Genomic DNA, 56,521 nt, shown 5'->3' on the forward strand with positions numbered 1-56,521 from the left:
CGAGAGATGACGACGGCCCCACCCGTCGGCGTGAGGGCAGGGCCGTCAGTTCAGGTGGTGCGGTGGATCAGGCGGAAAGGTCGAACCGCGCGGGGTCGATACCCGCCGCGTCCAGTTCCGCCGTGGTGAAGCGCAGCGGCTCCGCGTCCGGCCGCTTGCTGTCACCCAGGGCCCACGCGTCCGGGCCGATCTTGGCGAGGGTCACGCACGCCTCACCGTCCGGGTGGGTGTTGCCCCCGCACGCCTTCGAGAAGGCGGCCCCGTCGATGTCGAGCGTGTACAGGTCGGTCATCGTGGTCCTTCCTGATCTGCTGACGGCCCCGTAAGGCCGTCCCCCGCCCCTCAGCGGGCGGAAGTCTTCGTGAGCCTCAGGGCCTCGGCTACCTGCTCCACCACATCGGCCGGAAGCTTGCCGAAGTCCACGTAGGACCCGCCGGAGTTCGTCACGGTGGGCCGCAGGCAGCGCAACACGGACTCTGAAACACCGAGGGTGGCCAGGGCCGCACGTATGGACTCTGCGGCGTCATCGGCCCGTCCCCAGGCGTCTCGCCAGGTCTGCATCTCCATCAAGCGGCCACCGCCTGAGTATTGGGACACTCGTTGTGCCGGTAGACGACGGCTGGAGCACCCGAGGTGCGGTCCACGCTCCCCCTGAGGACGGGTTCCAAGGGCTCGACCTTGCGCTTGCAGGCTGAGCACCTGTGTCCGGGCGCAAACGTCAAGTACTCCCACACGTCCCGGTCAAGCTTTGGGGCCTCCGCCGTTTTCGTCTTTGCCATGTCGAGCCCCTCCCGATTGCCGTTGGGTACTCGACAATGTTCGGGCTCAACAGGCTTCTACTGAAGGTTTATTCGCGTTGTCGGGTAAAGACCCCAGACCACTCGTTCAGGCGTTCACGGGCTTGCTCACCAAACAGGGCATGCCGCTCGAAGGTCGCGAACTCGTCGAGATAGGCAGATACGTCCCGGCGATCTCGAAAGACCAGTGCACCAGTGGACGTTTCGACCGTCGCAATTCGGTCGTCATAGATGGTGAAGACATTAAGCAACCCCGGCATCACCGACGGCCCGATGGGGATTACTCCGATGCGCACGTTGGATAGGCGCGTCAACGATGCCAGTCTATCCATCTGCACAGCCAAGGCGTCCGGCGGAACGAGGGGCCATCTCACGGCCTGCTCGGTCAGGATGAAGGTGAACTTTTTCGAGTCGTCGTAGAGGACGGCCTGACGTTCAAGCTTCTTCGCCACGGTCTTGCTCTGGTCTCCAGGGACGTCCGCGATGCTGGCCCTCACATACTCCGGCGTGGCCAGGAGTCCTGTGATCATCGTGGGCAAGAAGTAGCGGAACTCCGTGGCCGCCTTCTCGAAGCCGGCCAGCTCGTTCTGCCGCTTGTCCAGACCTCTGCGGCGGGAAGACCACACATCTCTCCATTCAGTATTGGCCAGTCGCGCCAAAGCGACCACTTCGGCGACAACCGATACTGGCGCATCGAGCGCGCGGAGAATCAGCTCGACATCGGTCAGGACGGGGGTGAGCTTACCGCTCTCAATGTTGCTGACTTTAGTCTGTGACATATTGCAGCGCTGAGCGAGCCGGGTCTGAGTCCACCCGGCTCGCTTCCGCAGCATCCTCAGCGTTTGCGCTAGATCCGCTCGGGATTCCCCTATCTGCTGAAGGTCAAGCGTCAATGCCCTTCACGTACTCCTCGAAGGGCACCGACTCGGCGATGGCGGTGCGCTGATGCTCGATGAACGGGGCGGGATCACCTTCGTGGATCTCCCGGCTGATCTGACGCCCGTCCAAGTGGTAATTCATCAGGACCACTTCGGAGCGGTCGAACATCCAGAAATCCTGGACTCCCTCAAGCGGGTTCGCCCGGTCGGTCACGTCGAGGATGCGGATCTGTTCACCCGCCAGCGCATGCGGGGCGTAGTACTGGGAGAACTCGAAGCGCAGGTAGTCGGACAGGGGGCGGGTGAGGACGTGCACCCGGCCCTGCGGGCGCCCTTCCGCTGCCTGTCGCCGAATCCGGTCGGTGTACTGATTCGAGACCGTGTGAGGGTCGATGCGCGCACCGGCCCTGAAGGCCCGGAACTTCGCCTCCTCCTGCGGCATGCGGTACTGGGGCAACGTCTCCAGGCGCCACGCTTCGACGGTGAAGCGCTCGAACCTGGACCGCCAGGCGTCACCATCCAAGAGCACGGAACGCCTCCCTCAGTACAGCCCCGGGGATCTCGACGAGGCCCTCGCCAGCCGGAGGCTGGAAGGTTGTGCAGACCTCCCCCTGGACGATGATCGAGCCGGTCGGGGAAACGTACACATTGGGGCAGTCTTCCTCTCCGCAGGTGCCGTTCCCGTTGCCGGTGAGTCGGGTCAGTTCCTCACGAGCCATGGTGAAACCCCCTGGTCGGGCAGCCCGGTTGGGCCGGTGACCATGACGTTACGAGGGGGTACGGCCCGTCGTCCATGCGATCTCGCCCATATTCGCGTAGTCGCATAAAGCCAGGTCCCGGAGGGGCCGGGACAGCAGGAACCCCCGGCCGGTGAGGGGTGGCCGGGGGCGGTCCGCTGCTCGGCCGGGGCCGGGCGGGGTGGGTCAGTGGTTGCGGGGGAAGCCGAGGTCGACGCCGGAGGGGGCCTCGGAGGGGTCCGGCCAGCGGGTGGTGACGACCTTGCCGCGGGTGTAGAAGTGGATGCCGTCGTTGCCGTAGATGTGGTGGTCGCCGAAGAGCGAGTCCTTCCAGCCACCGAAGGAGTGGTAGCCGACCGGGACCGGGATCGGCACGTTCACGCCGACCATGCCCGCCTGGACCTCCAGCTGGAAGCGGCGGGCGGCGCCGCCGTCGCGGGTGAAGATCGCGGTGCCGTTGCCGAACGGCGAGGCGTTGATGAGGGCGAGGCCCTCCTCGTAGGTCTCCGTGCGCAGGACGCACAGCACCGGGCCGAAGATCTCGTCGCGGTAGGCGTCGGAGTCGGTGGAGACGTGGTCGAGGAGCGAGAGGCCGATCCAGTGGCCGTTCTCGTTGCCCTCGACCGTGTAGCCGGTGCCGTCGAGGACGACGTCCGCGCCCTGGGCGGCCGCGCCGGTGACGTAGGAGGCGACCTTGTCGCGGTGGGCCGCGGTGATCAGCGGGCCCATCTCGGAGGTGGGGTCGTTGCCGGGGCCGATCTTGATCTTCTCGGCGCGCTCGCGGATCTTCTCGACCAGCTCGTCGGCGATGGCGCCGACCGTGACGACCGCGGAGATCGCCATGCAGCGCTCGCCCGCCGAGCCGTACGCCGCCGAGACCGCCGCGTCGGCGGCCGCGTCGAGGTCGGCGTCCGGGAGGACGAGCATGTGGTTCTTGGCGCCGCCCAGGGCCTGCACGCGCTTGCCGTTGGCGGAGGCGGTGGTGTGGATGTGGCGGGCGATCGGCGTGGAGCCGACGAAGGAGATGGCGGCGATGTCGGGGTGCGCGAGGAGCGCGTCGACGGCGACCTTGTCACCGTGGACCACGTTCAGCACGCCCGCCGGCAGCCCGGCCTCGGTGGCCAGCTCGGCCAGCTTGACGGCGGCCGAGGGGTCCTTCTCGCTCGGCTTGAGGATGAAGGCGTTTCCGCAGGCCACGGCCAGCGGGAACATCCACATCGGCACCATCGCCGGGAAGTTGAAGGGGGTGATGCCCGCGACGACGCCGATCGGCTGACGGATCGAGGAGACGTCCACCCGGTTGGAGACGGAGGTGGACAGCTCGCCCTTGAGCTGGGTGGTGATGCCGCAGGCCAGCTCGACGATCTCCAGGCCGCGGGCGACCTCGCCCAGCGCGTCCGAGTGCACCTTGCCGTGCTCGGCGACGATCAGCTCGGCGATCGCGTCGCGGTTGGCGTCGAGCAGCGCGCGGTAGGCGAACAGCACCTTGGTACGGGCGGCCAGCGAGGACTGGCCCCAGGAGAGGAACGCCTCCTTGGCGACCCGTACCGCCGCGTCGACCTCTTCGGCCGAGGCGAGCGCGACCTGGGTGGTGACCTCGCCGGTGGCCGGGTCGGTGACCGGGCCGTAGTTGCCCGACGCGCCCTCGACGGTCTTGCCACCGATCCAGTGGTTGACGGTCTTCATGCCTTGCTCCTTCACAGATGGCGACGTCGCTGCGCGGCTTGCCGGTCGTACTCTTCACGGGCTCCGGCCGCCGACGCACGGGTCGCGGTCTCGGCCACAGGAACATCCCACCACGCCGCCGCAGGGGGTGGGCCCGACACAGTGTCGGGCGTTCGGGTCTCCACGTAGACACATGTGGGACGGTCCGCGGCGCGGGCCGCGGTCAGGGCTTCCCGCAGGTCACCGACGGTGCGGGCGCGGAAGACGACCATCCCGAGGGAGGCCGCGTTGGCCGCGAGGTCCAGCGGGAGCGGCGCGCCGCCGTACGAACCGTCGGGCTCCCGGAAGCGGTAGGCGGTCCCGAACCCCTCGCCGCCGACGGCCCCCGAGAGCCCACCGATGGAGGCGTAGCCGTGGTTGTCGAGGATGACCAGGCGCAGCGGGACGCCCTCCTGCACGGCGGTGACGATCTCGGTCGGGTTCATCAGGTACGTCCCGTCGCCGACCAGGGCCCAGACCCGGTCCCCGGGCGCGGCGAGGGCGACCCCGAGCGCCGCCGGGATCTCGTAGCCCATGCAGGAGTACCCGTACTCCACGTGGTACTGGTGCGGCGAGCGCGCCCGCCACAGCTTGTGCAGGTCACCGGGGAGGGACCCGGCCGCGTTCACGATCACGTCGTCCGCGGTGACCAGGGAGTCGAGGACGCCGAGCACCTGCGCCTGGGTCGGCACGGCCGTCTCGTCCGGGGTGGCGTACGCGCGGTCCACGCGCGCCTCCCAGCGCTCTTTCGCGCGGGTGTAGTGCGCGGCGTACTCCGGCGCGACCCGGTGGCCCGCCAGTGCCCCGCGCAGCTCGTCCAGGCTCTCGCGGGCGTCGCCGACCAGGGGGCGGGCGGCGAGCTTGTGGGCGTCGTACGGGTCGAGGTTGAGCCCGACGAAGCGGACGTCGGGATGCTGGAAGAGGGTCGCGGAGGCGGTGGTGAAGTCGGTGAGCCGGGTGCCGGCCGCGATGACCAGATCGGCCTCCCGGGCCAGTTCGGCGGCGGTGTCGGTGCCGGTGTGGCCGACCCCGCCGACCTCGGCGGGATGGCCGTGGGGCAGGGCGCCCTTGCCCGCCTGGGTGGCCGCGACCGGGATGCCGGTGGCCCGCGCGAAGGCCGCGAGGGCGGCTTCGGCCCCGCTGTGGCGGATGCCGCCGCCCGCGATCAGCAGGGGGCGCGCGGCGGCCCGTACCGCCTCGGCGGCCCGCGCCAGCTCGGCGCGGTCGGGCCGTGGGCGGCGTACGGACCACACGCGCTCGGCGAAGAACTCCTCGGGCCACTCCCACGCCTGCGCCTGGACGTCCTGCGGCAGCGCGAGGGTGACGGCGCCCGTCGCCACGGGGTCCGTGAGCACGCGCATCGCCTGGAGCGCGGCCGGGACCAGCGCCTCGGGCCGGGTGATCCGGTCGAAGTACCGCGAGACGGGCCGCAGGGCGTCGTTGACGGACACGTCCCCGGCCCAGGGCACTTCGAGCTGTTGGAGCACCGGATCGGCGGGCCGGGTGGCGAAGGCGTCCCCGGGGAGCAGGAGCACCGGGATCCGGTTGATGGTGGCGAGGGCCGCGCCGGTGACGAGGTTGGTCGCGCCGGGGCCGATGGAGGTGGTGACGGCGTGCGCGGAGAGCCGGCCGCTGCGCCGCGCGTAGCCGACGGCGGCGTGCACCATCGCCTGTTCGTTGCGGCCCTGGAGGAAGGGCATCGCCTCCGGCCCGCTCTCCAGCAGCGCCTGCCCGATCCCGGCGACGTTGCCGTGCCCGAAGATCCCCCAGGTCGCGGAGATCAGGCGGGCGCGGCGGCCGTCGCGCTCGGTGAACTGGCGGGCGAGGAAGGCCACGAGGGCCTGCGCGACGGTGAGGTGACGGGTATCGCTCACCGGGCGTCCTCCGTTCGGTCGGCGGCAGATGCGGAGGGGGCCGTGGACGCGGTGGTCGGGAAGGGCAGTCGGGGGTCGACCGCCTGGTCGGGCCAGGTGTCCCGGATCCACCCGTGGTCGGGGTGGTCCCGGATGAGCCATTCCCGGGTCTGCCCCGGGCCCGCCATCACGTTCAGGTAGTACATGTCGTGCCCGGGCGCGGCGATGGACGGCCCGTGCCAGCCGTCGGGGATCAGCACGGCGTCACCGGTCCTCACCTCGGTGAGGATGTCGGTCTTCCCGGCCGGGGAGGGGCTGACACGCTGATAGCCGAGGCCCGGGGTGCCGTCGTGCGGGGCGATCTCGTAGTAGTAGATCTCCTCCAGCTCGGACTCGGCGCCGGGGTGGTGCTCGTCGTGCTTGTGCGGCGGGTACGAGGACCAGTTCCCACCGGGGGTCAGCACCTCGACGGCGATCAGCCGGTCGCAGGCGAAGACGTCCGCGGCCGCGAAGTTGTTGACCTGCCGCGAACAGTTGCCCGCACCGCGCAGCTCCACGGGCACCCCCTCGGCCGGTCCGTGACGCGCGGTCAGCCTCCGCGCGGCGCGGGCCCCGGCGAGCGCGAACCGCCCCCCGTCGACCGAGCGGACCTCGGCGCGCCCGTCACGCGGCAGGTAGACGAAGTCGCTCACCCCCGCGAACACGCCCGAGCGCCCCCGCAGTTCGAAGACCTGCGCCGTCCGCTCGTCGGCGGCGTGGCTGCTGACCGCGCACGCTCCCGCCAGCGGCAGGACGATCCACTCGTGGTCGCCGCAGTCCAGCCGGTACGTCTCCCCCGCTCGGAGGTCCAGTACGCGCAGCTGCGTGTGCGCCATCCCCCACGTCCCCGTCACCGCCACGACGCGAGCACCTCCTCGACCTCGTCGACCACCGGCATCGCCGTGGAGCACGCCAGCCGGGACGCCACGATGGCTCCCGCCGCGTTCGCGAAGCGGACCACCCGCTCCAGCTCCCATCCGCCGAGCAGCCCGTGGCACAGCGCGCCGCCGAACGCGTCCCCGGCGCCGAGGCCGTTGACCACCTCCACCTTCACCGGCGGAGCCTGCACCGCGCGGCCGTCGCGGTGGACGGCCAGGACCCCCTCCGGGCCCCGCTTGACCACCGCCAGCTCGACCCCGGCGGCCAGCAGCGCCCGGGCCGCCGCCCACGGCTCGCTCTCACCGGTGGCGATCGCGCACTCCTCGGTGTTCCCGACGGCGACCGTGGCAGCGGCCAGCGCCCGCTCGTACCAGGGCCGCGGCTCGGAGGACCACAGCGTCGGCCGCCAGTCGAGGTCGAAGACGGTGGTCCCGGACTTCGCCCGGGCCTCCAGCGCGGCCAGGGTCGCGGTCCGGCTGGGCTCGGCGCTCAGGCCGGTGCCGGTCATCCAGAACACCCGCGCGGCGCGCACCGCTTCGAGGTCGAGCTCGCCCGGGTGGATCTCCAGGTCGGGCGCCTTGGGCCGGCGGTAGAAGTAGAGGGGGAAGTGGTCGGGCGGGAAGATCTCGCAGAAGGTCACGGGGGTCGGGTAGGCGGCGACCTCGGTGACCCAGCGGTCGTCCACGCCGAATCCGCGCAGTTCCTCGCGCAGGTAGTCGCCGAAGGGGTCGGCCCCGGTCCGGGTGATCACGGCGGTGCGCCGCCCGAGCCGGGCGGCGGCGACCGCGACGTTGGTCGGCGAGCCGCCGAGGAACTTGCCGAAGGTGTCGGCCTCAGCCAGCCGCACGCCGGTCCGCAGGGGGTAGAGGTCCACCCCGATCCGGCCCATCGTGATCACGTCGAACGGATCCTGCCGCTCGCGCTGGTCGCTCTGATCGTGCTGGTCGTGCCGCTCGTGCTGGTCGTGCTGGTCGTGCTGGTCGTGCTGGTCGTCGGGGGTGGTGGTCACCCGCGGTCCTCCCTGCTCCTCGTCCGGCGCTTCGGCCGGGCTCCGCAACCGGGCCCGTCCACCCCGTTGTCCTCGTGTCCCGCGTCCTCTACCGGGCACACGTGCCCGTCCCCTTGAGCGTCGCACCCTAAGGTGTCGTCATGACGTCATCCCCACCCGCGTTGACCCGTATCCGCATCGGTTCGGCTCCGGACTCCTGGGGTGTGTGGTTTCCCGAGGATCCCCGGCAGACCGGCTGGTCACGCTTCCTCGACGAGGTCGCGGACTCCGGCTACGAGTGGATCGAGTTGGGCCCCTACGGCTACCTGCCCACCGATCCCGCGCGGCTCGCCGAGGAGACCGGCAGGCGCGGGCTCAAGGTCTCGGCCGGCACGGTCTTCACCGGACTCCATCACGGGCCGGCCGTCTGGGAGCAGACCTGGGAGCACGTGTCGCGGATCGCCGCCCTGACGCAGGCGATGGGCGCGGAGCACCTGGTGGTCATCCCCTCCTTCTGGCGGGACGACAAGACGGGGGCGGTCCTGGAGGACCGGAACCTGACCGCGCCGCAATGGCGCGAACTGGCCGGCCAGACCGAGCGGCTGGGCCGTGAGGTGCGCGAGCGGTACGGGCTGCGGATCGTGGTCCACCCGCACGCCGACACCCACGTCGACACCCCGGAGAACGTGGCCCGGTTCCTGGACGCGACCGATCCGGAAGCGGTCTCGCTGTGCCTGGACACCGGGCACTACGCCTACTGCGGCGGCGACAGCGTCGAGCTGATCGAGACCTTCGGCGAGCGCATCGGCTATCTCCACCTCAAGCAGGTGGATCCCCGGATCCTCGCCGAAGTCGTCGCGGAGCAGCTGCCCTTCGGTCCGGCCGTGGCCCGCGGGGTGATGTGCGAGCCGCCGGCCGGGGTGCCCGCGCTGGAGCCCGTACTGGCCGCGGCCCAGCGGCTCGGGGTGGACCTCTTCGCCATCGTCGAGCAGGACATGTACCCGTGCCCGCCGGAGCGGCCGTTGCCGATCGCCCGGCGCACCCGCGCCTTCCTGCGCTCCTGCGGGGCCCGTTGACCGCCCGCCGCACACCGCACGGCACGACCCCCGAACCCGATCCCGAACCCGAACCCGAACCCGATCCCGCCCCGGATCCCGCTGGACCCTGGAAGAGGTAGCGCATGAGCACGCTCGGCATCGCCGTCATCGGCACCGGGAAGATGGGCAGCGACCACGTCCGCCGGATCGGGCGGACCGTGGGCGGGGCGCGGGTGGTGGCCGTGGCCGACCCCGACGGCGACCGGGTCAAGGAGGTCGCGGCCGCGCTGGAGGGCGCGAGCGCCCACACCGACCCGGCGGCCGCCATAGCCGCACCCGGGGTGGACGCGGTCCTGATCGCCTCGCCCGGGCCCGCTCACGAGGAGTCCGTCCTCCAGGCCCTGGCGCTGGGCCTGCCGGTCTTGTGCGAGAAGCCGCTGACCCCGGACCCGGCGGGCGCGCTGCGCATCATGGAGGCCGAGCAACGGCTGGGGCACCGGCGCGTGCAGGTCGGTTTCATGCGCCGCTACGACGCCGAGTACGAGCGCCTCAAGGAGCTGCTGGACGCCGGGGACATCGGACGGCCGCTGTTCCTGCACTGCCGCCACCGCAACGCCTCCTCGCCGTCCTTCTTCACCAGCGACATGCTGATCACCGACTCGGTGGTGCACGAGGTGGACGCGGCCCGCTGGCTGCTGGGGCAGGAGATCACCGCCGTCACCGTGCTGTCCCCGGCGCCGTCGGGCGCGGCCCCCGAGGGACTGCGCGATCCCCGCCTGGTGCTACTGGAGACCTCGGGCGGCGCGATCGTGGACGTGGAGATCTTCGTCAACTGCGGGTTCGGCTACCAGGTGCAGTGCGAAGCGGTGGGCGAGGCGGGCAGCGCCCGGATCGGTGACGGCCGGGCGATGGTGGTGCAGGCCGGGGGACGCTGGGGCGGCGAGATCGCCCAGGACTTCACCGTGCGCTTCGCCGATGCCTACGACCGCCAGCTGCGCCGGTGGGTGGCCGCTGCCGCGGCGGGCCGGGTCGAGGGGCCCGGCACCTGGGACGGCTACGCGGCGGCGGCGGTCTCGGAGGCGGGCCTCACCGCCTCCCGGACGGGGACGCGGACGGTGGTCGAGCTGGTGGAGCGGCCGCCCCTGTACCGGTGACGGCCGCGCCCGTACCGGTGCGGTCCGCCCGCCACTGCCGGGGTGCGTAACCCGTTTGCCCCATCCGACCCCTGTGCCGCTTCTGTCACAGGGGTCGTGGTCCCGTCACACATGTCCGCATTACGCGGGTCTTCCGTCACAGGCGTACGACAGCCCCTCCCCTGGGCTCACTGAGCGTCGTTCTCCGGGCACAACCTTGAGTGATCGTCAGTGTCCACACTCAGGCTCCCCCGACGGCCTCCCGGCCGCCCCCGCGGTGTGGACAAGGAGGTGCCCCAGATGACCGACCGGAAGCTGTGGTCGTACAAGGAGATCGCCGCGCACATCCAGGTCCAGCCGGACACCGTGCGCTCCTATCGCAAGCACGGGCTGCTCCCCCCACCCGACCACGTCGAGGTCGGCAAGCCCTTCTGGTACGCCGACACGATCCGCGCCTGGGTGGCCCGACGCCCCGGCAACCGCGGCCGCCGCGAGGACTGATCCGCCGCCCCCCGGGCCGGGGTGCCCCCACCCCGACCCGGACCCTACGTCCCGACCGGCACCCGGTCGGTGGGCTCGACCTCCGGCTCCCGCGGGCCCTCCCGCTCCGCGCTCGGGTCCCCGCCCTCGCTCAGCCCGAACCGGTCGTGCAGCCTGCGCAGCGGCCCCGGGGCCCACCAAGTGGCCCGTCCGGTCAGCTTCATCACCGCCGGGACCAGCAGGCTGCGCACCACCATCGCGTCCATCAGCACGGCCAGCGCGATCCCGAGCCCCAGCATCTTGGTGTTGGTCACCCGCGAGGTGCCGATGGCCACCATCACCACGGCCAGGATCACGGCCGCCGCGGTGATCAGCCCGCCCGTGCGGGCCAGTCCGGTCCGCACCGCGCCCTCGTGGTCCCCGGTGCGGTCGTACTCCTCCTTGATCCGGGATATGAGGAACACCCCGTAGTCCATGGAGAGCCCGAAGGCGATCGAGAACATCAGCACCGGCAGGGTGGTCTCGATGTCCCCGGTGGAGGTGAAGGAGAGCAGCCCCGAGAGGTTGCCGTCTTGGAAGACCCACACCACCGCACCGAACATCGCGGTCAGGCTGAGCGCATTGAGCAGCACCGCCTGGAGCGGTATCAGCAGGCTCCCGGTGAGCAGGAAGACGAGCAGCAGCGTGGCCAGGACGACCAGGGCGAGCGCCCACGGCAGTTGCTTCCCTATCGCGTCCTGCGCGTCGACCAGGACGGCCGCCTGCCCGGTGACGGAGGTCTTGAAGCCCGCGTCCACCGCGCGGACCTCACCGACCAGGTCCTGGGCCTGCTGCCCCACCGCCTCGCCCTCGCCGACCACCGAGAAGTAGGCGTACTGCCCGGCGCTCCCACCAGGTCCCGAGCCCACCGGTCCGTCGACCCGGACCACCCCGGGCAGCGCGCTCAACCGGCTCCGGTAGGCGCCGTACGCGGAGGCGTCGGCCGGGCCCTCGGCGAACACGACGAGCTGCGCCGCGGGACCGCCCGGGAAGTCGTCCCGGATCTTCTGCTGGACCAGGTGCGAAGCGGCGGTGGCCGGCAGCTGCCGGTCGTCCACGGTGCCGAACTTCACCCCGAGGAACGGGAGGCCGAGCAGCAGCAGCCCGGCGGTGGTGATCACCGCGAAGACCGGCGCCCGCCGCATCACCAACGCGGCTCCGCGCGCCCAGCCCCGGCCCTCCGCGGCCGGCGTCCGGCGCCCGCGCCGCCACAGCGCCCGCAGGTCCAGGGAGTTGACCCGCTCGCCCAGCAGCACCAGCGCCGCGGGCAGCAGGATCAGCGCGGCGGCCGCCGCGAGCAGCACCACCGCGACCCCGGCGTAGGCGAAGGAGCGCAGGAAGTACATCGGGAAGAACATCATCGCCGAGAGCGACACCGCGACCGTCAGCGCCGAGAACAGCACCGTCCGCCCCGCGGTGCGCAGGGTGACCCCGACCGCTTCCTTCGGATCCCGACCGGCCGCGAGTTCCTCGCGGAAGCGCCGGACGATGAACAGGGCGTAGTCGATGGCGAGTCCGAGCCCCAGGGCCGTGGTGAGGTTCTGGGCGAAGACGGAGACATCGGTGATCTCGGTGAGCCCGCGCAGGACCGCATTGGTCCCGAGGATCGCGACGATGCCGATGCCGAGCGGCAGGACGGCGGCCACCGCGCTGCCGAAGACCAGTACCAGCAGGATCAGGGTGAGGGGCAGGGCGATCAGCTCGGCCCGGAGCAGGTCCTCCTGAATGGTGCTGGTGATCTCGCGCTGCACGGCCACGGGCCCGCCGAGGGAGACCTGGACCGGTCCGTGCGCCCCGCGCAGTCCCGGGGCGATCCGGTCGAGCACTTCGGCCGTGGTCTTCTCGTCCCCCTCCACGCGGGCGGCGATCAAGGCTTGGTGCCCGTCCTCGGAGCGCAGCGCGGGCAGGTGGCTCTGCCAGTAGGAGCCGACCCCGGCTATCCCCTGCTCCGCGGCGAGCCGCGCGGTCAGCCGGGCCGCCTCGGCGGCGACGGCCGGATCGTCCACCCCGGCGGCTCCGGCGTCCACGAGCAGCAGCAGGTTGGGCTGCGAGGCGGGGAACTCGCGCTCCAGCGCCTTGGTGGCGTAGGTGGACCGGGCGTCCGGGTCCTGCCAGCCTCCGCTGCCCATCCGGTCGGCGACCCCGCTGCCCGCGAGCACGGCGAGGGCCGTCAGGACGAGGGCGAACAGGAGCGAGAGCCTCGGCCGCGCGGTGACGAACCGCGTCCAGCCCCCGAGCTTCGGTCCAGGGGGGCCATCCGCCCCGGCCCCGACCCCCGCCCGCTGCCCTCGGCTTGATGGTTTCTTGACTTCGGACATGTCTCGGTGTCCCCTTCACCGTGATTGCCAGAAGTTAGACTGGCAAACACGAGCAGTCGCTCGCGTTCCCACAGAATGCGAGCGCCAGCTCGTGTTTGTCAATCACCCTCGGGAAGGAACGGGAGCGAAGTGCCCGACATGCCGGAAACATCCGCGCCCGGAGGCGCCGCACCGAAGGCCGCGGCCAGGGCCAAGAGCACAGCCACGGCCACGGCCACGAGCACCGCCAAGACCGCCACCAAGACCGCGAAGGCCGCGAAGGCCGCGCGCAAGGCGTCACCCGGGCCCGCCGCCGACCCCGCCGCCGAGCCCGCCCCGCGCCGCCGCCAGGCCCGCGGCGAGCGCCGGATCGCCCAGCTCCTGGCCGCCGCCGCGGGGGTGTTCTGCCGCACCGGCTACGCCGCGGCGAGCACCAACGCCATCGCGCGCGAGGCCGGGGTCTCGCCCGGCACGCTCTACCAGTTCTTCCCGAACAAGGAGGCCATCGCGGTCGAGCTGGGCGGCGAGCTCCTCAAGCGCGCCCACGAGATGCACGGACAGGCCTTCCTGCCCGAGAACCTGGTCAAGCCGCTGCCCGAGCTGCTCGACGCGGTCCTGGACCCGGTCATCGCCTTCAACTGCGAGAACCCGGCCTTCTGGGCCCTCATGCACGGCTCGGGCGTCCCCGGCATCACCCAGGAGCACGAGGAGCTGCACTCCGGCCTGCTGGCCCGGGTCGAGGGCGTCCTGAGCAGCTTCGCCCCGGAGTTCACCCCCGACCAGCTCACCCACGTCTCCAACATGGTGCTGGGCATCTTCAAGTCGGCCCTCGACCTGGTGCTGGCCACCGAGGGCGCCGAGCGCGAGGCCTATGTGGCCGAGCTGAAGAGCGTACTGCTGCGCTACCTGGAGCCGATGGTCACCACGACTCCCCCTCGCTGACCCGCGCCCGCCCCTCCCGACCGGCCGCGCGCGCGCCCGACCCCGCCCCCGCGCCCCCACCCGACCGCAGCCGCAGCGCCAGCAGCGGGAAGACCAGCACCGAGACCATCCCGGCCCCCACCAGCGCCGCCGCCTCGCCCGGTTCCACCATGCCGTCCTGCACCCCGAGCGTGGTGATCGCGACCACCAGCGGCAGCGCCGTCGACCCGAGCAGCACCAGCGCCGCCCGGTCCCGCCGCCCGAGGTCGCGCGGCGCCAGCCACCAGATCGGCAGCCCGCGCACCACCAGGAACAGCAGCAGGAACACGGGCAGCAGGAGCAGCACCCGCCCGCCCCCGAGCAGGGCCTTCAGGTCGAACTGGATCCCGGTGAGCACGAAGAACAGCGGCACCAGGAAGCCGAAGCCCATCGCCTCCACCTTGGAGAGCACCAGGCCGCTGCTCTCGGGCGCGGCCCCCTGCAGGACCAGCCGGGTGATCAGGCCGGCCGCGAACGCCCCGAGCAGCACGTCCAGCCCCAGCGCCTGCGCCAGCCCCAGCATCGCCACCAACAGCAGCATCACCAGGCGCACCGCGAACTGCGCGCTGCTGTCCAGCGTCTTGGCGATGACCCGCGAGAGCCAGGTCGCCTTCGGCCGCAGCGCCCAGACCACGGCGGCGGCCGTGAGCACCCCGAAGGCCACCAGCAGGGCCGCGGAGCGCCCGGGCGCCCGCCCGCTGAGCAGCAGGGCCATGGCGATGACCGGCCCGAACTCGCCGATCGCCCCCATGGCCATCACCACGGAGCCGAACCGGCCCCGCAGGTCGCCCGCGTCGCGCAGCACCGGCAGCACGGTGCCGAGCGCGGTACTGGTCAGCGCGGTGCCGACGTAGACCCCCTTGTCGAAACCGCCGCCGTGCGCGAGCAGCGTGCCCGCCGTCAGCCCCAGGGCCAGGGCGATCAGCCAGGCCCCGCCCGAGCGCCTGAGGGTGGCGCCGCCGATCCGGTCGAACTGGATCTCGTACCCCGCCAGGAACATCAGCATCGCCAGGCCGAGCTGGCCGAGCACGTCGATCACCGGGCCCGGCGCGGCCCATCCCAGCACGTCGGGCCCCACCAGCAGGCCGAGCAGGATCTCGAAGATCACCAGGGGTACCGACACCCACCGGGACATGCCGTACGCGAGCAGGGGGGCCAGCACCGCGATCGACATGATCAGGATCAGCGTGAGACTTCCTGAAGCGGACATATCTGCCATTTACATACGGTGAACGCGTCGTGTCCACCGGTGACCGCGGGCGTCGACGCTCGCTTCGATACCCCCTAGGGGTATAGTCTGGAGCCATCGGCAGGAGGGTGGAGGGATCCACCGCCCGCCGGCGACCGAACACGCCCCCGAAGAGGAGAACGACATGAGCGCCGAGACGGACACCCAGACCACCACCGTCTACCGGGTGACCGGCATGACCTGCGGGCACTGCGAAGGCGCCGTGACCGCCGAACTGAGCGCCCTGCCCGGCGTCAGCTCGGTCAAGGCCGTCGCCGCGGCCGGCGAGGTCACCGTGGTCTCGGCCGCCCCGCTCGGCGAGGACGACGTGCGCGCCGCCGTCGACGAGGCCGGATACGTGTACGCGGGCCGGGCCTGATCCCCCGGGTCGGCGGGCCCGGGCCCGCCGACCCCCTCCTCCGCAGCACCCCGCCGGGCCGTACCGTCCAGCTCATACTGGTTCCGTACGCACCCGGCCCTCCCCCTGGAGCCGGAATGACCAGCACAGTGCACGACGGACCGATAGTGACCGAGGTCGAGCTGACGATCGGCGGGATGACCTGCGCCTCCTGCGCGGCCCGCATCGAGAAGAAGCTGAACCGGATGGACGGCGTCAGCGCGACGGTGAACTACGCGACCGAGAAGGCCCGGGTCTCCTACGCGCCCGAGGTCCAGGTCGCCGACCTGATCGCCACCGTCGTCAAGACCGGCTACACCGCCGCGGAACCCCCGCCGCCGGCTCCCGAACCGGAAGCCGATCCGGAAGCCGGAACCGGCTCCGCGGGCGACGCGGCGGCGGCCGACCCGGAGCTCGCCGCGCTGCGCCAGCGCCTGCTGGTCTCCGCCGTCCTCGCCCTCCCCGTCGTGCTGCTGTCGATGGTCCCGGCCCTCCAGTTCGACAACTGGCAGTGGCTCTCGCTCACCCTCGCCGCGCCCGTCGTCGTCTGGGGCGCACTCCCCTTCCACCGGGCCGCCTGGACCAACGCCAAGCACGGCGCCGCCACCATGGACACGCTGGTCTCGGTCGGCACCCTGGCCGCCTTCGCCTGGTCGCTGTGGGCCCTGTTCTTCGGTCACGCGGGCATGCCCGGCATGCGGCACGGCTTCGACTTCACGGTCTCGCGCACCGACGGCGCCTCGGCCATCTACCTCGAAGTCGCGGCCGGCGTCGTCGCCTTCATCCTGCTCGGCCGCTACCTGGAGGCGCGCTCCAAGCGGAAGGCGGGAGCCGCCCTGAAGGCGCTGCTGCACCTGGGCGCCAAGGACGTCGCGGTGCTGCGCGGCGGCGCCGAGGTCCGCATCCCGGTGGGCGCGCTGGCCGTCGGCGACCGCTTCGTCGTGCGCCCCGGCGAGAAGATCGCCACCGACGGCACGGTCGTCGAGGGCAGCTCCGCCGTGGACGCCTCGATGCTGACCGGCGAGTCCGTGCCGGTCGAGGTCACCGTCACCGACTCCGTCACCGGCGCCACCGTCAACACCTCGGGGCGCCTGGTCATCGAGGCCACCCGGGTCGGCGCCGACACCCAACTCGCCCGCATGGCCAAGCTGGTCGAGCAGGCGCAGAACGGGAAGGCGCAGGTCCAGCGGCTGGCCGACCGGATCGCCGCCGTCTTCGTGCCCGTCGTGCTGCTGCTCGCACTCGGCACCTGGGTGACCTGGCTCCTGATCACCGACGACCCGACGGCCGCCTTCGCCGCCGCCGTGGCCGTACTGATCATCGCCTGCCCCTGCGCCCTGGGACTCGCCACCCCGACCGCCCTCTTGGTCGGCACCGGCCGCGGCGCGCAGCTCGGCATCCTGATCAAGGGCCCCGAGGTACTGGAGTCCACCCGGCGCGTGGACACCGTCGTCCTGGACAAGACCGGTACGGTCACCACCGGCCGGATGACCCTGGTCGGGGTGCACCCCGCCGAGGGCACCGACACCACCGAACTCCTGCGCCTGGCGGGCTCGCTGGAGCACGCCTCCGAGCACCCGATCGCCCGGGCCGTCGCCGCCGGCGCCGCCGAGCGCGCGGGCTCGCTGCCGGTGCCGGAGGACTTCCGCGCCCTCGCCGGTCTCGGCGTCCAGGGCCTGGTGGACGGCCACGCCGTCCTGGTGGGTCGCGAACAACTGCTGGCCGACTGGTCGATCGCCCTGCCCGAGGAGCTCGCACGGGCCAAGGCGGACGCCGAAGCCGCGGGCAGCACGGCGGTGTTGGTGGCCTGGGACGGGGCGGCGCGCGGGGTGCTGACCGTCGCCGACGCGATCAAGGAGACCAGCGCCGAGGCGGTGGACCGGCTGCGGGCGCTGGGGCTGACTCCGGTGCTGCTGACGGGCGACAACCGCGCGGTGGCCGAGACGGTGGCCCGGGCGGTGGGCATCGACGAGGTGATCGCCGAGGTGTTGCCGCAGGACAAGGTGGACGTCGTACGCCGCCTGCAGGCCGAGGGCCGTACGGTCGCCATGGTCGGCGACGGGGTCAACGACGCGGCGGCGCTGGCCCAGGCCGACCTGGGGCTGGCCATGGGAACGGGTACGGACGCGGCCATCGAGGCCGGCGATCTGACGCTCGTCCGGGGGGACTTGCGGGTCGCGGCGGACGCGATCCGGCTCTCCCGGCGCACCCTGGCCACCATCAAGGGCAACCTCTTCTGGGCCTTCGGCTACAACGTGGCGGCGCTGCCGCTCGCCGCGGCCGGGCTGCTCAACCCGATGATCGCGGGGGCCGCGATGGCGTTCTCCTCGGTCTTCGTGGTGAGCAACAGCCTCCGGTTGCGCTCCTTCCGCTAGAGAACCCCCTCCCCACCTCGCACACACTTCCTTCACGGGAGACGCAGATCACAGTGATTGGAACGTAACCATCAGGTGGTGGCGCGGGTCTAATGGGGCGGTGCCAAGAACGTCTTGGGGGACGTTCACGGAGGTCTTGGGGGACGTCCGCAGGCACCTGCCGGCCGGGACACGTACCCGCGGGGAGCACGCCAAAGGGCTTCCCGATCCGAACGGGTCCCGGCAGACTCCCCCGCCGGAGCGCCGCGCGCGCTCCTCACCGACGCCCTGGTCCGGGTCCCGTGGGGGGAATCCGCACCGGGGAAAGGAAAGCGCCCCGACCGTCGACCCGTGGGGGGATCGACGGCGGGGCGCTTTTCGTTGCGCTCACGTCACCGGGAGGGCGGCTCGCACTCCCGGGACGGCGGCACGGCGATCACCGGTGGGGTGATCGACGGCCAGTGGTTCGACGGCCGCGGATTCAGCGGGCCTCGACCGGGACGAAGTCGCGCAGGACCTCGCCGGTGTAGATCTGGCGCGGACGGCCGATGCGGGAGCCGGGCTCCTTGATCATCTCGTGCCACTGGGCGATCCATCCGGGAAGGCGGCCGAGTGCGAAGAGCACGGTGAACATCTCGGTCGGGAAGCCCATGGCCCGGTAGATCAGACCGGTGTAGAAGTCCACGTTCGGGTAGAGGTTGCGCGAGACGAAGTACTCGTCGGCCAGCGCGTGCTCTTCCAGCTTCAGCGCGATGTCGAGCAGCTCGTCGCTCTTGCCGAGCGCCGAGAGGACGTCGTGGGCCGCAGCCTTGATGATCTTCGCCCGGGGGTCGAAGCTCTTGTAGACACGGTGTCCGAAGCCCATGAGGCGGACGCCGTCTTCCTTGTTCTTCACCTTGCGGATGAAGGCGTCGACGTCGCCGCCGTCGTTCTTGATGCCTTCCAGCATCTCGAGGACGGACTGGTTGGCGCCACCGTGCAGCGGGCCCCACAGCGCGCTGATGCCGGCGGAGATCGAGGCGAACATGTTCGCCTGCGAGGAGCCGACCAGACGCACGGTGGAGGTCGAGCAGTTCTGCTCGTGGTCCGCGTGCAGGATGAGCAGCTTGTCGAGCGCCGAGACCACGACCGGGTCCAGGTCGTACTCCTGGGCCGGCACGGAGAACGTCATGCGCAGGAAGTTCTCGACGTAGCCGAGGTCGTTGCGCGGGTAGACGACCGGGTGGCCGACCGACTTCTTGTACGCGTAGGCCGCGATCGTCGGAAGCTTGGCGAGCAGCCGGATCGTCGAGAGGTGGCGCTGCTTCTCGTCGAACGGGTTGTGGCTGTCCTGGTAGAACGTCGACAGCGCGCTGACCACGGAGGACAGCATCGCCATCGGGTGCGCGTCACGGGGGAAGCCGTCGTAGAAGCGCTTCACGTCCTCGTGCAGCAGCGTGTGCTGGGTGATCTCGTTGCGGAACGACGCGAGCTCGTCGACGGTCGGCAGCTCACCGTTGATCAGCAGGTACGCGACCTCGATGAAGGTCGAGCGCTCGGCCAGCTGCTCGATCGGGTATCCGCGGTAGCGCAGGATGCCCTGTTCGCCGTCGAGGTAAGTAATGGCGGACTTATAGGCGGCGGTGTTCCCGTAGCCACTGTCCAGGGTGACCAGCCCGGTCTGGGATCGGAGCTTCGAGATGTCGAAGCCCTGGTCGCCTACGGTGCTTTCGACCACCGGGTAGGTGTATTCACCGTCCGCGTACCGCAGTACTACAGAGTTGTCGCTCACGTCATCCCTCACCGACGTAGTGCCTCTTCTTCGAGGTGCCCTGACTGCCTCTACCTTCCCCCATTTGGCACAGGTGAGTGCACTCGGGGTCGGGGTTTGGTGTTTTTGACGGCACTGAGTGCCTTCAAGCTGCTCATCCTGCCCCCTCCGAACCGGCGGGGATACCCCAAATGATCGATCATCTAGGTGATGTTTCCCACCGGTATCTGTCCGGAAAGCCGGGGGGCGACAGCCGTGAACCTCCTGCCTGCGGAAACCGTACGCACCGCCTGGCCGAGGGCCTTGCGGGACCCGACCAGCACGACCAGTTTCTTCGCCCTGGTCACCGCCGTGTAGAGGAGATTGCGCTGGAGCATCATCCAAGCCCCGGTGGTGACCGGGATCACGACCGCGGGATATTCACTCCCCTGGGAACGGTGGATGGTGACGGCGTAGGCGTGGGCCAGCTCGTCCAGCTCGGAGAACTCGTAGCCGATCTCCTCGTCCTCCTCCGTGCGCACGGTCAGGCGTTGTTCGTCCAGGTCCAGCGCGGTGACCACGCCCACGGTGCCGTTGAAGACGCCGTTGGCCCCCTTCTCGTAGTTGTTCCGGATCTGGGTCACCTTGTCGCCCACCCGGAAGACCCGGCCGCCGAAGCGTTTTTCGGGCAGGTCCGGCCGGGCCGGGGTGATCGCCTGCTGGAGCAGTCCGTTGAGGTTCCCGGCTCCGGCCGGGCCCCGGTGCATGGGCGCGAGGACCTGGATGTCGCGGCGCGGGTCGAGGCCGAATCTGGCCGGAATGCGACGGGCCGCCACGTCGACCGCGAGCACTCCGGCCGCCTCGGTGTCCTCCTCGGCGAAGAGGAAGAAGTCCGGCAGCCCGTCGGTGAGGGGCGGGAGCCCGGTGTTGATGCGGTGCGCGTTGGTGACCACGCCCGACTGCTGGGCCTGCCGGAAGATCCGGGTCAGCCGGACGGCGGGCACCGGTCCGCCCTCGGCCAACAGGTCCCGCAGCACCTCGCCCGCACCCACCGACGGCAGCTGGTCCACGTCCCCCACCAGCAGCAGGTGGGCGCCGGGCGCCACCGCCTTGACGAGCTTGTTGGCGAGCAGCAGGTCGAGCATCGAGGCCTCGTCGACCACCACCAGGTCCGCGTCCAGCGGCCGGTCCCGGTCGTACGCCGCGTCCCCGCCCGGTTTCAGCTCCAGCAGCCGGTGCACCGTGGAGGCCTCGGCGCCGGTCAGCTCCGCCAGCCGCTTGGCGGCCCGCCCGGTGGGCGCGGCGAGCACCACCTTGGCCTTCTTGGCCCGGGCCAGCTCCACGATCGAGCGGACGGTGAAGGACTTGCCGCAGCCCGGCCCGCCGGTGAGCACCGCGACGCGGCGGGTCAGGGCGAGCTTGACCGCGTCCCGCTGCTCGGGCGCGAGGGTGGCCCCGGTCCTCCCGGCCAGCCAACCCAGCGCCTTCTCCCAGTCGACGTCGCCGAAGCCCGGCATCCGGTCCTCCTCGGTGTGCAGCAGCCGCCGCAGCTGCCCGACGAGGGAGAGTTCGGCGCGGTGGAAGGGGACCAGGTAGACCGCGGTGAGCGGCGGGCCGCCCTGCGGATACGGCACCTGCTCGCGCACCACGCCCTCGGGATCCGCGGCCAGGTCGGCCAGGCACTCGATGACCAGGCCCGTGTCCACCTGGAGGAGCTTGACCCCGTCGGCGATCAACCGCTCCTCGGGCAGGAAGCAGTGGCCCTGGTCGGTGGATTGGGAGAGGGCGTACTGGAGTCCGGCCTTGACCCGCTCGGGGCTGTCGTGCGGTATGCCCACGGACTGGGCGATCTTGTCGGCGGTGAGGAAGCCGATGCCCCAGACGTCGGCGGCGAGCCGGTAGGGCTGGTTGCGCACCACCGAGATGGAGGCGTCGGCGTACTTCTTGTAGATACGCACCGCGATGGAGGTGGAGACCCCGACCCCCTGGAGGAAGACCATGACCTCCTTGATGGCCTTCTGCTCCTCCCAGGCGGCGCCGATCATCTTCGTCCGCTTGGGCCCGAGCCCGGGCACCTCGACCAACCGCTTCGGCTCGTCCTCGATCACGTCCAGGGTGTCGACGCCGAAGTGCTCGACGATCCGGTCCGCGATCTTCGGTCCGATGCCCTTGATCAGGCCGGAGCCGAGGTAGCGACGGATGCCCTGGATGGTGGCGGGGAGCACCGTGGAGTAGTTGTCGACCGTGAACTGCTTGCCGTACTGCGGGTGCGAGCCCCAACGGCCCTCCATGCGCAGCGATTCGCCGGGCTGCGCGCCGAGCAGCGCGCCGACCACCGTGAGGAGGTCGCCGCCGCCGCGCCCGGTGTCGACGCGGGCGACCGTGTAGCCGCTCTCCTCATTGGCGTAGGTGATGCGCTCCAGGACCCCTTCGAGCACCGCCGTGTTCACCGCACTGTCCGTCCCCATGGCGCAACGCTAGCGTCCGGCGCCGACAGCCCGTCGGGGCCTGTGGAAAACGAAAGGGGGTCCGGCCTCGCGGCCGGACCCCCTCACGGTTACCCCTCCCTCGTCGGACTTCCCGATCCCCCCAGATCCCCTCCCGGAAGTTCCGACGCACCATACGACCCTCGACCCGGCCGGACGGTTGCACAGAGATGCGAGGCTTTATCGTTCCGTTACCCGAGGTGCCGGCAAAACACGACAGACGTAGCGTTTCAGTCATGAGCGAACCTTCCTTCCAGGACGACGTGATCAACGAGCTGGGCGACGACAAGCTGACCGAGATCGCGGGTCTGCTCGGCACCGACGCCACGGGCGCGCGCGACACGATCGCCACCACCGTCGGCGCGATGACCGGTGACCTCCAGCAGAAGGCCGACACGGACGACGACGACGGCCACGAGGTCCGCCAGGCCTTCGCCGAGGTGAGCGAGCCCCCGCTCCAGGGGGTGGCCACCTTGGGCGGCGGCCTGCTGAGCGGCGGCATCATGGCCGGGGTGCTGGCCAAGGTGAGCAAGCCCGTCGCCGCGGCCGTCTCCAAGAAGACCGGCATCCCCGCCCCCACGGTCGCCCGGGTGATCGAGCTGCTGATCCCCGTGCTGCTGGCCGTCTTCGCCAAGCGCGCGGCGGGCAAGGGCGCGGGCGCTCCCCAGGCCTCGGGCGCCCCGGCCACTGGCGCGGCCCCCGGCGCGGCACCGGGCGGCGGCGGCCTCGGCGACCTGCTGGGCCAGATCCTCGGCGGCGGCAAGAAGTAACTCCCCCTCACCGCGGCCCCGCCGCCTCACCCGTACGGCGCATCCGGACATACGGGTGCGGCGCGGAGCCGGAAACCCCCGTTCCCCGGCTCCGCGCCGCGCCGCGCCGTATCCTCGGACGCCATGGACACGTCCGGCACGCAGGTAGTACTCCGCCCTCCGGAACCCGGCGATCTGGGCTGGATCGTGCAGCGCCACGGCGCCCTCTACGCCGCCGAGTACGGCTGGAACAGCGAGTTCGAGGGGCTGGTCGCGAGGATCGTCGCGGACTTCGCCCAGGACCACGACCCCTACCTAGAACGCGTCTGGATCGCCGAGTCGGACGGCCGCCCGGTGGGCTCGGTCATGTGCGTGCGCGATCCGGCCCCCGGCACCGCCCGGCTGCGCCTGCTCCTGGTGGACCCGGCGGGCCGCGGCCGCGGGACCGGCGCGCTGCTGGTGGACACGGTGATCGACTTCGCCCGCTCGGTCGGCTACCGCGAGCTGGTGCTGTGGACCAACGACGTCCTGACCGGGGCCCGTTCCCTCTACCAGAGCGCCGGTTTCACCCTGGTCGCCGAGCGCGAGCACCGTTCGTACGGCGTCACCCTGACCGGACAGGACTGGCGACTGCCGCTCCAGGAGGACCCGCCGCACTGAGCGGTGCGGGGGCGCCGCGGACCGTACGGGTGGCCGAACGGGCGCCCCGCGCCGGGGCCAGCGAGGTGGCCGCGACCCCGCCGACGAGCAGCGCCGCGGCCAGCCAGCGCAGGGGCGAGATCCCCTCGCCCAGCACCAGCGCCGCCGAGGACATCCCGAAGACCGGCACCAGCAGCGAGAACGGCGCCACCGACGAGGCCGGGTAGCGGCGCAACAGGTAGCCCCAGGCCCCGAATCCGAAGACGGTGGACACCCAAGCGACGTAGCCGATGACGGCCGCCCCGGACCAGTCCAGGGCGCGCAGCGCGGCGAGGTCCCGCTCGGGCCCCTCCACCAGCAGCGAGAGGCCGAACAGGGGCAGCACCGGCACCGTGCACACCCACACCATGAAGTTCAGCGCGTCGGGCGGGGCCGCCTTGCGGGTCAGCACGTTGGACACCCCCCAGCACGCGGCGGCCGCGACCACCAGCAGGAAGGCGGTGACGGGCGCCGAGGTCCCGCGGTCCACGGCCGCGACGGCGATGCCCGCGAGCGCGACGCCCATCCCGGCCAGCCGGACCCGCCCGGGCCGCTCGCGCAGCACGACGGCGGCGAGGACGGCGGTGAAGACGGCCTGCACCTGGAGCACCAGCGAGGACAGCCCGGCCTGCATCCCGGCGGCCATGCCGGTGAAGAGGAGCCCGAACTTCGCGATGCCCAGGGCCACCCCGACCCCCAGGACCCACTTCCAGGCGACCTTGGGGCGCCCCACGAAGAACACCGCGGGCACGGCCGCGACGAGGAAGCGCAGGGCGGACAGCAGCAGCGGCGGGAAGTGGTCGAGCCCGATCTGGATGACGACGAAGTTGAAGCCCCAGACGGCGGCCACGAGGACGGCCAGGGCGGTGTGTACGGGACGCATGAGAAGAGCATCGACGCTGGAACCATGTAGCACCAGCGATGATCTCTTCCCCGTTGGATGAAGCAGCGCTTACGCTTTGAGCATGCTCGACCTGTCCCGGCTCCGCGCCCTGCACGCCGTCTCCGTCCACGGTTCCGTCGCGGGCGCGGCAGCCGCCCTCGGCTACACCCCTTCCGCCGTCTCCCAGCAGATCGCCAAGCTGGAACGGGAGACCCGCACCACGCTCCTGGAGCGCCGCGGCCGCGGTGTCGCGCTCACCGAGGAGGCCCGCCACCTGGCCTCCACCGCCCAGGAGTTGCTGGGCATCGTGGAGCGGGCCGAGACCACCCTGGAGGAGCGGCGGGGGCGGCCCAGCGGGCTGCTGCGGGTGGCCGCCTTCGCCTCCGCCGCGCGCGGACTGCTGCCCGGGGTGCTGGCCGAACTCGCCGATCGCCACCCGGCCCTGGAGGTCCGGTTGACCGAGGTCGACCCGCACCTCTCGGTGGACCTGGTGACCCGGGGCGTCACCGACCTGGCGGTGGCCCACGACTGGGACATCGCGCCGCTGCCGGTGCCGGAGGGGGTCGAGCAGGCGGTGATCGGCGACGACCACTGCGACCTGCTGGTGCCCGCGGGCCACCCCTTCACCGCCCGGTCCGTCGTGCGGCGCGCGGACCTCGGCGGGGAGCGCTGGATCTGCCAGCCGCCCGGCCGGGTCTGCCACGACTGGCTGGTGCGCACGCTGCGCGCGGTCGGCGCCGAGCCGAACGTCGTGCACGTCGCCGAGGAGAACCACACCCTGGTGGCCCTGGTCGCGGCGGGCCTGGGCGTCGCGGTGGTGCCGCGCCTGGGCACCGGCCCGCTGCCGCCCGGCGCCGTGGCCGTCCCGCTGCGCCCGACGCCCGTGCGCAGGGTGCACGCCCTGTGGCGGGCCGGTGCCGCCCGGCGGCCGGCCATCACGGAGGCCGTCCGCACCCTCCAGGAACACTGGGCCACCACGTCCGGGGGACCCGGCGAGTGTCCTTAGCCGCCGCGGGGGCGCGCGGCGTTAGCGTGCCCGGGTGCCGAACCACGCGTCCCGCCGCTCCCTGTTGTCCGCCGCCGCCGTGGCCGCCGTAGCCGTCACCGGAGCCGCCGCCGCGCTCCCCCGCCGGGCGCAGGGCGCCCCGCGGGGCCGCGGGCCCACGCCCGCGCCCGGGGAGCTGGTGGCCCGACTGCTGGCCGGCATGACCCTGGAGGAGAAGGTCGGGCAGCTCCTCGTCAGCCGGATCTACGGGCATTCCGCGACAGCGCCCGATCCGGCCGACGCCGACACCTTCGAGGCCGAGCTGGGGGTGCGCACCGCGGCCGAGCTGATCGCCCGTTACCACCTGGGCGGGATCATCTACTTCGGCTGGGCGCACAACATCCGCTCCCCGCGCCAGGTCGCCGAGCTGTCGAACGAACTCCAGCGCGCCGCCGGCGCCGACGGGGACGGCATCCCGCTGCTGCTCTCCACCGACCAGGAGCACGGGGCCGTCAACCGGATCGGGAGTCCCGCGACCCAACTGCCGGGAGCGATGGCCCTGGGCGCGGCCACCGGCGCGGGCGCCGAAGCCGCGGCCGACGGCGCCCGGCGGGCCGCGCGGATCGCGGGCACCGAACTGGCCGCGATGGGAGTCCGCCAGGACTACGCCCCGGTCGCCGACGTGAATGTGAACCCGGCCAATCCGGTGATCGGCGTACGGTCCTTCGGCTCGGCTCCGCCGGCGGTCGCGGCGCTGGTCGCGGCCCAGGTCGGCGGCTACCAGGGCGCCGGGGTGGCCGCCACCGTCAAGCACTTCCCCGGCCACGGGGACACCGACACCGACAGCCACATCGGGCTGCCGGTGATGCGGCACACCCGCGCCGAGTGGGAGGAGCTGGACGAGCCGCCGTTCCGGGCGGCCGTCGGGGCGGGCGTGGACGCGGTGATGACCGCGCACATCGTCTTCGCCGCGCTCGATCCCGCCGGGGACCCGGCGACCCTCTCGCACCCGATCGTGACGGGCATCCTGCGCGAACGCCTCGGCTTCGAAGGGGTGGTGGTGACCGATTCGCTGGGGATGGCCGGGGTCCGGCAGAAGTACGGGGACGACCGGGTGCCGGTACTCGCCCTGAAGGCCGGATGCGACCAGTTGCTGAACCCGCCGGACCTCGGACTCGCCTACCGCAGCGTGCTGGCGGCGGTCCGCTCGGGCGAGCTGACCGAGGCCCGGATCGAGGAATCGGTCCTGCGGATCCTGCGGCTCAAGGAACGCCGGGGGCTGTTGGCCAACCCCTTCGTGGACCCCGTGCAGGTCGCGACGGCGGTGGGCGTCCCGGAGCACCTCGCCGAGGCCGATCGGATCGCGGCCGCCACGACCACCCTGCTGGCCAACACCCAGGGGCTGCTGCCGCTGGATCCGGTGCGCTACCCGAAGCTGCTGGTCACCGGCGCCGATCCGGCCTCGCCCACCGGCACCGGCGGACAGCCGACGACCGTCCTCGCGCGCGAGCTGGGGGCGCTCGGCTTCACGACGACCGCGACGGCGCCCGAGCGGGCAGTGGCCGCCGCACCGGACCACGACGTGGTGCTGGTGTGCACCCACAACGTCCCGGAGGGCGCCGCGAGCGCCCCCTACGCCCTGGTGCGGGACCTGGTGGCGGCGGGCGCCCGGGTGGTGACGGTGGCGCTGCGCAATCCGTACGACCCGGCCCGGCTGCCGCCGGTCGCCGCCGCGCTGGCGACGTACTCCTGGGGCGAGGGGGAACTGCGGGCCGCCGCACGGGTGGTCGCGGGCGCGCACCGGCCCACGGGCCGGCTCCCGGTACCGGTGCCGGGGCGCTGGCCGCTGGGGCACGGGCTGACGTACTGAACGCGTCCGCCCCCGCGGGCCGACGGGCCCGCGGGGGCGGAGGAGTCACCGGAGCGGACGGCTCACCGGGTCAGGTGAATCGCCGCCTCACCGGCTCACCGGGTCACGGCCGCAGCTGCGGCTCGCGCTCCAGGTCGCGCTTGTCGAGCTGGGCGTCGGCCCGGGCGAGCGGGGCCGCCTTGTTCGGGTCGGCCTGCACGGCGGCGGGGGCGACCCCGGCCCACTGCAGGATCTTCGCGGTGGCGAGCTTGCTCTCACCCTCCTGGAGCTTGGCCACGTTGGCGCCGTGGTTGGCCCCGGGGGCGATCATCACGTAGCTGTCGCGGACCCCGTACCCGAGACGGAAGGGCTCGGCGCCCCACGGGTCGTTCTGCCCGTACACGAACAGCATCTGCTGGGCGTTGTTGCGCACCCAGTTGTCCACGTCGGCCATGACGCCGGGCTGGAAGGTCATGGGGATGTCGCGGGGCACGAAGTTGCGCGGGGGCTGGTAGCCGTAGCGGCTCAGCCCGGCCAGGTGCGGCTGCTTGATGTCGGGCGAACCGAGCTGGGTGCCCGCCTGGTAGTAGTACGGCGTGTACGTCTCCAGGCCCTGGTCCGCGTAGGCGGAGAAGCCGGAGATCGCGTCCACCGTGTCCCAGATCTGCTGGTCGGTGGCGGTCGCGGCGGTCGGGATGCCCGCGCAGTCGGCCAGCAGGCTGTACTGCCAGAAGGCCCAGGTGTAGTCGAGGACGACGGCTTCGTAGGCCTTGTCGATGTTGCCGACGGTGGTGAAGGTCCAGCCGTTCTCGACGGCGGCGGCCGCGTACTTGGCCTCCAGCGGCACGCGGCGCACCAGCGCCTCGCGCTGCACCGCGTTCAGCTTGTCGCGGCACTCCTTGGTGCCGACCTTGGTGAAGAACCGGTCGTAGGCCGAGTCCTCCTTGTTGACGACGTCGTTGGGGGCGACGTAGGCGACGACCCCGTCCATGTCGTGGGAGTAGAAGCGCTCGTAGTACGTCGCCGTCATGCCGCCCTTGCTGCCGCCCGTGGCCAGCCAGTTCTTGGTGTAGATCTTCTTGAGGGCGGTGAAGATGCGGTGCTGGTCACTGGCCGCCTGCCAGATGTCCAGGTTCGACCAGTTGGCCGGGTCGGGGCGGGACGGGGTGAAGAAGCGGTACTCCAGCGACACCTGGTTGCCGTCGACGATGGTCGTCGGCTCGCTGCGGCGCGGACTGGTGTTGACGTTGTACCCGGAGGTGAAGAAGACCGTGGGGCGGGACGTGTCCTTGTGCAGCAGGGTCAACCGCTGCTTGAAGGTGCCCTTCCACGGCTGCCGGTGATCGACGGGCTGCTCGTAGTTCAATACGAAGAACCGGTATCCGGTGTACGGCTTTTCCTCGATGAGGGTCATCCCCGGAATCGCGAGGATCCGGTCCTTGATGTCCGTGGCGGCGGTCGGCCCGGCGGCGGTGGCCGCTTGTGCCGTCACGCCCGCCGCGCCCATGGTGCCGATCAGCACCACGAACGACAACAGCCATCTGAGCGCCTTGTGCATTCTCACCCTCCCCTTGAGTTCACTGCGGTACCGGTGAACCTAGCGGGATCAACGCACGCTCGAACAGGGGGCGTTGGGCCTCCCTCTCAGCACAGGATCCAGCCGGAGCCGACCGCTTCCGACCCCACCTGCCCCTTTACATACACGCAGCGGCTCACGGCGGGCACCGTGACGGGCCCGGCGAACCGGGTGAAACGACCCTCGTCGCGGACCGGCACCCCGCCCCGCGGCTGCACGCTCACCGACATCCACGTCCGCGCCCCCGGGCGCGCGGGCACGGTCACCGCGCACACCTGGGCATGGGTCTTGTACACGCGGACCTCGCCCCCGGCGAAGTCCACGGTCCGGGCCAGCTGGCCCGGACAGCCACCGGTCGCCGCCTGCGCCGGCGGCGCCGCCGACAGCACGCCGGACGCGAGGAGCAGCCCCGCCGAGAACACCCCCGCGGCCCTGACCTCCCGACCCGCCCCACCCCTCAACCCGAACACGCTTACCCCCATCGGCCGTACGTACGACGTACGCCTCCGTACGACGCACGGACCCCCCGGAAGGTTGCAGGCGGCAACCACGTCCGGGGGGCCGGTGCGCGGGGGCGGGGCGGCTCGCCGCCGCGGGGTCAGGCCGCGGCGCGCTCGTCCTCGCCGACGAAGGTCCGCCACAGACGGGCGTAGCGGCCACCGCGGGCCAGGAGTTCGGCGTGGGTGCCGTCCTCGACGACCCGGCCGTGGTCCATCACCACGACCCGGTCGGCGCGCGCGGCGGTGGTCAGCCGGTGGGCCACCACCAGCGTGGTGCGCTTGCCCGCGAGGCGGTCGGTGGCCTGGTTGACCAGGCCTTCGGTGGCGAGGTCGAGGGCTGCGGTGGCCTCGTCGAGGAGCAGGACGTCCGGGTCGACGAGCTCCGCGCGGGCCAGGGCGATCAGCTGGCGCTGGCCCGCGGAGAGGTTGCGGCCGCGCTCGGCGACGGCGTGCAGGTAGCCGCCGTCCAGCGTCGCGATCATGTCGTGCGCCCCGACCGCGCGGGCGGCGCCCTCCACTTCGGCGTCGCTCGCGCCGGGCCGCCCGTAGGCGATGGCGTCGCGCACCGTCCCCTGGAAGAGGTAGGACTCCTGGGGGACCACGCCGAGGCGGTGGCGGTAACCCGTCAGGTCCCACTCGCGCAGGTCCACCCCGTCGGCGGTGACCCGGCCGGCGGTCGGGTCGTAGAACCGGGCCACCATCTTGACCAGCGTGGATTTCCCGGCCCCGGTCTCGCCGACGAAGGCGACGGTCTGCCCGGCGGGGATGCGCAGGTCGATCCCGGCCAGCGCCGGTTCCTTCGCCCCGCGCTCCTCGGCGGTGCCGTACTCGAAGCGGACCCCCTCGAAGGCGATCTCGCCGCGCAGTTCGGGGACCGTGCGGGGCTCGGCCGGCAGCGGGGTACTGGTGGGCTCCCGCAGCAGGCCCTGGATCCGGCCGAGCGAGACGGTCGCCTGCTGGTAACCGTCGAAGACCTGGGAGAGCTGCTGCACGGGGGCGAAGAACAGGTCGATGTAGAGGAGGTACGCGACGAGCGCGCCGGTGGTGAGCGTGCCGGCCTCCACCCGTCCGGCGCCGACGATCAGCACGGCGGCCGCGGCCCCCGAGGACAGCAGCTGGACGAAGGGGAAGTAGACCGAGATCAGCCACTGCCCGCGGACGCGGGCTTGGCGGTAGGAGTCGCTGCGCTCCCCGAAGCGGACGGACCCGCTGGCCTGCCGGCGGAACGCCTGGACGATGCGCAGCCCGGCCACCGACTCCTGGAGGTCGGCGTTGACCAGGCCGACCCGGTCGCGGGCGAGCTCGTAGGCGGCCACCGACCGGCGGCGGAAGACGATCGTGGCGATGACCAGCAGGGGCAGGGTGGCGAAGACGATCAGCGCCAGCTCGACGTCGAGGACGAGCAGGGCGATCAGGATGCCGAAGAAGGTGAGGACGGAGACGACCGCGGTGACCAGCCCGGTCTGCAGGAAGCTGGACAGGGCGTCGACGTCGGTGGTCATCCGGGTCATGATCTTGCCGGTCAGCTCGCGCTCGTAATAGTCGAGGCCGAGGCGCTGGAGCTGGGCGAATATCTTCACGCGCAGGGCGTAGAGCACGCGCTCGCCGGTGCGGCCGGTCATCCGGGTCTCGGCGAACTGCGCGGCCCACTGGGCCAGGACGACGCCGAGCGCGAGGAGGGACGCCGCCCAGACGGCGCCCAGCGCGGCGGCTTCGACGCCCTGGTCGATGCCGTGCCGGATCAGGATCGGCAGCAACAGCCCGGAGCCCGCGTCGAGGGCGACGAGGCCCAGGGATATCGCGAGCGGTGCCCAGAAGCCGCGCAGCAGGCGGCGCAGGTTGTAGCTGTCCTCGGTGGAGGCGGCGCGGGCCTCGTCCACCGCCGGGACGTCGTCGGCGGGCGGCAGCGCGGCCACCTGCGCGAGCAGCTCGGGGGTCGCGGGCATCCCGGTGGGGGCGGTGGTCTTCTCGTCCGCCCGCTCCTGGCGCTGCCAGAGCTCGGGGGTGATGCCGCCGGCCACCCGGCGCTTGGCGTTGACGGGCTCGGAGTCGATCTCGGCCTCGAACTCGATGTCCCGCTCGATGTCCCGCTCGATGTCCCGCTCGAACTCCGCCATCACGGGCGCTTCGGGCGTCCGCGGGGAGCCCGCGCCCAGCGCGTCCGGATCGGTGAGCAGCCGCCGGTAGAGGGCGGATCGGCGCTCCAGCTCCTCGTGCGTACCGATGTCGGAGAGCCGGCCGTGGTCCAGGACGGCGATCCGGTCGGCGAGCGCGAGGGTGGAGCGGCGGTGTGCGATGAGCAGGGTGGTGCGGCCGGCCATGACGGCCCGCAGCGCTTCGTGGATCTCGTGCTCGACCCGGGCGTCGACGGCGGAGGTCGCGTCGTCGAGGAGCAGCAGCCGGGGGTCGGTGAGGATGGCGCGGGCGAGCGCGATGCGCTGGCGCTGGCCGCCGGAGAGGGTCAGGCCCTGCTCGCCGACCAAGGTGTCGAAACCGGCGGGGAGGGCGTCGATGAATCCCTCGGCCTGGGCGGCGCGGGCGGCGGCCAGCACCTGCTCGTCGGTGGCGCCGGGGTGCCCGTAGGCGATGTTCGCGCGGATGCTGTCGGAGAAGAGGAACGAGTCCTCGGGCACCAGCCCGATCGCGTCGCGCAGCGAGTCGAAGGTCAGCTCGCGCACGTCGTGCCCGCCGACCCGGACGGTGCCGTGGTCGGCGTCGTAGAAGCGTGGCAGGAGTAGGGAGACGGTCGACTTGCCGCTGCCGGAGGCGCCGACGAGGGCGACGGTCTCGCCCTCCTCGATCGAGAGGGCGAAGCCGTCGAGCACCGGGCGCTCGGCGTCGTAGCCGAAGCGCACGTCCTCGAACTCGACGGTGGCGGGCGCGTCGGTGGGCAGGGCGTGCGTGCCGTCCTGGATCACCGGCTCGGTGTCGATGAGCTCGAAGACCCGCTCCGCACCGGCGCGGGCCTGCTGGCCGACGGTGAGGATCATGGCGAGCATCCGTACGGGGCCGACGAGCTGGGCGAGGTAGGTGGAGAAGGCCACGAAGGTGCCGAGGGTGACCTGGCCCTTGGTGGCCATCCAGCCGCCCAGCGCCAGGATCGCGACCTGCCCGAGGGCGGGTACCGCCTGGAGGGCGGGGGTGTAGCGGGAGTTCAGCCGGATGCTGCGCATCCGCCCGGCGAAGAGGCGGCGGCCGGCGTCGCGGAGCTTGCCGGTCTCCTGCTCCTCCTGGCCGAAGCCCTTGACGACGCGGACGCCGGTGACGGCCCCGTCGACGACGGAGGCGACGGCGGCGGCCTGGCTCTGGGCGTACCAGGTGGCGGGGAAGAGCTTCTTGCGGCTGCGCTTGGCGATGAACCAGAGGGCGGGGGCCATGAGCAGCGCGACGAGGGTCAGCAGCGGCGAGAGCCACAGCATGATCGCGAGGGATATCCCGAAGAGCAGGAAGTTGCCGATGGTCATGGGCAGCATGAAGAGCAGCCCTTGGATCAGCTGGAGGTCGCTGGTGGCGCGGCCGACGACCTGCCCCGTGGACAGCTCGTCCTGGCGGCGCCCGTCGAGGCGGCCGATGGTGGCGAACATGTCGGTGCGCAGGTCGTGCTGCACGTCGAGGGCGAGCCGCCCGCCGTAGTACCTGCGTATGTAGGTCAGCACGTAGACGATCAGGGCCGCGCCTATGAGCATCCCGGCCCAGGGAGCCATGGGCTTGCTCTTGTCCCCGATGACGTCGTCGAGGATCACCTTGGTGACCAGCGGGACCAGCGCCATGACGGCCATGCCGCCGAGCGAGGAGCCGAGCGCCAGCAGCACGTTGGCCTTGTAGCGCCAGGTGTAGCCGATCAGCCGCTTGCCCCAGCCCTGGCCCTGTTTCTCCGCCGCCGCCACGTGGTGCCTCCCCGTCCGTCCTGCCTGTCCTGCCGGAAGCGCCAACGCTGCGACCGGCGGATTTCATCCCGCCGCAACAATCGAACAGGCATGACGTCAGCCTCGCGACCGCCCGGCACCCTTTCGGGGGACTATCAGCCTGTTCCCGACGGCCATATACTGAGCTGTCTATACGTTCTGCTGCATGGATGAGCCATTCGACATCGAGATCGAGCCGGAGGTCCGGCTCTGACTGATGAACCTTTCGGACACGGACTATCTGGTAGCGGAGCACGTGGTCGGGCTCCTGCTGGACAACCCGACCACACTCGGCGAGCCGTACTCACGCCATCTCGGCGACGGGGTGCGCGAACTCCGGTTCGACCTCGGTCACGATCGGAGTTCGGTACGCATCTCGTACTGGCTCGCCCCCGACCGGCGGATCGTGTTGCTGACCGTCTTCCGCAAGACGAGGCAGCGCGAGGAGCGCGAAGTGGCCCGAGCCACATTCGCTAAGCAACACTGCAAGGCCGAACACGGGCCTGCAACCGATGTCTACATCCGTGACATGAAGGGCGGAGTGTCGTAATGGTCAGCCACGCACGCTGGAAGCTCACCCGGGACAAGGAGATCGCCGCAGGTCTCTCGGAGGGCCCGGAAATCACCAGGCGCCGGGAGGAGATCCGGCTGGCATTCGAACTCGGCCAGGCCGTCTACGACCGGCGGACCGAGCTGGGCATCTCCCAGACCGAGCTGGCCCGGCGGGCGACCATGACCCAGCCGCAGATCTCCAAACTGGAGCTGGGCGGCACCGTGCCGACGGTGCCGCTGCTGGCGCGCCTCGCCCGGGCCATGGACTCGGAGCTGAACCTGCGGCTGGCCGGTGAGACCTCCCACGTGGTCTTCACCGCCCACGACCACGAAGCGGCCTGAGCTCCACCCGGACGTGCCGCGCCGCTCACACGTGCGTCGGGGCGAACATCTTCAAGGTGGCCGGGAGGACCAGGACCGAGGGGCCCGGGGTGGACAGGGCCTTCGCGAGGTCCGCGCGCAGGGAGTCCGGGGTGGTCGTCGCCGCCGGGACGCCGAAGGACTCCGCCAGGGCGACGAAGTCGGGGCGGGTGAGCTCCGTACCCGTGGTGCGGCCGTCGAAGGACTGGCTCATGTACTCGCGCAGGATGCCGTAGCCGCCGTCGTCGACGATCAGCCAGGTCACGTCCAGGTCGTACTGGCGGGCCGTGGCCAACTCCGCCAGGGAGTACATCGCGCCGCCGTCGCCCGAGACGGCCAGGACCGGGGTGTCCGGCTCGGCCGCGCAGGCCCCCAGGGCGGCCGGGAAGGCGTAGCCGAGGCCGCCCGCGCCCTGGGCCGAGTGCATCGTGTTGGGGTGCTTCGGGTCGAAGGCGGACCAGGCCCAGTAGGCCAGGATCGTCATGTCCCAGAAGGACGGCGAGCGCGCCGGGAGGGCGGCCCTGATCGAGGCCAGCAGGGACTGCTCCAGAGCCACGTCCTGGGTGGACAGGCGCTCGGCCACGGCGGCGAGCACCGCGCGCACCCGCTCCGGCGCGCCCGGATCCGGGCGCTCGGACACCGTCTCCAGCAGCGCCTGGAGCGCGAGCCGCGCGTCTGCGTGGATGCCGAGCCCCGCGTGGTTGGACTCCAGCTTGCCGAGGTCCGCGTCGATCTGGACGACCCGGCCCTCCGGGAAGAACGTGTGGTAGTTCGAGGAGAGTTCCCCGAGGCCCGACCCGACGACCAGCAGGACGTCGGCGTCCTCCAGGAAGTCCGTCATGTGGCGGTCCTCCAGCCAGGACTGGAGGGAGAGCGGGTGGTTCCAGGGGAAGGCGCCCTTGCCGCCGAAGGTGGTGACGACCGGCGCGTTCAGCCGCTCGGCCAGCTCCCGCAGCTTCTTCGCGGCGTCCGAGCGGACCACCCCGCCGCCCGCGATGATCACCGGCCGTTCGGCGCGCTCCAGCCAGTGCGCGGCCAGCGCGGTCAGCTCCGGTCGCGGGGCGAGGTCGTGCGGGGTCGCGTCCACGCCGGTGACCTGCGGAACGATGGTCTCGGCGCGCAGCACGTCCTCCGGGATCTCCACCCAGACCGGGCCGTGCGGAGCGGTCAGCGCCGACTCCCAGGCCGCGGCGATCACGGAGGGGATCTGGGACGGGGTGCGGGCCTCGTGCACCGACTTGACCACGTCCCGGAAGGACGCCGCCTGGTCCCGCAGCTCGTGCAGGTGGCCGCGCCGCCCGCCGCCCAGGCCCGCGCTCGGCACCTGGGAGGCGATGGCCACGACCGGGGCGGAGGCGGCGGCCGCCTCCGCCAGGGCGGGCAGGGCCGTCAGCGCGCCCGGCCCGGTGGACAGCAGCAGCGGGACCGCCTCGCCCGTGAGGCGGCCGTACGCGTCGGCCGCGAAGGCCGCGTTGTTCTCCACCCGCAGGCCGATCAGCCGCAGGTCGGAGCGGCCCAGCGCGTCGAAGGTGCCGAGTGCGTGCTGCCCCGGCAGGCCGAAGACGGTGGTCGCGCCGAGCGAGCGCAGCGTCTCCACGACCAGGTCCCCGCCGGTCCGGCCCGGCGGCGGCGCGAGCGCGGCCGTCTTCTGGGCTTCGGTGGGGCGGAGTACCAGGTCGTGGTCGTGCGTCACGGTGCTTACTTGCCCTTCGCCTGCGCGATCTGACGGCTCATGATGGTGGTCAGCTCGTAGGCGGTGTGCGAGGCCGCGACCGAGGTGATCTCCGCGTGATCGTACGCCGGGGCGACCTCGACCACGTCGGCGGAAACCAGGTTGCAGGACGACAGGCCGCGGATGATCTCCAGCAGCTCGCGGGAGGTCATGCCACCCGCCTCGGGGGTGCCGGTGCCGGGCGCGTGGGCCGGGTCCAGCACGTCGATGTCGATCGAGATGTACAGCGGGCGGTCGCCGATGCGCTGGCGCAGCTGGTCGGCGACCTCGTCGGCGCCGCGGCGGTAGACGTCGGCCGAGGTGACGATGCCGAAGCCCATCTTGGCGTCGTCGTCCAGGTCCTGCTTGCCGTAGAGCGGGCCGCGGGTGCCGACGTGCGAGAGCGCCTCGGTGTCGAGGATGCCCTCCTCGACGGCCCGGCGGAAGGGCGTGCCGTGCGTGTACTCGGCGCCGAAGTACGTGTCCCAGGTGTCCAGGTGCGCGTCGAAGTGCAGCAGCGCCACCGGGCCGTGCTTCTTGGCCACCGAGCGCAGCAACGGCAGCGCGATGGTGTGGTCGCCGCCGAGGGTCATCAGGCGGGAGCCGTTGCCGATCAGCTCGTCGGCCGCGGCCTCGATCGTGTCGACGGCCTCGTTGATGTTGAAGGGGTTCGCCGCGATGTCACCGGCGTCGGCGACCTGCGCGAGGGCGAAGGGGGAGGCGTCCTGCGCCGGGTTGTACGGGCGCAGCAGGCGCGAGGCCTCGCGGATGGCGTTGCCGCCGAAGCGGGCGCCGGGGCGGTAGGAGACGCCGGAGTCGAAGGGCACGCCGACCACGGCGACGTCCGCCTTGCCGCCGACCTCGTCCAGGCGGGGCAGTCGGGCGAAGGTCGCGGGGCCCGCGTAGCGCGGGATGCGGGAGGAGTCGACGGGGCCGCGCGGCTGCGTGCTCATGGGGGGTGCCCTTCCTGGAGGTCCTGCGAGTGCGGTGCTTCGAGCGTAGACGGACACCCCGGGCGCGCGGAGTGTACGTTCCATCCATCGAGCATCCCCGATATGTACGGAGTATCCATGGAAGCCCCGCCCACTCCGCCGGTCCCGCTCGGCGCACTGCTGCCGGAGCGGGAGCTGGGGCTGCGCCACCTCGCCGGGCCCGCCGGGGCCGAGGTGCACGGGGTGCACGCCTCCGAGATGGCCGACCCCTCGCCGTACCTGCTGGGCGGCGAGCTGCTGCTCACCGCGGGCGCCGCGCTGGAGGACCCCGACGCGTACGTCGCCCGGCTCGCCCGCGCCGGTACGGCGGCCCTCGGCTTCGGCGTGACCCCGGTGCACGCGACCGTGCCCCCGGAGCTGGTGGCGGCCTGCGACCGGCACGGGCTGCCGTTGCTGGAGGTGCCCGCCGGGACTCCGTTCACCGCGGTCGCCCGCGCCGTGTGGCGGCTGATGGCGCGGGCCCGTACCCGCGAGCTGAGCCGGATCACCGAGGCCCAGCAGGCGCTGGCCGCCGCCGCGGCCCGGCCCGATCCGGTACCGGCCGTACTGTCCCGGCTGGCCGGCGTCCTGGACGGACACGCCGTACTGGTGAGCGCGGACGGGGTCCGGGAGGCGGCGGGCCGCCCCGCGCCCGCGGGGGTGCTCGCGGCCCTGACCGCGCTGGCCGCCCGCGTCGCGGGGAACGGCCCCGGGGCCGGCGGTCCCGCCGCCGCGACCGCGACCGACACCCACGAGGGGCTGCACCTCTCGGTGCACGCCCTGGGCCGCCCGGGGGCGGCGCCCGGGGCCGCGCTCGTGCCCGTGCTGGCGCTGGCCGCGCCCGGCCGCGCCCCCGGGGACCACACCATCGCCTCGGTGGCCGCCGTGCTGCTGACGCTGCTGACCGCGCACCGCCCGCCGGGCCCGGAGACGGCCGCCCTGACCCGGCTCCTGCTCGACGGGGATCCGGACGGGGCGCTGGGGGCCGGGCCCTGGTACGCCGTCCACGCGCGCGGCGCCGGCGATCCGCGGGCCCTGGCCGCCGCGCTGGGCACCGTACTGCTGGACCCGGGCGAGGACGGGGTGCGCCTGCTCACCGACCGGGACCCGACCCCGCAGCCCGGCTGGCGGCTCGGGGTCGCCCAGCCCGCCGGGCCCGCGGGGCTGCGGACCGCCGGAGCCCGGGCGCGGCGGGCCCTGGAGCGCGCCGAGGCGGCCCGCGTCCCGCTGGCCCGGCACGCCCCCGGCGGCATCGCGGCCCTGCTCGACCCTGCGGAGGCCCGCGCGCACGCCGAGGCACTGCTCGCCCCGCTGAACCCGGCGCACGCGGCGACGTTGCGCGCCTGGCTGGCCCACCACGGCAGCTGGGACCGCAGCGCGGCGGCCCTGGGCGTGCACCGCAACACCGTCCGCCAGCGCATCGCCCGGTGCGCGACCCTGCTGGCGCTCGACCTGGACGATCCGGACACCCGGATGGAGCTGTGGTTCGCGCTGCGGCACGCCGGGGTGGAGGACTGACCGGAGTGGAGGACCGGGCCGACCGGGGTGACGCTGGTGACATGAGCCGATCGAACAGTTCGCCAGAACCCGATCCGCGGGGATGGGGCCCCCGGGACGCCCCCCGGAGCGAGCCGCTCCGCGGGTACCCGTACCCGCCGCCCCCGCCCGCGCCGCGCAGGCGCCGCCGCTGGCCGTGGGTGCTGCTCGGCCTCTTCCTGCTGCTGCTCGGCGGCTGCGCGGCCCTCTTCGCCGTCTTCGTCGGCGAGGTGCAGAAGGAGGCCGGCCGGCCCGCCCGGGTCACCTACGCGGCGACCGGCAAGGCCACGGACGTGACCATCACCTATTCGACCTGGCACGACGGCAGCGCCTCCACCAGCCAGGTGGGCGGCCAGAACCTGCCGTGGACGAAGGTCCTCACCACGAAGGGCTTCGCCAAGGGCGGCTCGCTCGTCGTCACGCTGGGCGCCCAGGGCGGGGCCGCCACCTGCTCGGTCACGGTCGACGACGACCCGCCGATCACGGCGAGCGCCATGGGCCCCTTCGCCTCGGCCGTCTGCAACGGCTTCTAGCGCGCGATCGGCACGGACGGCGTGCCCGGCCTCACTCTGGACACGGAGCACAACCCACCAGTAACTTATCTGAGCAAGCGCTTAGCGCTCAGCCATCGATTGAGCAACCACGACGGCGCGCAACCACCTCCGCGAGAGCGGCGGCGGTTTAGCCGCAATAAGGAGGGCCGGCCCGTGCGCCGTACCGTTTTCAACGAGGACCACGAGGCGTTCCGCGAGACCATCCGCGCCTTCATCGAGGCCGAGGTCGTTCCGGTCTACGACGAGTGGTTCCAGGCGGGCCAGGCGCCGCGCGACTTCTACTACAAGCTCGGCGAGCTGGGCGTCTTCGGCATCAACGTGCCCGAGGAGTTCGGCGGCGCGGGCCTGGACACGCACAAGTTCGAGGCGGTCCTCTACGAAGAGACCTCCCGCGCGGGCGTGAACTTCGGCGGCTCCGGCGTGCACGTGCTGCTCGCGCTCCCCTACATCAAGATGCTCGGCACCGACGAGCAGAAGAAGCGCTACCTGCCGAAGTTCGTCTCCGGCGAGGAGATGTGGGCCCTCGCGATGACCGAGCCGGGCACCGGTTCCGACGTCGCGGGCATGAAGACCACCGCCAAGCTCTCCGAGGACGGCACGCACTACGTCCTCAACGGCTCCAAGACCTTCATCACCGGTGGCGTCCACGCCGACCGCGTGATCGTCTGCGCCCGCACCTCCTCCCCGCGCGAGGACGACCGCCGCTTCGGCATCTCCCTCTTCGCCGTCGACACCAAGTCCGAGGGCTACTCCATCGGCCGCAAGCTCGACAAGCTGGGCCTGCGCACCTCCGACACCGCCGAGCTGGCGTTCGTCGACGTGAAGGTGCCGGTCGAGGACCTGATGGGCGAGGAGAACAAGGGCTTCTACTACCTCGGCGCCAACCTGCCCTCCGAGCGCTGGGGCATCGCCTTCGGCGCGTACGCCCAGGCCAAGGCCGCCGTCCGGTTCGCGCAGCAGTACGTCACGGACCGCACCGTCTTCGGCAAGCCGGTCGCCCACTTCCAGAACACCAAGTTCGAACTGGCCTCCTGCCAGGCCGAGGTGGACGCCGCCGAGGCCGTGTCCGACCGCGCGCTGGAAGCCCTGGACGCCGGTGAGCTGACCGCCGCCGAGGCCGCGTCCGCGAAGCTCTTCTGCACCGAGGTCGCGCACCGCGTCATCGACAAGTGCCTCCAGCTGCACGGCGGCTACGGGTACATGAACGAGTACCCGATCGCCCGCCTGTACGCCGACAACCGCGTGAACCGCATCTACGGCGGCACCAGCGAGGTCATGAAGTCCATCATCGCCAAGTCCATGGGCCTGTAAAGGATCTACCCTTCCCCCATGAACGAGGCACTGACGACGCTCCTCGACCTGCTCGACCTGGAGCAGATCGAGGAGAACATCTTCCGCGGTACCAGCCGTTCGGCGCTGGTACCGCGCGTCTTCGGCGGTCAGGTCGCGGCCCAGGCACTGGTCGCGGCCGGCCGCACCGTGCCCGAGGACCGCACCGCGCACTCGCTGCACTCGTACTTCCTGCGCGCCGGTGACCCCGGCGCGCCGATCGTCTACTCCGTCGACCGGATCCGCGACGGGCGCTCCTTCACCACGCGCCGCGTCGTCGCCGTCCAGCACGGACAGCCGATCTTCCACCTCTCGGCGTCCTTCCAGACGCCCGAGGAGGGCCTGGACCACCAGGCCGCGATGCCGGACGCGCCCGATCCGGAGACCCTGGAGACGGCGGCCGAGGCCCTGCCCCGCTACCGGGACGTCTTCCGCGACCCGGGCACGGTGGAGCGGCTGATCGACGCGCGGGCCGCGGTGGACCTGCGGTACGCGACGACCCCGCCGTGGGGCAGCGTCGGCGAGCCGGTCGAGCCGCGCACGCAGGTCTGGTTCCGCACCGCGGGCAAGCTGGAGAGCGACGACCCCCTGCTGCACACCTGCCTGGCCACCTACGTCTCGGACATGACCCTGCTCGATTCCGTCCTGCTCGCGCACGGGCGCGGCGGCTGGGCGGTCGGCGACGTCGTGGGCGCCTCACTGGACCACGCGATGTGGTTCCACCGGCCGTTCCGCGCGGACGAGTGGCTGCTGTACGACCAGGAGTCCCCCTCGGCCGCCGCCGGGCGGGGCCTGGGGCAGGCCAGGATCTGGACCCGGGACGGGCGGCTCGCCGTCACCGTCATCCAGGAGGGCGTGGTGCGCGTCCCGCGCGCGTAGCCGGGGCGGCGGACGTACCGTCGCCTCATGTCCAGCAGCCCGAACGACGCCGGCGGCGCCGGCGACGAGAGCGTCGCCACCGTCCTCGTCGCCGTGGTCACCAACCTCGGCATCGCGGCGGCCAAGGCGGTCGGCGGGATCGTCAGCGGATCCAGCGCGATGCTGTCCGAGGCGGCCCACTCGGTGGCCGACACCGTGACCGAGGTGCTGTTGCTGGCCTCGCTGAAGCGCAGCGCCAAGCCCGCGGACGAGGCGCATCCGCTCGGCTACGGGCCGGAGCGCTACATCTGGGCGCTGCTGGCCTCGATCGCCACCTTCGTCGGCGGCGCGGTCTTCGCGGTGTACGACGGGATCCACACCCTGGTGCACGGCGAGGACCCGGGCGACCCGACCCTCTCGTACATCATCCTCGCCGTGGCCTTCGTCCTGGAGGGCTACTCGCTGCTGGTCGCCTGGCGCCAGGTCAAGGGCGAGGCGGCCCGGATGCGGGCGCCCCTGGGCCTGTACGTGAGACACACCCCGGACACGGCGGTGAAGGCGGTCCTGCTGGAGAACGTGGCCGCCCTGATCGGCCTCGCCCTGGCCGCGGGCGGGCTGCTGGGCGCGCAGCTGACCGGCTCCGGGGCGTACGACGGGATCGCCTCGCTGCTGATCGGGCTGCTGCTGGTCGGGGTGGCGTGGGAGCTGGGCCGCTCCAACGCGCAGTACCTGATCGGCCGCCCGCTGCCGCCGCAGATGCGGGCCGGGGTCCGCGCGGAACTGCTGTCCGTGCCGCACATCGAGGCGGTGCTGGAACTGACCACGCTGGTGCAGGGCCCGGACGAGGTCCTGATCGCCGCGAAGATCGACTTCCACGACCTGGCGGCCGCCTGGCAGGTCGAGCGCGCCTGCGAGGAGGCCGAGGCGCAACTGCGCGAGCGCTACCCGGCGATCCGCCGCGTCTACCTGGACCCCACCCCGCGCCGCCCCGCCCCGGACCCGGCCTCCGGCCCCGGCCCCGAGGCGGACCGGCCCGGCCCCTGACCCGCCTCAGCCGCTGAGCCCCGCCGCGTCCAGCAGGTACGCCACCAGCGGGTCGTAGTACCGCGGGTCGCGGACGTGGTCGTCCAGGGGGACCGCCACCTGGAGGGTGCCCTCGGCCTCGCCGAGGAAGAGCGCCGGGTCGTTGCAGTCGGCGTAGCCCACGGCGTCCAGGCCGCGCTGGGCGGCGCAGCCGGCCCAGCCGTGGTCGGCGACGACCAGGTCGGGCTGTGGCCGCCCCTCGGCGGCCAGGGCGTCCAGGATCGCGGCCATCGGGTTCGGGGAGTGGGTGTGCCACAGGGTGGCCCCCCGCTCCAGCACGGCCACGTCGGCGAACTGCCACACCGAGCCCTCGTCGGCCGTCAGCCCGGCCGGGATCACCACGATCTCGCAGCCGGCCGCCCGCAGGGCCGCCGCCGTGGCGCGGTGCACGTCGAGCAACCCGCCCGGGTGCCCGGTCGCGAACAGCACCCGCTGCTGGTCCAGGGCGGCCTTGCGCAGCCGCGCCGCCATCCGGTCGAGCGCGTCGAGGGTCAGCTCGGGGTCGATGGTGTCCTGGCCGTGCAGCTGCGCCGGGTCGTCGACGACCCCGCAGCGCTCGGCCATCACCGCGAGGACGTCCTGCTCGTCCCTCCAGCGGTCGCCCAGCTCCAGGCCCAACCAGTAGTGGCGGTCGCCGTTGGCGAGCTTGCGGTAGTGGGAGAGGTTGTTCTCGCGCGGCGTGGCGACCTGTCCGGCGATCCGCGTGCGGACCAGGTGATCGATGAGCTCGGCGCGGCTGAGTACGGGCGTCTCTATCGGCATGGGCCCCATTCTGCCGCCGGGGGCCCGGACGCGTCCGTTCCGTCCGGTCCGGCGCAGCAGCGCGGCCCACGCGCTCATCCCGACAGCGCCCCGAACGCCCCGTGCGCCACCCGCCGCAGCAGCGACTCGGTGGCCTCGCGGCCCAGCTGCGCCAGGTGCGGGGTCGAATTCAGCAGGCCGAAGACGGCGTGGACGCAGATCCGCACCTCCGCCTGCGGCACCTGCGGGTGCAGCTCGCGCACGACCTCCACCCACAGCTCGACGTACTGGCGCTGGAGCTGGCGCACGAGCTTGCGGTCGGCCTCCCGCAGCCGGTCGAGCTCGCGGTCGTGGACGGTGATCAGCGCGCGGTCGTCGAGGGCGAAGTCGATGTGCCCGTCGATCAGCGAGGCCAGCACGGACGCGGGGTCCCCCGCGGCCTCCGCCACCCGGTGGCGGCCGCCGGTCAGCAGCCGCTCGCTGATCCCGACGAGCAGCTCGGCGAGCATCGCCTCCTTGCCCGCGAAATGCCGGTACAGGCCGGGGCCGCTGATGCCCACCGCGGCCCCTATCTCATCCACGCCGACCCCGTGGAACCCACGCTCGGCGAAAAGACGAGCGGCCTCGTTGAGGATCTGCTCGCGACGGGTGGGGGCGGCCGCTCTGGTGCTCATGGGAATCCATTCTAGACAGGGCCGTTAGCGGTCGTTAACCTATGGCGCGTAAGGCGTTAACGCTCATTAACCGAGCAAGGGAGCTCGAGCGATGCAGCAGGCACCAGTGCTGACGACCGCCGCCGATCCGGCGTCGGAGGCCTGGCGGACCAACGAGGCCGCCCACCGCGAGCTGACCGAGGGGTTGCGGGCCCGGCTCGCCGCCGCCCGGCTCGGCGGCGGCGAGAAGGCCCGCGCCCGCCACACCGCGCGCGGCAAGCTCCTCCCGCGCGAGCGGGTGGACGCCCTCCTGGACCCCGGTTCGCCGTTCCTGGAGCTGGCCCCGCTGGCCGCCGAGGACATGTACGGGGGCGCCGCCCCCGCCGCCGGCGTGATCGCGGGCATCGGTCGGGTCAGCGGCCGCGAGTGCGTGATCGTGGCGAACGACGCCACCGTCAAGGGCGGCACGTACTACCCGATGACGGTCAAGAAGCACCTGCGCGCCCAGGAGGTGGCGCTGGAGAACCGGCTGCCCTGCCTCTACCTGGTCGACTCCGGCGGCGCCTTCCTGCCCATGCAGGACGAGGTCTTCCCCGACCGCGAGCACTTCGGCCGGATCTTCTACAACCAGGCCCGCATGTCGGGCGCGGGCATCCCGCAGATCGCCGCCGTCCTCGGTTCCTGCACGGCGGGCGGGGCCTACGTACCGGCGATGAGCGACGAGGCCGTCATCGTGCGCGGCCAGGGCACCATCTTCCTCGGCGGGCCGCCGCTGGTGAAGGCGGCCACCGGCGAGGTGGTCACCGCCGAGGAGCTGGGCGGCGGCGAGGTGCACTCGCGGACCTCCGGGGTCACCGACCACCTGGCCGAGGACGACGCGCACGCGCTGCGGATCGTGCGCAACATCGTGGCCACCCTCCCGGAGCGGACCGCGGCGCCGTGGTCGCTGGAGGCTCCCGAGGAGCCGAAGGTTGACCCGTACGGGCTCTACGGCGCGGTGCCGGTCGACTCCCGTACGCCGTACGACGCCCGCGAGATCATCGCGCGCATCGTCGACGGCTCCCGCTTCCAGGAGTTCAAGGCCGAGTTCGGGCAGACCCTGGTCACCGGCTTCGCCCGGATCCACGGGCACCCGGTCGGGATCGTCGCCAACAACGGCATCCTGTTCTCCGAGTCCGCCCAGAAGGGCGCCCACTTCATCGAGCTGTGCGACCAGCGCGGCATCCCCCTGCTCTTCCTCCAGAACATCTCGGGCTTCATGGTCGGCCGGGACTACGAGGCGGGCGGCATCGCCAAGCACGGCGCGAAGATGGTCACCGCGGTGGCCTGCACCCGGGTCCCCAAGCTGACCGTGGTCGTCGGCGGCTCGTACGGCGCGGGCAACTACTCGATGTGCGGCCGGGCCTACAGCCCCCGCTTCCTGTGGATGTGGCCCAACGCCAAGATCTCGGTCATGGGCGGCGAGCAGGCCGCCTCGGTGCTGGCCACGGTCAAGCGCGACCAGATCGAGGGCGCGGGCCAGGAGTGGTCCGGCGAGGACGAGGACGCCTTCAAGGCCCCGATCCGCGCGCAGTACGAGGAGCAGGGCAGCGCCTACTACGCCACCGCCCGGCTGTGGGACGACGGGGTCATCGACCCGGTGGAGACCCGCCAGGTGCTGGGGCTCGCCCTGACCGCCTGCGCCAACGCGCCCCTCGCCGACTCGGCTTTCGGCATCTTCCGGATGTGATGTGTGACGTGAGGAACCCTTCGATGTTCAGCACTGTTCTGGTGGCCAACCGGGGCGAGATCGCGGTCCGGGTCATCCGTACGCTCCGCCAGCTGGGCGTGCGCTCGGTCGCCGTCTTCAGCGACGCGGACGCCGACGCGCGCCACGTCCGGGAGGCCGACACGGCCGTCCGCATCGGCCCGGCGGCCGCCGCGGAGAGCTACCTGTCGGTGGAGCGGCTGCTTGACGCCGCCCGCCGCACCGGGGCCGAGGCCGTCCACCCCGGCTACGGCTTCCTCGCCGAGAACGCCGCCTTCGCCGCGGCCTGCGCCGAGGCCGGCCTCGCCTTCATCGGCCCGCCGGCCACCGCCATCGCCCTGATGGGCGACAAGATCCGCGCGAAGGAGACCGTACGGGCCGCGGGCGTCCCGGTGGTCCCGGGCTCCTCCGGCAGCGGGCTCAGCGACGCCGAACTGACGGCGGCGTCCCGCGAGATCGGCATGCCGGTCCTGCTCAAGCCCTCGGCGGGCGGCGGCGGCAAGGGCATGCGGCTGGTGCGCGACGAGGCCCTGCTGGGCGAGGAGATCGCGGCCGCGCGGCGCGAGGCGCGGTCCTCCTTCGGCGACGACACCCTGCTCGTGGAGCGCTGGGTCGACCGGCCGCGGCACATCGAGATCCAGGTCCTGGCGGACGCCCACGGGAACGTCGTCCACCTCGGCGAGCGCGAGTGCTCCCTCCAGCGCCGCCACCAGAAGGTCATCGAGGAGGCCCCCAGCGTCCTGCTGACCCCCGAGCTGCGCGAGGCGATGGGCGAGGCGGCCACCTCGGCGGCCCGCTCCTGCGGGTACGTCGGCGCGGGCACCGTGGAGTTCATCGTTCCGGGCGGGGACCCCTCCTCCTACTACTTCATGGAGATGAACACCCGCCTCCAGGTCGAGCACCCGGTCACCGAGCTGGTGACGGGCCTGGACCTGGTGGAGTGGCAGCTGCGGGTCGCCGCCGGCGAGCCCCTCGGCTTCGGGCAGGACGACGTCACCCTCACCGGACACGCCATCGAGGCCCGCGTCTGCGCCGAGGACCCGGCGCGCGGGTTCCTGCCCTCGGGCGGGACCGTGCTCGCCCTGTCGGAGCCGAACGGCGGCGCCGTGCGCACCGACTCCGGGCTGACCGAGGGGGTGCCGGTCGGCAGCACCTACGACCCGATGCTGTCGAAGGTCATCGCCTACGGGCCCGACCGGGCCAGTGCCCTCCGGCTGCTGCGGGGGGCACTGGCGGACACCGTGATCCTGGGCGTCCAGACCAACACCGGTTTCCTGCGGAGGCTGCTGGCCCACCCGGACGTCGTCTCCGGCGACCTCGACACCGGGCTGGTGGAACGCGACCTCGCCAAGCTCCTCCCGGAGGGGGTGCCGGACGAGGTGTACCTTGCGGCGGCGCTGCTGAACCGGGGCTCCGCCCCGGACCCCGGTCCTCAAACGCCGGACGGGCTGGGTAGGTGGGTCAATCCGTTCGATGTCCCGAACGGATGGCGGCTGGGAGGCACTCCGGCCTGGACGGTCCATCACATCCGCCTCCCGGGCACGGACCCCGTAGAGATCCGCACCCGCCCCTCGGGCACGGACACGGAGCTACTCCTCACCGCCGAGCCCAACTCAGCCTCGCCGGCGTTTGAGGCGCGGGGTCTGGGGCAGAGCCCCAGCACACCGGCCCGGGGCCGGATCATCACCCGCACCACCACCCACCTCACCGTCGAACTCGACGGCATCACCCACCGCTTCACCCACGCCTCCTCCCCGGAGGGGACCTGGCTCGGTCGCGACGCCGACACCTGGCACGTCCAGAGCCACGACCCGGTCACCGCCTCCCTCACCGGCCGCGGCCGCTCCGGGGCCGACACCCTCGCCGCCCCCATGCCCGGCACCGTCACCGTCGTGAAGGTGGCCGTCGGGGACGAGGTGGAGGCGGGCCAGAGCCTCCTGGTCGTCGAGGCGATGAAGATGGAGCACGTCATCTCCGCGCCCCACGCCGGCACCGTCACCGAACTCGACGTCACCCCCGGCACCACCGTCGCCATGGACCAGGTCCTGGCCGTGGTCACCCCCGTCGCGCAGGAGGAGGGCGAGTGAACGGGCTCCCGATGGCCTTCCCCGTCCCCGACCTGCCGGCCCGGGTCCGCATCCACGAGGTCGGCGCCCGTGACGGCCTGCAGAACGAGAAGAGCTCCGTCCCCACCGAGGTGAAGGCGGAGTTCATCCACCGCCTCGCCGCGGCGGGCCTCACCACCATCGAGGCGACCAGCTTCGTCCACCCCAAGTGGGTGCCCCAACTGGCCGACGCGGAGACCCTGTTCCCGCTGCTGTCCGACGTGCCCGCCGCCCTGCCGGTGCTCGTGCCCAACGAGCGCGGCCTGGACCGGGCCCTCGCCCTCGGCGCGACCCGGATCGCCGTCTTCGGTTCGGCGACCGAGACCTTCGCCGCCCGCAACCTCAACCGGAGCGTCGCCGAGTCCCTCGCGATGTTCGAGCCGGTCGTCGCCCGCGCCAAGGCGGGCCGGGCGCACGTGCGCGGCTACCTCTCGATGTGCTTCGGCGACCCGTGGGAGGGACCGGTCCCGGTCCACCAGGTCGTCCGGGTGGCCAAGACCCTGCTCGACCTCGGCTGCGACGAGCTGAGCCTCGGCGACACCATCGGCGTCGCGACCCCCGGCCACGTCCAGGCCCTGCTGTCCGCGCTGAACGAGGCGGGCGTGGGGACCGACCGGATCGGGGTCCACTTCCACGACACCTACGGACAGGCCCTCTCCAACACCCTCGCGGCCCTCCAGCACGGCGTCACCACCGTCGACGCCTCCGCGGGCGGCCTGGGCGGGTGCCCGTACGCGAAGAGCGCCACCGGGAACCTCGCCACCGAGGACCTCGTGTGGATGCTCGACGGCCTCGGCATCGACACCGGGGTCGACCTGGCCGCCCTCACCGCCACGAGCGTGTGGATGGCCGAACGGCTGGGCCGACCCAGCCCCTCCCGCACCGTCAAAGCCCTCTCCCACAAGGAGCAGTAGAACCATGCCCCTCGACCACCGGCTCACCCCCGAGCACGAGGAACTCCGCCGCACCGTCGAGGCGTTCGCGCACGACGTGGTCGCCCCGAAGATCGGCGACCTCTACGAGCGCCACGAGTTCCCGTACGAGATCGTCCGCGAGATGGGCCGGATGGGCCTGTTCGGCCTGCCCTTCCCGGAGGAGTACGGCGGCATGGGCGGCGACTACCTCGCCCTCGGCATCGCCCTGGAGGAGCTGGCCCGCGTCGACTCCTCCGTCGCCATCACCCTGGAGGCGGGCGTCTCGCTGGGCGCCATGCCGATCCACCTGTTCGGCACCGAGGAGCAGAAGCGGGAGTGGCTGCCGCGGATGTGCTCCGGCGAGATCCTGGGCGCCTTCGGCCTGACCGAGCCGGACGGCGGTTCGGACGCGGGCGGCACCCGCACCACGGCCGTCCGCGACGGCGACGAGTGGGTGATCAACGGGTCGAAGTGCTTCATCACCAACTCCGGCACCGACATCACCGGCCTGGTGACGGTCACCGCGGTCACCGGCCGCAAGGCCGACGGCCGCCCCGAGATCTCCTCGATCATCGTGCCGTCGGGGACCCCCGGCTTCACGGTGGCCGCCCCGTACTCCAAGGTCGGCTGGAACTCCTCCGACACCCGCGAGCTGTCCTTCGCCGACGTCCGGGTGCCGCTGACGAACCTGGTCGGCGCGGAGGGCCGCGGCTACGCCCAGTTCCTGCGGATCCTGGACGAAGGCCGGATCGCCATCTCCGCCCTCGCCACGGGCCTGGCCCAGGGCTGCGTGGACGAGTCGGTGAAGTACGCCAAGGAGCGCCGTGCCTTCGGCCGCCCGATCGGCGACAACCAGGCCATCCAGTTCAAGCTGGCGGACATGGAGATGCGCGCCCACATGGCGCGGCTCGGCTGGCGGGACGCGGCGTCCCGGCTGGTGCACGGGGAGCCGTTCAAGAAGGAGGCGGCGCTCGCGAAGCTGTACTCCTCGACGGTCGCCGTCGACAACGCCCGCGAGGCCACCCAGATCCACGGCGGGTACGGATTCATGAACGAGTACCCCGTCGCCCGGATGTGGCGCGATTCCAAGATCCTGGAGATCGGCGAGGGCACGAGCGAGGTCCAGCGCATGCTCATCGCGCGCGAGCTGGGCTTCTCCGGCTGACCCGGCCGTCCCGGCCGACCCGGCCGACCCGGGCGTCCCGCACATCGGCGTGATCCGGCGCCCGTCGCACCCGCGGCGGGCGCCGGATCACGTTCCGACAAGGAACTTAGGCCCCCCTTACCAATAGGCCATGAGGTTAGGCTAACCTTCGTTCCGAACGGCCGAAAATGGCCCCTGCAACGCACGAAAGCGGACACCCACATGCCCAAGTCCCGATCCTCCCTCCTCACCCGTCGCGGCCTGATCGCCGCGGGTGGCGCCCTCGGTCTCGTCGCCGCGCTCACCGCGTGCGGCGGATCGGACGCCAAAACGGAGAAGGGCGACGCGGACAAGGCGAGTTCCAGCCAGGGTGGTTGGACCTTCAAGGACGACCTCGGCAAGACGGTCACCCTCAAGGCCAAGCCGAAGAACATCGTCGCCTTCACCGGTACGGCCGCCGCGCTGTACGACTACGGCATCCCGGTCAAGGGCGTGTTCGGCCCGACGACCCTGCCGGACGGGAAGCCCGACGTGCAGGCCGGTTCGATGGACGTCTCCAAGGTCGAGGTCCTCGGCAACGTCTACGACCAGTTCAACGTGGAGAAGTACGCGGCCCTGCAGCCCGACCTCCTCCTCACCAACACCTGGGACGGCACGTACTGGTACGTCCCGGAGGCCTCCAAGGACAAGATCCTGAAGCTGGCCCCGGCCGCCGCCGTCGCCGTGGGCGGCGACGTCAGCCTGACCAAGCCGCTGGAGCGGATGGCCGAGCTGGCGAAGTCCCTGGGCGCCGACATGAACGCCAAGAACGTCGTCGACGCCAAGGCCCGCTTCGAGGCGGCCTCCGCCAAGCTGCGCGCGGCCACCAAGGCCAACCCCGGCGTCAAGGTGCTCGTCGGCTCCGGCGCGGACCAGATGTTCTACGTCTCCACCGCGAAGACCTCGGCCGACCTGAAGTTCTTCCAGGAGCTGGGCGTCGAGTTCGTCACCCCCGAGAAGCTCGACGAGGGCGGCTTCTTCGAGAGCCTCAGCTGGGAGAACGCCGGCAAGTACAAGGCCGACGTGATCATGCTCGACAACCGCAGCGCGACCCTCCAGCCCGACGCCCTCAAGGCGAAGCCGACCTGGAACGAGCTGCCCGCCGTCAAGGCCGGTCAGGTCATCCCGCGCGTCACCGAGCCGATCTACTCCTACGACAAGGCCGCCAAGCTCGTCGAGGACCTCGCCGTCTCCATCGAGAAGGCCAAGAAGCTCGGCTGATCCCGCGGCTGCGCCCGGCCCCGACCACCCGCCGGGCGCGGCCGCACGGTCCGTCGCACGCACCGCATCCCAGGGGGGACCCTCCGCATGACCGTCACCGCACCGGCCCCGGCCGCCGTCGCCCACTTCCGCTTCTTCACCATGGAAGTGCTGCGCACCCGGCGCCTCGGCCATTCCTTCCTGCGCGTCACGTTCGGCGGCGCCCGCCTCGCGGACTTCCGCTCCGGCGGTTACGACCAGAGCCTCTCGCTCTTCCTCCCGCAGCCCCACCGGGAGCACACCGAGCTCCCGTCCACGGACGAGGACACCTGGTTCGGCGCCTGGCGCGAGATGCCGGAGGAGGAGCGTCCGGTGATGCGCTCCTACACCGTGCGCGAGCAGCGCCGCACACCACAGGGCGTGGACGAGGTCGACATCGACTTCGTCCTGCACGGCGACGGCGGCCCCGCCTCCTCCTGGGCGGGCAGGGCGGTCTCCGGCCGTCGGATCATGGCGATCGGCCCGGCCGTCGCGGAGAACAAGTCCGTACGGTTCCAGCCGCCCGCGGGCACCGACGCGGTCCTGATGTACGCCGACGAGACGGCGCTGCCCGCGGCCGCGGCCGTCCTGGAGCGGATCCCCGCCGGCACGCCGGTGAAGGCCTGGTTCGAGGTGCCCCACGAGGACGACCGGCTCGCGCTGACGACCCCGGCGGACCTCGACATCACCTGGATCGTCCGCGCGGACCACGGCCCCGGGCGCACCGACCAGGTCCTGGAGGTGCTGCGGGCGGCCGAACTCCCGGACGCGCAGGCTCCGTACGCCTGGATCGCGGGCGAGTCGGGCACGGTGCGGGCGGTCCGCCGCCACGTCGTGCAGGAACGCGGCGTCGATCGGCGCGCGGTGCGCTTCACCGGTTACTGGCGGCTCGGCAGGAGCGAGGAGCAGCTCCTCGCCGAGGCGTACGCGGGCCGGGCTCCGAGCGAGGACCCCGACTCCGCGCTGTAGTACCCGACTCCGCGCCGCAGTACCCGACCCTGCGCCGCAGTACCCGACTCCGCGCCGCGGTACGCGGCTCCGCGCTGTCCCAGCCGATATGTGAGATGGGCCCCGGCTTTCGGCCAGGGCCCATCCCTATTTGGCCAGTGACTTAGGTTAGGCTAACCTAACTTTTACCCCCCACCCCCTCTTCCCTGCCCGGAGGAACACGTTGATGCGCCAGCATCTGCTCAACGAGACGACTGCGGACCTCTACCGGCGTTCTGTCACCGAGGGCGTCTCGCGCGTGGCTGCCAAGATCGCCACCACGGAACGCCCCCACACCGGTATATCCGTCGCCGAACTCGCCCCGGTCATCAACGGGATCGACCTCGACAAGCCGCTGGAGGACCCGGCGCTCGTCCTGGACGAACTGGAAGAGGTCTACCTGCGCGACGCGGTGTACTTCCACCACCCGCGCTACCTCGGCCACCTCAACTGCCCGGTCGTCATACCGGCCGTGCTCGGCGAGGCGGTCCTCTCGGCCGTCAACTCCTCGCTCGACACCTGGGACCAGTCCATCGGCGGCACGCTCATCGAGCGCCGCCTGATCGACTGGACCGCCGAGCGCATCGGCCTCGGCCCCGCCGCGGACGGCGTCTTCACCTCCGGCGGCAGCCAGTCGAACTTCCACGCGCTGCTCCTGGCCCGCGACGAGGCCTGCCGGATCGTCATGCAGAGCAGCGACACCGAGCTGCCCAAGTCGCAGGTGCTGCCGAAGCTGCGCATCTTCACCTCCGAGTGCAGCCACTTCAGCGTCCAGAAGTCGGCCGCCATGCTCGGCCTCGGCTACGAAGCGGTCATCTCGGTGCCCTGCGACTCCAAGCGCCGGATGGACACCTCCATCCTCGCCCTGGAGCTGGAGGACTGCGCCCGCGAGGGCCTCTTCCCGATGGCCGTCGTCGCCACCGCGGGCACCACCGACTTCGGGTCCATCGACCCGCTCCAGGAGATCGCCGACCTGGCCGCCGAGCACTCCGCGTGGATGCACGTCGACGCCGCCTACGGCTGCGGCCTGCTGGCCTCCCCCACCCGCCGGCACCTCCTCGACGGCATCGAGCGGGCCGACTCGGTCACGGTCGACTACCACAAGTCGTTCTTCCAGCCCGTCTCCTCCAGCGCGATGCTGGTCCGCGACCGCGACACCCTGGGGCACGCCACCTACCACGCGGACTACCTCAACCCACGCCGGATGGCCGAGGAGCGCATCCCCAACCAGGTCGACAAGTCGATCCAGACCACGCGCCGCTTCGACGCCCTCAAGCTCTGGATGACCCTGCGCGTGATGGGCGCGGACGGCATCGGCTCGCTCTTCGACGAGGTCATCGACCTGGCCGCCGAGGGCTGGAAGCTGATCGCCGCCGACCCCCGCTTCCAGGTCGTCGTCGAACCGCAGATCTCCACCCTGGTCTTCCGCTACGTCCCCCCGGCGGACGCGGGCGACTTCCGCGCCGACCTGATCGACGAGGCGAACCTGCACGCCCGCAAGGCCCTGTTCGCCTCGGGCGAGGCCGTCGTCGCCGGCACCAAGGTGGACGGCGACCAGTACTTGAAGTTCACCCTTCTCAACCCGCAGACCACGACGTCCGACATCGCGGCCGTCCTCGACCTGCTCGCCGCCCACGCCGAGCAGTACCTGGGAGAATCCCTTGTCCACGCCTCGTGACCTCCGTGACCCCCGCGGGCCCCACGACTTCATCGCCATCGGACTCGGTCCCTTCAACCTGGGACTGGCCTGCCTGACGGCGCCGATCGACGAGCTCGACGGCCTGTTCATCGAGTCGAAGCCGCACTTCGAATGGCACGCCGGGATGTTCCTGGACGGCGCGCACCTGCAGACGCCGTTCATGTCCGACCTGGTCACGCTGGCCGACCCGACCTCGCCCTTCTCCTTCCTGAACTACCTGAAGGACAAGGACCGGCTGTACTCCTTCTACATCCGGGAGAACTTCTACCCGCTGCGGGCCGAGTACAACGACTACTGCCGCTGGGCCGCCGACCGCCTGGAGAACGTCCTCTACTCGACCTCCGTCACCGAGGTCACCTACGACGAGCGGGCCGGGCTGTACGAGGTCCACACCGACCAGGGCTCCGTGCACCGCGCCCGCCGCCTGGTCCTCGGCACCGGGACCCCGCCCTTCGTCCCGCAGGCCTGCGCGCACCTGGGCGGCGACTTCACCCACAACTCCGCCTACATGCAGAACAAGGCGGAGCTGCAGAAGAAGAAGTCGATCACGCTGGTCGGCTCGGGCCAGAGCGCCGCCGAGATCTACTACGACCTCCTCGCCGAGATCGACGTGTACGGCTACCAGCTCAACTGGGTCACCCGCTCCCCGCGGTTCTTCCCGCTGGAGTACACCAAGCTGACGCTGGAGATGACCTCCCCCGAGTACGTGGACTACTTCCACGCGCTCCCCGAGGAGACCCGCTACCGCCTGGAGACCTCGCAGAAGAACCTCTTCAAGGGCATCGACGGCGAGCTGATCAACGCCATCTACGACCTCCTGTACCAGAAGAAGCTCTCCTCGCCGGGCGCGCTCCCGACCACCCTGATGACCAACACCTCGCTGAACTCCGCGGCGTACGACACCACCACGGGCACCTACACCCTGGGGCTGCGCCAGGAGGAGCAGGAGCGCGACTTCACCCTCGCCAGCGAGGGCCTGGTGCTGGCCACGGGCTACAGGTACAGCCTGCCGCGCTTCCTGGACCCGGTCCGCGACCGGCTGAACTTCGACGGCCACGGGCGGCCCGACGCGGCCCGCAACTACAGCATCGACACCACCGGCCGCGGCGTGTTCCTCCAGAACGGAACGGTCCACAACCACTCCATCACCTCGCCCGACCTGGGCATGGCCGCGTACCGCAACGCGTACATCGTCGGGGAGCTGCTCGGCCGCGAGTACTACAAGGTCGAGAAGTCCATCGCGTTCCAGCAGTTCGCCGCCCCGGAAGGCGCCTTGGCATGAGCACCACCGACGTCCTCTTCACCCGCACCGATCCGGCCCTGGGCACCTTCGCCGTGCGCCCGCTGGACCCCTTCGCCGACGCGGAGCTGCTCCACGGCTGGATCACCCATCCGAAGGCCGCGTTCTGGATGATGCAGGACGCCTCGCTGCCGGACGTCGAGCGCGAGTACATGAGGATCGCCGCGGCCGAGCACCACGAGGCGTTCATCGGACTGCACGACGGCCGCCCGGCCTTCCTGATGGAGCGCTACGACCCGCGCGAGCTGGAGCTGGTCGGTCTCTACGACCCCCGGCCCGGGGACGTCGGCATGCACTTCCTCGTCGCCCCCAGCGACCGGCCGGTGCACGGGTTCACCCGCGCCGTCATCACCACCGTCATGGCGGCCCTGTTCGAGGACCCGGCCACCGTGCGCGTGGTCGTCGAGCCCGACGTCACCAACACCGCCGTGCACGCCCTGAACGAGGCCGTCGGCTTCGTGCCCGACCGCCCGATCACCAAGCCGGAGAAGGAAGCCCTGCTGAGCTTCTGCACCCGCGCCCAGTTCCAGGCGGCCACGGCCGCGCAGGGAGCCTCCGTATGAGCCTCGCCGACGCCGTCTCCCACCTCTCCCCCGAGCTGTGGGAACGCGCCAACCGCGCCCTCGTCCGCAAGGGCCTCGCGGAGTTCTCGCACGAGCGCCTGCTCACCCCCGAGCCGCTCGGCGAGGACCGCTACGCCGTGCGCAGCGACGACGGGAGCGTGGAGTACCGCTTCACCGCGCGCCGCCACGCCCTGGACCACTGGGCGGTCGAGGAGCCCTCGATCACCCGCCACCAGGGCGGCCGGGAGGTCCCCCTCGACGCGATCGACTTCCACATCGAGCTGCGCGAGGCGCTCGGGCTGAGCCCCGAGGTGCTGCCGGTGTACCTGGAGGAGATCTCCTCCACCCTCGCCGGTTCCGCCTTCAAGTACACGAAGGACCAGACCCCCGCCGCCGTCCTCGCCACGTCCTCCTTCCAGGACATCGAGACCGGCATGACCGAGGGCCACCCCTGCTTCGTGGCGAACAACGGCCGCCTCGGCTTCGGCGTCCACGAGTTCCTCTCCTACGCCCCGGAGGCCGCCAGCCCCGTCCACCTCGTGTGGGTCGCCGCGCACCGGGACGTCTCCACCTTCACCGCGGGCGCCGGCCTGGACCACGACTCCTTCCTCCGCGCCGAGCTGGGCGAGAAGGCCGTCGAGGGCTTCGCCGCCCGGCTGCGCGAGCTGGGTCTCGACCTCGCGGACTACCACCTGCTGCCGGTCCACCCCTGGCAGTGGTGGAACAAGACCTCCGTCACCTTCGCGGCCGAGATCGCGAGCCGGCGCCTGGTGCTGCTGGGCGAGGGTGAGGACGCCTACCTCGCGCAGCAGTCGATCCGGACCTTCTTCAACCGGAGCGCGCCGCGGAAGCACTACGTCAAGACGGCGATCTCGGTCCTCAACATGGGCTTCATGCGCGGCCTCTCCGCCGCCTACATGGAGGCCACCCCGGCCATCAACGACTGGCTGCACCAGCTGATCCAGGGCGACGAGACGCTGCGCTCGGTCGACTTCTCGATCATCCGCGAGCGGGCGGCCATCGGCTACCACCACCGCCAGTACGAGCGCGCCACCGACCGGTACTCCCCGTACCGCAAGATGCTGGCCGCGCTCTGGCGCGAGTCCCCGGTGGAGTCCCTGCGCGAGGGCGAGCGCCTGGCCACGATGGCCTCGCTGCTGCACGTCGACTCCGAGGGGAAGTCCTTCGTGGGCGCCCTGATCGAGGAGTCGGGGCTGACCGCGGCCGAGTGGCTGCGCTCGTACCTGCGCGCCTACCTGGTGCCGCTGCTGCACTGCTTCTACCAGTACGACCTCG

48 protein-coding genes (1 of these 48 cut by a window edge) are annotated in these 56,521 nt (G+C 71.9%); 27 read left to right on the forward strand and 21 right to left on the reverse strand.

Annotated elements, in window-relative coordinates; all coding sequences use genetic code 11:
- Positions 1-67: 67 nt before the first annotated feature.
- The 9 genes from ACIBEA_RS33355 to iolC all read right to left on the reverse strand — a co-directional run bounded on the left by ACIBEA_RS33355 (position 68) and on the right by iolC (position 7,776).
- Complete coding sequence (locus tag ACIBEA_RS33355) at positions 68-292, reverse strand: DUF397 domain-containing protein (RefSeq protein ID WP_399266936.1); 225 nt, start codon at positions 290-292, stop codon at positions 68-70.
- 50 nt (positions 293-342) lie between these two features.
- Entirely contained in the window at positions 343-561 is a 219-nt protein-coding gene (locus ACIBEA_RS33360; protein WP_399266937.1) for a hypothetical protein, read from the reverse strand.
- 286 nt (positions 562-847) lie between these two features.
- A complete protein-coding gene (locus ACIBEA_RS33365) occupies positions 848-1,690 on the reverse strand; it encodes a Scr1 family TA system antitoxin-like transcriptional regulator (RefSeq protein ID WP_399266938.1) in 843 nt (280 codons plus the stop codon).
- A complete protein-coding gene (locus ACIBEA_RS33370) occupies positions 1,680-2,204 on the reverse strand; it encodes a DUF6879 family protein (RefSeq protein ID WP_399266939.1) in 525 nt (174 codons plus the stop codon). The genes ACIBEA_RS33365 and ACIBEA_RS33370 overlap by 11 nt, the downstream gene beginning before the upstream one ends.
- Positions 2,188-2,394 carry a hypothetical protein gene (locus ACIBEA_RS33375; RefSeq protein WP_399266940.1) on the reverse strand — a complete coding sequence of 69 codons (207 nt, stop codon included), beginning with the start codon at positions 2,392-2,394 and terminating at the stop codon, positions 2,188-2,190. Before ACIBEA_RS33375 ends, ACIBEA_RS33370 begins: the two co-directional genes overlap by 17 nt.
- A gap of 204 nt (positions 2,395-2,598) precedes the next feature.
- Positions 2,599-4,098 carry a CoA-acylating methylmalonate-semialdehyde dehydrogenase gene (locus ACIBEA_RS33380; RefSeq protein ID WP_399266941.1) on the reverse strand — a complete coding sequence of 500 codons (1,500 nt, stop codon included), beginning with the start codon at positions 4,096-4,098 and terminating at the stop codon, positions 2,599-2,601.
- Between the two features lie 11 nt (positions 4,099-4,109).
- Positions 4,110-5,990 (reverse strand): 3D-(3,5/4)-trihydroxycyclohexane-1,2-dione acylhydrolase (decyclizing), encoded by a 1,881-nt coding sequence (iolD, locus tag ACIBEA_RS33385; RefSeq protein ID WP_399266942.1) that lies wholly within the window; start codon positions 5,988-5,990, stop codon positions 4,110-4,112.
- Positions 5,987-6,844 (reverse strand): 5-deoxy-glucuronate isomerase, encoded by an 858-nt coding sequence (gene iolB, locus ACIBEA_RS33390; RefSeq protein WP_399266943.1) that lies wholly within the window; start codon positions 6,842-6,844, stop codon positions 5,987-5,989. Before iolB ends, iolD begins: the two co-directional genes overlap by 4 nt.
- 14 nt (positions 6,845-6,858) lie before the next feature.
- Complete coding sequence (gene iolC / locus ACIBEA_RS33395) at positions 6,859-7,776, reverse strand: 5-dehydro-2-deoxygluconokinase (RefSeq protein ID WP_399267047.1); 918 nt, start codon at positions 7,774-7,776, stop codon at positions 6,859-6,861.
- 260 nt (positions 7,777-8,036) lie between these two features.
- Here iolC and ACIBEA_RS33400 point away from each other — a divergent pair, with 260 nt between their 5' ends.
- The 3 genes from ACIBEA_RS33400 to ACIBEA_RS33410 all read left to right on the forward strand — a co-directional run bounded on the left by ACIBEA_RS33400 (position 8,037) and on the right by ACIBEA_RS33410 (position 10,546).
- A complete protein-coding gene (locus ACIBEA_RS33400) occupies positions 8,037-8,951 on the forward strand; it encodes a sugar phosphate isomerase/epimerase family protein (RefSeq protein WP_399266944.1) in 915 nt (304 codons plus the stop codon).
- A gap of 104 nt (positions 8,952-9,055) precedes the next feature.
- On the forward strand, positions 9,056-10,066 hold the full coding sequence (locus tag ACIBEA_RS33405) for a Gfo/Idh/MocA family protein (RefSeq protein WP_399266945.1): 1,011 nt from the start codon (positions 9,056-9,058) through the stop codon (positions 10,064-10,066).
- A gap of 279 nt (positions 10,067-10,345) precedes the next feature.
- Positions 10,346-10,546, forward strand: a complete 201-nt coding sequence (locus ACIBEA_RS33410) for a MerR family transcriptional regulator (protein ID WP_354382447.1) — start codon at positions 10,346-10,348, stop codon at positions 10,544-10,546.
- A gap of 44 nt (positions 10,547-10,590) precedes the next feature.
- Here ACIBEA_RS33410 and ACIBEA_RS33415 read toward each other — a convergent pair whose 3' ends face one another.
- Positions 10,591-12,882, reverse strand: a complete 2,292-nt coding sequence (locus ACIBEA_RS33415) for an MMPL family transporter (RefSeq protein WP_399266946.1) — start codon at positions 12,880-12,882, stop codon at positions 10,591-10,593.
- A gap of 138 nt (positions 12,883-13,020) precedes the next feature.
- On the opposite strand from ACIBEA_RS33415, the gene ACIBEA_RS33420 reads away from it, so the two are divergent.
- The gene (locus ACIBEA_RS33420; RefSeq protein ID WP_399266947.1) at positions 13,021-13,803 is read left to right on the forward strand and encodes a TetR/AcrR family transcriptional regulator; all 783 of its coding nucleotides are present in this window, start codon (positions 13,021-13,023) and stop codon (positions 13,801-13,803) included.
- Here ACIBEA_RS33420 and ACIBEA_RS33425 read toward each other — a convergent pair.
- A complete protein-coding gene (locus ACIBEA_RS33425; RefSeq protein WP_399267048.1) occupies positions 13,781-15,031 on the reverse strand; it encodes a cation:proton antiporter in 1,251 nt (416 codons plus the stop codon). The two genes, ACIBEA_RS33420 and ACIBEA_RS33425, sit on opposite strands and share 23 nt — an antisense overlap.
- 163 nt (positions 15,032-15,194) lie before the next feature.
- Here ACIBEA_RS33425 and ACIBEA_RS33430 point away from each other — a divergent pair, with 163 nt between their 5' ends.
- Positions 15,195-15,428, forward strand: a complete 234-nt coding sequence (locus ACIBEA_RS33430; protein ID WP_399266948.1) for a heavy-metal-associated domain-containing protein — start codon at positions 15,195-15,197, stop codon at positions 15,426-15,428.
- Positions 15,429-15,544: 116 nt separating this feature from the next.
- Complete coding sequence (locus tag ACIBEA_RS33435; RefSeq protein ID WP_399266949.1) at positions 15,545-17,821, forward strand: heavy metal translocating P-type ATPase; 2,277 nt, start codon at positions 15,545-15,547, stop codon at positions 17,819-17,821.
- Positions 17,822-18,281: 460 nt separating this feature from the next.
- Here the strand turns inward: ACIBEA_RS33435 and ACIBEA_RS33440 are convergent, their stop codons facing one another.
- Both ACIBEA_RS33440 and ACIBEA_RS33445 read right to left on the reverse strand, forming a co-directional pair.
- Complete coding sequence (locus tag ACIBEA_RS33440) at positions 18,282-19,571, reverse strand: citrate synthase (RefSeq protein ID WP_399266950.1); 1,290 nt, start codon at positions 19,569-19,571, stop codon at positions 18,282-18,284.
- Between the two features lie 182 nt (positions 19,572-19,753).
- Positions 19,754-21,997 carry an ATP-dependent RecD-like DNA helicase gene (locus ACIBEA_RS33445; protein ID WP_399266951.1) on the reverse strand — a complete coding sequence of 748 codons (2,244 nt, stop codon included), beginning with the start codon at positions 21,995-21,997 and terminating at the stop codon, positions 19,754-19,756.
- A 254-nt stretch (positions 21,998-22,251) separates the two neighbouring features.
- Here ACIBEA_RS33445 and ACIBEA_RS33450 point away from each other — a divergent pair, with 254 nt between their 5' ends.
- Both ACIBEA_RS33450 and ACIBEA_RS33455 read left to right on the forward strand, forming a co-directional pair.
- A complete protein-coding gene (locus ACIBEA_RS33450; protein WP_399266952.1) occupies positions 22,252-22,785 on the forward strand; it encodes a DUF937 domain-containing protein in 534 nt (177 codons plus the stop codon).
- A 123-nt stretch (positions 22,786-22,908) separates the two neighbouring features.
- Positions 22,909-23,424, forward strand: a complete 516-nt coding sequence (locus ACIBEA_RS33455) for a GNAT family N-acetyltransferase (protein ID WP_399266953.1) — start codon at positions 22,909-22,911, stop codon at positions 23,422-23,424.
- Here the strand turns inward: ACIBEA_RS33455 and ACIBEA_RS33460 are convergent.
- Positions 23,369-24,325 (reverse strand): EamA family transporter, encoded by a 957-nt coding sequence (locus ACIBEA_RS33460; RefSeq protein WP_399266954.1) that lies wholly within the window; start codon positions 24,323-24,325, stop codon positions 23,369-23,371. The two genes, ACIBEA_RS33455 and ACIBEA_RS33460, sit on opposite strands and share 56 nt — an antisense overlap.
- 82 nt (positions 24,326-24,407) lie before the next feature.
- On the opposite strand from ACIBEA_RS33460, the gene ACIBEA_RS33465 reads away from it, so the two are divergent.
- Both ACIBEA_RS33465 and ACIBEA_RS33470 read left to right on the forward strand, forming a co-directional pair.
- Positions 24,408-25,331 carry a LysR family transcriptional regulator gene (locus ACIBEA_RS33465; protein WP_399266955.1) on the forward strand — a complete coding sequence of 308 codons (924 nt, stop codon included), beginning with the start codon at positions 24,408-24,410 and terminating at the stop codon, positions 25,329-25,331.
- Between the two features lie 34 nt (positions 25,332-25,365).
- Positions 25,366-27,180, forward strand: a complete 1,815-nt coding sequence (locus ACIBEA_RS33470) for a glycoside hydrolase family 3 protein (protein ID WP_399266956.1) — start codon at positions 25,366-25,368, stop codon at positions 27,178-27,180.
- A gap of 103 nt (positions 27,181-27,283) precedes the next feature.
- Here ACIBEA_RS33470 and ACIBEA_RS33475 read toward each other — a convergent pair whose 3' ends face one another.
- The 3 genes from ACIBEA_RS33475 to ACIBEA_RS33485 all read right to left on the reverse strand — a co-directional run bounded on the left by ACIBEA_RS33475 (position 27,284) and on the right by ACIBEA_RS33485 (position 33,122).
- Positions 27,284-28,717: an aminopeptidase gene (locus ACIBEA_RS33475; protein WP_399266957.1), complete on the reverse strand. Its 1,434-nt coding sequence runs from the start codon at positions 28,715-28,717 to the stop codon at positions 27,284-27,286.
- A gap of 86 nt (positions 28,718-28,803) precedes the next feature.
- A complete protein-coding gene (locus tag ACIBEA_RS33480) occupies positions 28,804-29,205 on the reverse strand; it encodes a hypothetical protein (protein WP_399266958.1) in 402 nt (133 codons plus the stop codon).
- A gap of 128 nt (positions 29,206-29,333) precedes the next feature.
- Positions 29,334-33,122, reverse strand: a complete 3,789-nt coding sequence (locus ACIBEA_RS33485; protein ID WP_399266959.1) for an ABC transporter ATP-binding protein — start codon at positions 33,120-33,122, stop codon at positions 29,334-29,336.
- Between the two features lie 235 nt (positions 33,123-33,357).
- On the opposite strand from ACIBEA_RS33485, the gene ACIBEA_RS33490 reads away from it, so the two are divergent.
- Positions 33,358-33,690, forward strand: coding sequence for a type II toxin-antitoxin system RelE/ParE family toxin (locus ACIBEA_RS33490; protein WP_399266960.1), 333 nt, complete (start codon positions 33,358-33,360; stop codon positions 33,688-33,690).
- The gene (locus ACIBEA_RS33495) at positions 33,690-34,034 is read left to right on the forward strand and encodes a helix-turn-helix domain-containing protein (protein WP_399266961.1); all 345 of its coding nucleotides are present in this window, start codon (positions 33,690-33,692) and stop codon (positions 34,032-34,034) included. The genes ACIBEA_RS33490 and ACIBEA_RS33495 overlap by 1 nt, the downstream gene beginning before the upstream one ends.
- Before the next feature lie 25 nt (positions 34,035-34,059).
- On the opposite strand, the gene ACIBEA_RS33500 is transcribed toward ACIBEA_RS33495, so the two are convergent.
- Both ACIBEA_RS33500 and speB read right to left on the reverse strand, forming a co-directional pair.
- Positions 34,060-35,745 carry a thiamine pyrophosphate-binding protein gene (locus ACIBEA_RS33500; protein ID WP_399266962.1) on the reverse strand — a complete coding sequence of 562 codons (1,686 nt, stop codon included), beginning with the start codon at positions 35,743-35,745 and terminating at the stop codon, positions 34,060-34,062.
- 5 nt (positions 35,746-35,750) lie between these two features.
- Positions 35,751-36,716, reverse strand: a complete 966-nt coding sequence (gene speB / locus ACIBEA_RS33505) for an agmatinase (RefSeq protein ID WP_399266963.1) — start codon at positions 36,714-36,716, stop codon at positions 35,751-35,753.
- 117 nt (positions 36,717-36,833) lie between these two features.
- Between speB and ACIBEA_RS33510 the strand changes: the two genes are divergently transcribed.
- From ACIBEA_RS33510 to ACIBEA_RS33530, 5 genes are all read left to right on the forward strand, one after another.
- Entirely contained in the window at positions 36,834-38,252 is a 1,419-nt protein-coding gene (locus tag ACIBEA_RS33510) for a PucR family transcriptional regulator (RefSeq protein ID WP_399266964.1), read from the forward strand.
- Between the two features lie 41 nt (positions 38,253-38,293).
- Positions 38,294-38,803 (forward strand): hypothetical protein, encoded by a 510-nt coding sequence (locus ACIBEA_RS33515; RefSeq protein WP_399266965.1) that lies wholly within the window; start codon positions 38,294-38,296, stop codon positions 38,801-38,803.
- Between the two features lie 174 nt (positions 38,804-38,977).
- Positions 38,978-40,135, forward strand: a complete 1,158-nt coding sequence (locus ACIBEA_RS33520; protein ID WP_399266966.1) for an acyl-CoA dehydrogenase family protein — start codon at positions 38,978-38,980, stop codon at positions 40,133-40,135.
- Positions 40,136-40,153: 18 nt separating this feature from the next.
- A complete protein-coding gene (gene tesB / locus ACIBEA_RS33525; protein ID WP_399266967.1) occupies positions 40,154-41,032 on the forward strand; it encodes an acyl-CoA thioesterase II in 879 nt (292 codons plus the stop codon).
- A gap of 27 nt (positions 41,033-41,059) precedes the next feature.
- Positions 41,060-42,055: a cation diffusion facilitator family transporter gene (locus tag ACIBEA_RS33530; RefSeq protein ID WP_399266968.1), complete on the forward strand. Its 996-nt coding sequence runs from the start codon at positions 41,060-41,062 to the stop codon at positions 42,053-42,055.
- Positions 42,056-42,061: 6 nt separating this feature from the next.
- Here the strand turns inward: ACIBEA_RS33530 and ACIBEA_RS33535 are convergent, their stop codons facing one another.
- Both ACIBEA_RS33535 and ACIBEA_RS33540 read right to left on the reverse strand, forming a co-directional pair.
- Positions 42,062-42,865 (reverse strand): phosphatase, encoded by an 804-nt coding sequence (locus tag ACIBEA_RS33535; protein ID WP_399267049.1) that lies wholly within the window; start codon positions 42,863-42,865, stop codon positions 42,062-42,064.
- Positions 42,866-42,930: 65 nt separating this feature from the next.
- The gene (locus ACIBEA_RS33540) at positions 42,931-43,509 is read right to left on the reverse strand and encodes a TetR/AcrR family transcriptional regulator (protein ID WP_399266969.1); all 579 of its coding nucleotides are present in this window, start codon (positions 43,507-43,509) and stop codon (positions 42,931-42,933) included.
- Positions 43,510-43,600: 91 nt separating this feature from the next.
- Between ACIBEA_RS33540 and ACIBEA_RS33545 the strand changes: the two genes are divergently transcribed.
- The 10 genes from ACIBEA_RS33545 to ACIBEA_RS33590 form a co-directional block, all read left to right on the forward strand.
- Positions 43,601-45,217 (forward strand): carboxyl transferase domain-containing protein, encoded by a 1,617-nt coding sequence (locus ACIBEA_RS33545; protein WP_399266970.1) that lies wholly within the window; start codon positions 43,601-43,603, stop codon positions 45,215-45,217.
- Positions 45,218-45,240: 23 nt separating this feature from the next.
- Positions 45,241-47,322, forward strand: coding sequence for a biotin carboxylase N-terminal domain-containing protein (locus ACIBEA_RS33550; RefSeq protein WP_399266971.1), 2,082 nt, complete (start codon positions 45,241-45,243; stop codon positions 47,320-47,322).
- An 11-nt stretch (positions 47,323-47,333) separates the two neighbouring features.
- Entirely contained in the window at positions 47,334-48,254 is a 921-nt protein-coding gene (locus ACIBEA_RS33555) for a hydroxymethylglutaryl-CoA lyase (RefSeq protein ID WP_399267050.1), read from the forward strand.
- Positions 48,255-48,258: 4 nt separating this feature from the next.
- Positions 48,259-49,419 carry an acyl-CoA dehydrogenase family protein gene (locus ACIBEA_RS33560; protein WP_399266972.1) on the forward strand — a complete coding sequence of 387 codons (1,161 nt, stop codon included), beginning with the start codon at positions 48,259-48,261 and terminating at the stop codon, positions 49,417-49,419.
- Positions 49,420-49,620: 201 nt separating this feature from the next.
- Positions 49,621-50,658: an ABC transporter substrate-binding protein gene (locus ACIBEA_RS33565; protein ID WP_399266973.1), complete on the forward strand. Its 1,038-nt coding sequence runs from the start codon at positions 49,621-49,623 to the stop codon at positions 50,656-50,658.
- Positions 50,659-50,745: 87 nt separating this feature from the next.
- Positions 50,746-51,645: a siderophore-interacting protein gene (locus ACIBEA_RS33570; protein WP_399266974.1), complete on the forward strand. Its 900-nt coding sequence runs from the start codon at positions 50,746-50,748 to the stop codon at positions 51,643-51,645.
- 205 nt (positions 51,646-51,850) lie between these two features.
- Entirely contained in the window at positions 51,851-53,341 is a 1,491-nt protein-coding gene (locus ACIBEA_RS33575; RefSeq protein WP_399266975.1) for a pyridoxal phosphate-dependent decarboxylase family protein, read from the forward strand.
- The gene (locus ACIBEA_RS33580; RefSeq protein WP_399266976.1) at positions 53,325-54,644 is read left to right on the forward strand and encodes a lysine N(6)-hydroxylase/L-ornithine N(5)-oxygenase family protein; all 1,320 of its coding nucleotides are present in this window, start codon (positions 53,325-53,327) and stop codon (positions 54,642-54,644) included. Before ACIBEA_RS33575 ends, ACIBEA_RS33580 begins: the two co-directional genes overlap by 17 nt.
- Entirely contained in the window at positions 54,641-55,225 is a 585-nt protein-coding gene (locus ACIBEA_RS33585; RefSeq protein ID WP_399266977.1) for a GNAT family N-acetyltransferase, read from the forward strand. Before ACIBEA_RS33580 ends, ACIBEA_RS33585 begins: the two co-directional genes overlap by 4 nt.
- On the forward strand, positions 55,222-56,521 hold the 5' portion of the coding sequence (locus ACIBEA_RS33590) for an IucA/IucC family protein (protein WP_399266978.1). Its footprint extends 482 nt past the window's final position; 1,300 of the gene's 1,782 nt are visible here — the first part of the coding sequence; it begins with the start codon at positions 55,222-55,224; the stop codon falls past the right edge of the window. Before ACIBEA_RS33585 ends, ACIBEA_RS33590 begins: the two co-directional genes overlap by 4 nt.

The organism is Streptomyces sp. NPDC051555 (assembly GCF_044454405.1).
Lineage (GTDB): Bacteria > Actinomycetota > Actinomycetes > Streptomycetales > Streptomycetaceae > Streptomyces.

What these genes read in the sequence shown, in the direction of transcription:
- ACIBEA_RS33355 (WP_399266936.1), bottom strand. Translation starts at nt 292, where the DNA reads ATGACCGACCTGTACACGCTCGACATCGACGGGGCCGCCTTCTCGAAG.
- ACIBEA_RS33360 (WP_399266937.1), bottom strand. Translation starts at nt 561, where the DNA reads ATGCAGACCTGGCGAGACGCCTGGGGACGGGCCGATGACGCCGCAGAG.
- ACIBEA_RS33375 (WP_399266940.1), bottom strand. Translation starts at nt 2,394, where the DNA reads ATGGCTCGTGAGGAACTGACCCGACTCACCGGCAACGGGAACGGCACC.
- ACIBEA_RS33380 (WP_399266941.1), bottom strand. Translation starts at nt 4,098, where the DNA reads ATGAAGACCGTCAACCACTGGATCGGTGGCAAGACCGTCGAGGGCGCG.
- iolB (WP_399266943.1), bottom strand. Translation starts at nt 6,844, where the DNA reads ATGGCGCACACGCAGCTGCGCGTACTGGACCTCCGAGCGGGGGAGACG.
- iolC (WP_399267047.1), bottom strand. Translation starts at nt 7,776, where the DNA reads ATGGGCCGGATCGGGGTGGACCTCTACCCCCTGCGGACCGGCGTGCGG.
- ACIBEA_RS33400 (WP_399266944.1), top strand. Translation starts at nt 8,037, where the DNA reads ATGACGTCATCCCCACCCGCGTTGACCCGTATCCGCATCGGTTCGGCT.
- ACIBEA_RS33405 (WP_399266945.1), top strand. Translation starts at nt 9,056, where the DNA reads ATGAGCACGCTCGGCATCGCCGTCATCGGCACCGGGAAGATGGGCAGC.
- ACIBEA_RS33410 (WP_354382447.1), top strand. Translation starts at nt 10,346, where the DNA reads ATGACCGACCGGAAGCTGTGGTCGTACAAGGAGATCGCCGCGCACATC.
- ACIBEA_RS33415 (WP_399266946.1), bottom strand. Translation starts at nt 12,882, where the DNA reads ATGTCCGAAGTCAAGAAACCATCAAGCCGAGGGCAGCGGGCGGGGGTC.
- ACIBEA_RS33420 (WP_399266947.1), top strand. Translation starts at nt 13,021, where the DNA reads ATGCCGGAAACATCCGCGCCCGGAGGCGCCGCACCGAAGGCCGCGGCC.
- ACIBEA_RS33425 (WP_399267048.1), bottom strand. Translation starts at nt 15,031, where the DNA reads ATGTCCGCTTCAGGAAGTCTCACGCTGATCCTGATCATGTCGATCGCG.
- ACIBEA_RS33430 (WP_399266948.1), top strand. Translation starts at nt 15,195, where the DNA reads ATGAGCGCCGAGACGGACACCCAGACCACCACCGTCTACCGGGTGACC.
- ACIBEA_RS33435 (WP_399266949.1), top strand. Translation starts at nt 15,545, where the DNA reads ATGACCAGCACAGTGCACGACGGACCGATAGTGACCGAGGTCGAGCTG.
- ACIBEA_RS33445 (WP_399266951.1), bottom strand. Translation starts at nt 21,997, where the DNA reads ATGGGGACGGACAGTGCGGTGAACACGGCGGTGCTCGAAGGGGTCCTG.
- ACIBEA_RS33450 (WP_399266952.1), top strand. Translation starts at nt 22,252, where the DNA reads ATGAGCGAACCTTCCTTCCAGGACGACGTGATCAACGAGCTGGGCGAC.
- ACIBEA_RS33455 (WP_399266953.1), top strand. Translation starts at nt 22,909, where the DNA reads ATGGACACGTCCGGCACGCAGGTAGTACTCCGCCCTCCGGAACCCGGC.
- ACIBEA_RS33460 (WP_399266954.1), bottom strand. Translation starts at nt 24,325, where the DNA reads ATGCGTCCCGTACACACCGCCCTGGCCGTCCTCGTGGCCGCCGTCTGG.
- ACIBEA_RS33465 (WP_399266955.1), top strand. Translation starts at nt 24,408, where the DNA reads ATGCTCGACCTGTCCCGGCTCCGCGCCCTGCACGCCGTCTCCGTCCAC.
- ACIBEA_RS33475 (WP_399266957.1), bottom strand. Translation starts at nt 28,717, where the DNA reads ATGCACAAGGCGCTCAGATGGCTGTTGTCGTTCGTGGTGCTGATCGGC.
- ACIBEA_RS33490 (WP_399266960.1), top strand. Translation starts at nt 33,358, where the DNA reads ATGAACCTTTCGGACACGGACTATCTGGTAGCGGAGCACGTGGTCGGG.
- ACIBEA_RS33495 (WP_399266961.1), top strand. Translation starts at nt 33,690, where the DNA reads ATGGTCAGCCACGCACGCTGGAAGCTCACCCGGGACAAGGAGATCGCC.
- speB (WP_399266963.1), bottom strand. Translation starts at nt 36,716, where the DNA reads ATGAGCACGCAGCCGCGCGGCCCCGTCGACTCCTCCCGCATCCCGCGC.
- ACIBEA_RS33510 (WP_399266964.1), top strand. Translation starts at nt 36,834, where the DNA reads ATGGAAGCCCCGCCCACTCCGCCGGTCCCGCTCGGCGCACTGCTGCCG.
- ACIBEA_RS33515 (WP_399266965.1), top strand. Translation starts at nt 38,294, where the DNA reads ATGAGCCGATCGAACAGTTCGCCAGAACCCGATCCGCGGGGATGGGGC.
- tesB (WP_399266967.1), top strand. Translation starts at nt 40,154, where the DNA reads ATGAACGAGGCACTGACGACGCTCCTCGACCTGCTCGACCTGGAGCAG.
- ACIBEA_RS33530 (WP_399266968.1), top strand. Translation starts at nt 41,060, where the DNA reads ATGTCCAGCAGCCCGAACGACGCCGGCGGCGCCGGCGACGAGAGCGTC.
- ACIBEA_RS33535 (WP_399267049.1), bottom strand. Translation starts at nt 42,865, where the DNA reads ATGGGGCCCATGCCGATAGAGACGCCCGTACTCAGCCGCGCCGAGCTC.
- ACIBEA_RS33540 (WP_399266969.1), bottom strand. Translation starts at nt 43,509, where the DNA reads ATGAGCACCAGAGCGGCCGCCCCCACCCGTCGCGAGCAGATCCTCAAC.
- ACIBEA_RS33545 (WP_399266970.1), top strand. Translation starts at nt 43,601, where the DNA reads ATGCAGCAGGCACCAGTGCTGACGACCGCCGCCGATCCGGCGTCGGAG.
- ACIBEA_RS33550 (WP_399266971.1), top strand. Translation starts at nt 45,241, where the DNA reads ATGTTCAGCACTGTTCTGGTGGCCAACCGGGGCGAGATCGCGGTCCGG.
- ACIBEA_RS33555 (WP_399267050.1), top strand. Translation starts at nt 47,334, where the DNA reads ATGGCCTTCCCCGTCCCCGACCTGCCGGCCCGGGTCCGCATCCACGAG.
- ACIBEA_RS33560 (WP_399266972.1), top strand. Translation starts at nt 48,259, where the DNA reads ATGCCCCTCGACCACCGGCTCACCCCCGAGCACGAGGAACTCCGCCGC.
- ACIBEA_RS33565 (WP_399266973.1), top strand. Translation starts at nt 49,621, where the DNA reads ATGCCCAAGTCCCGATCCTCCCTCCTCACCCGTCGCGGCCTGATCGCC.
- ACIBEA_RS33570 (WP_399266974.1), top strand. Translation starts at nt 50,746, where the DNA reads ATGACCGTCACCGCACCGGCCCCGGCCGCCGTCGCCCACTTCCGCTTC.
- ACIBEA_RS33575 (WP_399266975.1), top strand. Translation starts at nt 51,851, where the DNA reads ATGCGCCAGCATCTGCTCAACGAGACGACTGCGGACCTCTACCGGCGT.
- ACIBEA_RS33585 (WP_399266977.1), top strand. Translation starts at nt 54,641, where the DNA reads ATGAGCACCACCGACGTCCTCTTCACCCGCACCGATCCGGCCCTGGGC.